The sequence below is a fragment of the Novosphingobium sp. BL-S-19 genome (assembly GCF_055521675.1).
In genome coordinates this window covers 3,728,861-3,784,959 of record NZ_CM145498.1, presented here as the reverse complement: position 1 = coordinate 3,784,959, position 56,099 = coordinate 3,728,861, and the positions used below count along the sequence as shown (strand labels likewise).

Here is a 56,099-nt window from a genome sequence, read left to right as displayed (position 1 = left end):
GCTGATGGAGATGGAAGTCGGCAACCTGACCGGTGCCGGCCATGGCGAGAAATCTGCGGCGAGGCTGGTCCAGCGCAACGGCTACCGCGAGCGCGACTGGCAGACGCGAGCAGGGACGGTCGAACTGCGCATCCCCAAGCTCAGGAAGGGAAGCTACTTCCCCGGCTTCCTCGAACCCCGTCGCATGGCCGAGCGGGCGCTGACCGCGGTGATCCAGGAAGCGTATATCCAGGGCATCTCCACCCGCTCGGTAGATGACCTGGTGAAGGCGCTGGGTATGGATGGGATCTCGAAAAGCCAGGTCAGCCGGCTTTGCGAGGAACTCGACGAGAAAGTCGGTGCCTTCCTCGAACGCCCAATCGAAGGCGACTGGCCGTACCTATGGATTGACGCCACCTACGTGAAAGTGCGGCAGAACGGGCGTATCGTCTCGGTGGCGGTGATCGTCGCGGTGGGCGTCAACAGCGATGGCCGCCGCGAGGTGCTAGGTATGGATATCGGTCCTTCCGAGGCCGAGCCGTTCTGGACCGCTTTCCTGCGCAAACTGACGCGCCGAGGACTGCGTGGCGTCAAGCTGGTCATCTCCGATGCGCACGAAGGCATTAAGGCGGCGGTCTCCAAGCTGCTGTGCGCGACCTGGCAGCGCTGCCGCGTCCACTTCATGCGCAATGCACTCGCCCATGCCGGCAAGAGCGGCAGGCGCGTGGTCTCCGCGTTCATCGCCACCGCCTTCGCCCAGGAAACCCCAGAAGCTGCGAGCCAGCAGTGGCGCTCGATCGCCGACCAAGTGCGGCCCAAACTGCCCAAGCTAGCCACGCTGATGGACGACGCTGAGCCCGATGTGTTGGCCTACATGACATTCCCGCGCGAGCATCGCGCCAAACTACACAGCACAAACCCCATCGAGCGCCTCAATGGCGAAATCAAACGGCGGACCGAGGTCGTTGGGATCTTCCCAAACGAAGCCGCCATCACCCGTCTCGTCGGAGCCATCCTCATGGAACAGTCCGACGAATGGGCCGTCCAGCGCGCACGTTACATGACGCTTGAAACGATGGCCCCGCTCAGCGACAATCCTATTGTCATGCTGTCGGCAGTACCTGGCTCATGATCGGCTCAGGCTGAAGCCGAAAAGCAAGGTGGTCCAGAAAAGCTACACCACCTCTGGGGACACGATCCTCTGTGAAGAGATTATATTGAGCGTCTGGCTAAGAGTCCGTTTGAAAAATGCCCGCAGGGGCATTTTTGAGGCGGCACCGGCCCTCTCCCCCACCCTACCACCCATCGGTAGTATCCTGCGGGTGGTAGGGTGGGGGAGCGGGCCGGTGCCGCAAAATTCGCATTTCGCGAATTTTCAAACGGTCTCTAAGTGCCGCGGGCCAGATACGCCTTACAAAGTGAGTGACGAAACCCCTTTGCCGAACATCATGGCCCCCACGATCAGCAGCAGCACTGCCATGACCGCTGCGTTATGCTGGGTGAGCCAGTCACGCATCTCGTCAAGCCAAGGCCGCACCCGTTCCCGAGCCACGAAATAGCCGATCACAGGCACGACTACGGTGCTCGCAGCAATCAGCACATAGACCAGGCAAACGAGGGCAGCCTGGCCCGCCGGAAGCCGGAATTGACCGAAGGCCACGCCTGCCGCGATACCGACGGTCAAATTCTTGGGATTCGCCGCATAGATGCCGAACCCCAGTCCGCCGGCCGCGAACGGGCCCATCTTCTCCACGGCTTCAAGCCAGTGGGGAAGCTGGGCGGTCTCGCCCCGGCGCGGCCGGGCCCGCCATTCTTTCCACGCAAGAAACAGCAGGCCGGCGCCAAGAGCCATTTTAACCGCCGCGACAATCCCGCCGCCGCCTTTTCCGAAACCGAGCCCGGCCAGGCTGCCGAACAGGATCAAGGCTGCCGCGATGGCGATCATCCACCCTACCAGGAAAGCCGGAGCCGATATCGAGGCATTGGGCGACATCAGCAGCACGATCATGGCGATGATCGGCAGCGGGCTGATCGACACGCCGACCGCCAAGGGTAGCAATTCACCGATCGCCTCCAGCAACTGCGCCCCTCCTCAAGCCGGTGTGCACCGGGCAGCGACAACACGCCGCCCGGTGCCGATCTTGCTAGTCGTGACCCTTGCTCATGAACTGTTCGACCACGTTCGACATGTCGAAGCTCTTGCCGCCCTGCACCGGCGGATACTTCGCGAGCGTCGTAAGGTGATCCTTCATCAGTTCGCCAAGCGGTCCGGTCTGCCAGGATACCTTCTGGATCAGGTGCCCGTAGGAATCGGAATTGTCGTAGCTTTCGAAGGGATCCATGCGGATGTTGAACACCAGCGGCTTCGAGCGGCCGACGATATTCCCGTAATAGTCCTCGGCGGTCGAGAAGTGCCACTTCCACGGCCCCATCCGCAGCGCGGTGAGCTTCGATTCGTTGTAGTGAAAGATGTGGTTTCGCGCCGATTCTTCGGTCTTGCCGAGCCAGTAGTCGAGGTTGTTCTCGCCATCGATGTACTGGTTCTTCTCGGCCAGCACCTTGTCCTTCACATCGGCCACACCGGCCGCCGCAGCCAGCGTCGTGAACATGTCCTGATGGGCCTGGATGCCGTTCTTCAGCTGCAGCGGCTCGATCACGCCCGGCCAGCGCAACATCGAGATGACACGAACGCCGCCCTCGTAAGTCGTCATTTTCTCGCCGCGCCACGGCGTCGTCGCACCATGCGGCCAGGACGAATGCTCGGGGCCATTATCGGTCGAGTACCAGACGATCGTGTCTTCCTCGAGGCCGTTCTCCTTCAGCCAATCGAGCACAATGCCCACGTCGTGATCGTGCTGCAGCATGCCCGATCCGTGAAGATCGGCTTCCGAGGTGTATTTCTCGGCCGCATAGCGCCACTTGTCGTTGAGACGGGTGTAGAGGTGCATGCGGCTGGTGTTGAGCCAGACAAAGAACGGCTCGTCCGCATCCTTCGCGTTCTTCATGAATTCGAGCGCGGGCGGGATGAATTCCTTCTCGTCCACCTCGTGCATGCGTTCCTGATGCAGCGGCCCGGTATCGACGATCTTCTGCTTGCCGATCTTGCCGAAGCGCGGATCCTCGGTCGGATCGTCGACATCGGTGGCCCAGCTGTGGATCACGCCGCGCGCGCCGAACTTCTCTTCGTAGGCCTCCAGGCTTCCCGCATAGGCCTTGGCGAAGTTCTGGTAGTCGCGCTGCTCGTCCTCCTCCGAGACGTTGAGGTGATAGAGGTTGCCGAAGAACTCGTCGAAGCCGTGATTGGTCGGCAAGTGCTCATTGCGGTCGCCGAGATGGCTTTTGCCGAAATGGCCGGTGCGATAACCCACTTCCTTGAGCACTTCGGCGAGGCAGGGCGAGGCCGGTTGCAGGCCGAGCGGATCGCCCGGCTGGCCCACGGTAACCATGCCGGAACGGATCGGATATTGGCCGGTGATGAAAGCTGCACGGCCGGCCGTGCAGCTTTGCTGGGCATAGTGATCGGTGAAGCGGATCCCTTCATAGCCGACGCGATCGATGTTGGGCGTCGTGTAGCCCATCGTGCCCATGCCGTAAGCGCTGACATTCTGCCAGCCGATGTCGTCACCCCAGATCACGAGAATATTGGGCCGCTTCGCCATGGTCTGCTCCGGTTGCGAACTTAGAAGGATGCCGCAGAGATAGTCCGGACCGCTTCGGGCAGGGCATTGGGGAAAGTCAGGAGATGCCGGGGGGACCATCCCCCAGGACTTCTCTTGTCTTCTTTTAACCGACCGGCAGTTCGACTTTCGCCCTCAGGCCTTCGACTGTTCCGTCCGCTGCCAGCCGGTTCGCCAGCACCAGCGCGCCGCCGTGCTGTTCGGCAATCGCGCGGGCTAGCGCGAGGCCGAGGCCGGCACCGCCGGTAGCGCTGTTGCGCGACGGGTCGCCGCGCGTGAAGGGGTTCATCATCGCGTGGATCTGGTCTTCGGCGATGCCGGGGCCGTCGTCGTCGATCACGATCACGGCGGTGCGGCCTTCACGCGACAGTGAGACGCGGGCGCGGTCGCCGTAGCGCAGGGCATTGCCGATCAGGTTGCGCAGCGCGCGGCGGATCCAGGTGGGGCGCAGTTCCAGCGCGATGCGTTCGGTGTCGCCCACTTCGACGGGTTCGCCCATGTCCTCGTATTCCTCGATCACCGAGAACATCAGGGCGGAGAGTTCGGTGCGTTCCAGCGGGTCGCTTGGGCGGCCGACGCGGGCGAGCGAGAGGATGTCGTCCAGAGTGCGGACGATGTCCTCAATGGTGGTTGCCATACGGCCGCGCTCGACGTCGTCGGAGACCGATTCGATGCGCACGCGCAGCGCCGCCAGCGGCGTCTTGAGGTCATGCCCGATGGCGCCCAGCATCACGTCCTTCTCGTCCAGCAGGGCGGCGATACGCGATTCCATGGCGTTGTGGGCGACGATCAGCCGCTGCATGTCCTCCGGGCCGGAGGGCGGCAACTGGCCGTCCAGGTCCTGCGTGGTGGCGAAGCGTTCGAGGCGGCGGGTCAGTGCGGCCAGCGGCCGGGTGATGCGGCGCAGGATCAGCGTCACCGCGACCATCAGCACCGCGTAGATGCTCAGGGTCTGGATCAGGATCGGGCCGAGCAGCACGTTTTCGGGGCGCGGCGCGCGCACGCGGGCGACGATCCAGCTGCTATCCTCCGCCGTGCGGACGCCCACCACCATCAGGTTGGAGCGCATCAGCCCGGAAGTCTCGTCCGGAGAGAGGCCATAGCTGGCAGCGCGGCGCATCAAACCGCGGCGGGCATAGCGGTCGTGCCCCGCGGCGCGGTGGACGACGACGACATCGTGGACCGCGAAATCCTGATCGGCGAGGATCTTGGCCAGATCCGCTTCCGCCTCGGCATCGCGCGCCTCACCCGCCATCGCCGGGGAGCTGGTGCTGTATTCGAGGTGATAGCCCTTCGGCGGCGGCCCCGAAAGCGGGCCGGGCGAATCGCCGCGCGGGCCGTTCTGGTGGCGCATGATCCCGCGGGGGCCGCGCGTTTCCATGATCAGGCGGAACACCGCGGCATTGAGCATGCCCGCCTCGTACCCTTCGCGCTGGGCGCGATAGACCAGGAAGGCGCCGAGGCCCTGCACCAGCAGCAGCGCGGCGGCGACGGCCAGCAGCATCTGGCCCATCAGGCTGTGGGGCCGGGGTAAACGCGGGCGGAGAGAGGTCATGCGGTGCGCGCTTTCACTCCGCCGGGGCGGCCATGCGGCGCACGTCGGCGGCCAGCATGTAGCCGCCGCCCCACACCGTCTGGATCAGTTGCGGATTGCGGGAATCGACCTCGATCTTGCGGCGCAGGCGGCTGACCTGATTGTCCACCGCGCGGTCGAACAGATGCGCCTCTCGGCCCTGCACCATGTCCAGCAGGCGGTCGCGGTTGAGCACCTGGCGGGGGTGTTCCAGGAACGCCATCAGCAGGCGGAATTCGACCGAGGAGATGGCGACCGAGGCGCCTTCGGCATCGGTAAGGCGGCGCTTCAGCGGATCGAGCTGCCAGCTTTCGAAGACGAAGACCTCGTTCTCCGGCGCGGCGGCGGCGGTGCGGTTGGCGCGGCGCAGCACACTGCGGATGCGCGCCACCAGTTCGCGCGGTTCGAACGGTTTCACCACATAGTCGTCGGCGCCGATTTCCAGCCCGACGATGCGGTCGGTCGCCTCGCCCCGGGCGGTGAGGAAGATCACCGGCATGTCCTGCGTTTCGACCAGATGGCGGCAGAGCGAGAGGCCGTCCTCGCCGGGCATCATGATATCCAGCAGGACAAGATCGGGCTTCTCGTCGCGCAGCAGGCTGCGCGCCTCGGCGGCGCTCTGGGCCTGACTTACGGCAAACCCCTGGCGCGAGAGGTACTCGGCCAGGGGCTCTCTGAGTGCCGCCTCGTCATCGACGAGGAGCAGGCGGACAGGTGTGGTATCGGTCATCGCTATCCGTTCGAACGGGACTTATTTTGCCGGCGTGGATGCCGGCGGGGGCGGAGCGCTGCCCTCGGGCGGGCCGCGGCGTTCGGTGCGCATCTTCTGATGGGCGGCCTGACGCTCTTCCTTGGTGACCTGGCCGTCATGGTTGGTGTCCATCGCGTCGAAGCGCTTCATGGCGGCGGCCATGAACTCGGCCTTGGTGACGGAGCGGTCACCGTCCGCATCGGCCATGCCGTACATGTCACCAGGGCCGCGTCCACCCCAGTGGCCGGGGCCACCGCGTCCGGGGCCGCGCATCGGGCCGTGCTTGCCGGGCGCGCCGGCAGGGGGCGCGGCGCCTTCGGGCGGGGGCGGCATGTCGGGACGGCTTTCGGGGCCACCGCGGTGCCAATCCTTCGGACCGCGATCGGCCATGAATTCAGCCTTGGAAATCGTGCCGTCGTTGTTGGTGTCCAGCCGCTTGAACTGCTCTTCGCGCATCTGGGTGCGACGGGCGTCACGGTCGGCCTGGTCGATCTTGCCGTCCTTGTTGACGTCAAGCCGGGCGAACTGGGCTTCGGCGGCGGCTTGCGCTTCGGCGCGGGTGATCGTGCCGTCACCATTGGCATCCATGCGGAAATCTCCCCCGCGCGGCGGAGGGGGCGGTGAGGAGGGCGTTTGCGCACAGGCAACGCCGCCAATGGCGAGCGCTGCGGCGGAAAGACCGATGGCGAGCTTGGTCAGGCGGTGGGTCATCTTGTTTCTCGACTCTTCCGTCAAAAGCGGCCCGTCGGCGATACGGCGCCGGTACGAAGGCGAAAGCCACGGGGCAAGGGAAGGGAGGGGGAAGATTTGCCCCGCGGCTTTCATGGCTTGTTCTACCCGGTGCTTGTCGCGCAGTTGTGCCGCCGTCCTGATTTATTGTCGTCAATTGTCACAGGTTTGGACTTGTGTTCAGCCGGATGCAAGCTTCGGCCTCCCTCTCTAGCGCGGACGGTTCTGCGTGCCTTCGCCTGCCGTCACGAACAGCGCGGATACCGGACCGGCAACATCGGCCGTATGCCATGCGCCGGGGGGATTGATGGCATATTGGCCCGGGCCGATCGTCACGCTCCGCTCGGTCCCGTCGCGCAGCTGCTGGTGCAGGGTGATTTCGCCGGAAAGGCAGACGACCAGTTCGTCGCCGGCGGGATGCATCTCCCACGAATCCCAGCTTTCGGAAAAGTCGTACATTGACACCAGCCGCCCTTCGGCACCGTCCGCCGCAGTGCGCGCGGAGTAGGCGGTGTACCATTCCATGCCGGTGAAGGCGGGTTGGGCTTCGGCTCTGGCGCCAAGGCCAAGGTGGACCGGATTGGTCCTCAGATCATGAACGGAATCGGTCATCGGCGCTTCCTTCCGGCAATGCGCTTGCCGGAAGGAAGCTACCGCTGCGGGCTTTCGCCTACAAGGTCAGAGAGCGGCGCACTGCGCTTCCAGCCACGCCAGCGTCGCCGCATCCTCGGGCGCGGAAAGTTGCGGGCCGATCACCTGCAGCACGCGGGCGTGATAGGCGTTCCACCACGCCGTCTCATCCGCCGTGAACAGCGCGGTATCGACCAGACGGCGCTCGATCGGCGCGAAAGTGAGCGTTTCGAAGCCGTAGTATTCGCCGTCCGCACCGGGGAACTCGCGCTTTTCGACCAGCACGAGATTTTCGATGCGGATGCCGTATTCGCCGGCCTTGTAGTAGCCCGGCTCGTCGCTGAGGATCATGCCGGGGATCAGGTCCTGCGCGGTGCCGGCCTGCCCGCCCGCCGACTTGGCGATGCGCTGCGGCCCTTCGTGGACCGAGAGGAAGCTGCCGACGCCGTGGCCGGTGCCGTGGGCGTAGTCGAGGCCGACCTGCCACAGGAACTGGCGGGCAAGGGCATCGAGCTGGCTGCCGGTGGTGCCCTTGGGGAACACCGCGCGGTCGATGGCGATGGTGCCCTTCAGCACGCGGGTGAAGCGGTCCTTCACTTCGGCCAAGGGGGTTCCGTTCCCGATCCACACGGTGCGGGTGATATCGGTGGTGCCGCAAGGGTACTGGCCGCCCGAATCGACGAGGTAGACGCTTTCCGGCTCCAGCGTCAGGCTCGATTCGTCCGACACGCGGTAGTGCGGGCTGGCCGCGTTCGGCCCGGCGCCGGAGATCGTGTCGAACGACAGATCGCGCAGGTCGCCGCAGCGCTGGCGGAATTCCAGCAGCTTGGCTGCCGCGCTCATTTCGGTCACTTCGCCCTTCGGCCCTTCGACCGAGAGCCAGTGGAGGAAGCGGGTCATGGCCACGCCGTCGATCGCCTGGGCATCGCGCTGGCCCTGCTGCTCCACCGCGTTCTTCACCGCCTTGGGCAGGATGGTGGGATCGCGGTTCTCGACCACGGCGGCGTTCACGCCCTTCAGCGTTTCGAAGATTGCCGCCACGGCATTGTCCGGATCGACCGAGACGCGCTTGCCGGCCAGTTTCTTCAGGCCAGCGACGAAGTCCGCACGCGCCTTCACGGTGACGGCATTGCCCAGATGCTGGCGCAGTGCGGGCGTCACCTTCTCTTCGGCGATGTAGAGATCGGCGGTGCCGTCGGCATGCGCGACGACGTAGGACAGCGCGACCGGCGTGCGTTCCACATCGGTGCCACGCAAGTTGAGCAGCCAGGCGATCGAATCGAGCGCGGAGATCACCGTCGCGTCGAGGCCCTGCGCGGTCAGCCATTCGGAAACGGCGGCGCGCTTCGCCTTGCTCGATTCACCGGCGAATTTGTCGTCATGCACTTCGGCCGGCGCGGGGGAGGGGGCGGGCTGGTCCTGCCACACCGCGTCGATCGGGTTGCCGTCCACCGGCACCAGCGTCGCGCCCTTGGCGGCCAGCGCGGCCTGCGCCGCTTCCACCCACTTGGAGCCGTGGAGCCAGGTGTCGTAGCCGATCTTCGCACCCTTCGGCGCATTCTCGCCCAGCCAGCGGGCGGCGCTGGTCTGCGGCACGCTTTCATAGGCGTAGAACTTGCCGTCCACCTGTTCGCGCACTTGCAGGGTGTAGCGGCCGTCGACGAACATCGCGGCGGCCGGCGACAGCGTCGAATCGGTCAGCACCACCGCCGTACCGGCCGAACCGCCGAAACCGGTGAGCCAGGCCAGGCGCTGGGCATAGCCGCCGACATATTCGCTCATATGCTCGTCGGAAATGGGAATCACGAAGCCGTCGAGGCCGCGCGACTTGAGTTCCTGACGCAGGGCATCGAGCCGCGCCTCGTGGGTATTCATCAACATGATTGGGGTATCCGGCTTGCGGGGGTCATGGGCGCAACATAGGACCTGCGGCGCGGAAGGGAAAGCATCGGGGCGGCCAATTGCTGCGCAGAACGCGGGGCGGAAATACGCGATACGGTTGCATGCAACACCTCGCCGTCCCCGCGAAGGCGGGGACCCCGCTTGTTCTTTTTCGGCAGGCGGAAACGCAAAGAGGTTGTGAGTAGCCGCACGGTCTCTCCGCGTCTCTGCGTGGATCAAGAAAGCGGGGCCCCCGCCTTTGCGGGGGCGACGAGTTTGGTTTCGGAGAACTCGGTGGAGGATTTCGGCCGCCACACATCCATCGACATGCCGGACTCTTCCACTTTCGCGAGGCAGGCCCTAGATCGTGCCAATGGCAGATAGCATCCAGACCCTTGCAGGTCCTCCACAGGCGGCGAAGAAGCCGCATAGCTTCACCCGCCACGGCGTGACCGTCGAGGACGATTACGCATGGCTGCGCGATGCCGGCTATCCTGAAGTCACCGACAAGGAGGTGCTCGCGCATCTTGAGGCCGAGAACCAGTGGTTCGAACACCGCATGGCCGGCCAGCAGGGCCAGATCGACCTGCTGTTCAAGGAAATGCGCGCGCGCATCAAGGAAGCCGACAAGTCGGTGCCGCAGAAGGACGGCGACTACCTCTACTGGATCGAGTTCGAGGAAGGCGCCGAGTACAAGAAGTGGTGGCGCAGGCCCGTTGCTGCCAAGGATGATGGTTCTGCGGACGAGCTGATCCTCGACGAAGTGGCGCTGGCCGAGGGCAAGGAATACTTCAACCTCGGCGCGATCTCCACCAGCGCGGACGGCAAGCTGCTCGCCTATTCGGTGGACGACAACGGCTCCGAACGCTTCACCGCGCGGATCAAGGATCTGACCACCGGCGAACTGCTGGCGGACGAGATACCCGGAACTCTGTCCGCGCTCGTCTGGGTCGCGAACGACAAGGGCCTCGTCTACTCGCTCGCCAACGAGCAGTGGCGGACGGACAATGCCCGCCTGCACTGGCTGGGCCAGCCGCTGGAAAGCGATGTCGAGCTTTACCATGAGGATGACGAGGGCTTCCGCGTCGGTTCCTCGCTCTCATCCAACGAGCAGTGGCTGCTGATCGGCACCAGCGATCATGAGACCAGCGAATGCCGCATGATCCGCGCCGACGATCCGCTGGGCGAGCAGATCCTCGTCAAGCCGCGCCAGAAGGGCGTCGAGTACGATGCCGATGAGCGCGAGGGCGTGCTCTACATCCACACCAACGACACGCACGAGAACTTCCGCCTCGCCACGGCCCCGCTTGCCAATCCCGGCGAGTGGATGACGCTGATCGAGGGCAGCGACGAATTCTACCTGACCGGCGCCGACCTGTTTCGCGACTTCTACGTGATCGAGGGTCGCCGTGCGGGCTTGGACCAGATCGAGGTGCGGTACTACGACGATCCCGCCCGCGTGGAGCCGATCGCGTTCCCCGAGGCGAGCTATTCGGCGGGCCTTTCGAACAACCCCGAATGGCATGTGACGACGCTGCGCCTGACTTATGAGTCGATGGTCAGCCCCTCGACCGTATACGACTACGACGTGGCCGCGCGCACGCTGGACGTGCTGAAGGTGCAGGAAATCCCCTCGGGCTACGACGCTTCGCTCTATGCGACCGAGCGGCTGGAAATCGAGGCGCGCGACGGCACCAAGGTTCCGGTTTCGGTGGTCTATCGCCGTGACCGCCAGGGCGCGGGGCCGCTGCATCTCTATGCCTATGGCGCTTACGGCATCTCGATCGATCCGGGCTTCTCGACCGCGCGGCTCAGCCTTGTCGATCGCGGTTTCGCCTATGCCATTGCGCATATCCGGGGCGGCGACGACCTTGGCCGCGCCTGGTACAAGGCGGGCAAGTTGGAGAAGCGCACCAATACCTTCAACGATTTCGTCGATTGCGCGCGCGGGCTGATCGCGCGCGGCTTTACCGAGGCGGGCAAGATCTCGATCTCGGGCGGCTCGGCGGGCGGCGAACTGATGGGTGCGGTGATCAACTCCGACCCCGAACTGTTCGGAGCGGTGGTGGCGCACGTGCCCTTCGTGGACGTGCTGAACACCATGCTCGACGACAGCCTGCCGCTGACGCCGGGCGAATGGCCGGAATGGGGCAATCCCATCGAGGACAAGGCCGCTTTCGAACTGATCCTCAGCTACTCGCCCTACGATCAGGTCTCGGCGCAGAGCTATCCGCCGCTGATGGTGACCGCCGGCCTCAACGACCCGCGCGTGACCTATTGGGAACCCGCCAAGTGGGTGGCCAAGCTGCGCGAGGTGAAGACGGACGGCAACGAACTGATCCTCAAGACCAACATGGGCGCGGGCCACGGCGGCAAGTCGGGCCGGTTCGAAAGCCTGAAGGAAACGGCGGAAGAATTCGCCTTCATCCTCTGGCAGTTGGGTGTTGAGAGATAGGGTTTAAGTGGAAGACGTTGCCGGTTTTATCTTCGGTTTGGCATTCGTGGGGCTGAGCGGCGCCAACGTAGTGTACGCTTTGAAGGCTGGTAAGCTATACGGAAAAATTGGGGTCATTTCAAAACTTGATGATCCTGGTAATTTCTGGATGTATTTCGGTATATATTGTTTTCTTGCGATTTTTGGATTTGCCGGATTTATTATGCAGTGGGTGGCTAATTGAGCGATCGCTTTTCGATGACTTTCACGGCGACGGCCCATGACATTGACGTCATGGGCCACGTCAACAATGCCGTGTGGGTGCAGTGGATGGAGGCGATCGCCACATCGCATTGGGAGGCCGATGCCACGCCCGAGCAGGTCGAGAAGTACGTCTGGGTCGTGACCCGGCACGAGATCGACTATCGCGGCAACATCGCCGAAGGCGAGAGCGTGATGGCGGATACCTTCATTCCCGAAGGCCCCACCGGCGCGCGGTTCGATCGGCGCGTGGAGTTCCGCAACCAGGCGGGCAAGGTCATCGTCTCCGCCAAGACGACCTGGGCGATGATCGACAAGGAAACCGGCCGCATTATGCGCGTGCCGCCGGGAATTTCCGAACGGTTCAGTGCAGGCTGACGACGTTCTGTTCGGGCATGGACGGGCTTTGCGATACGGCTGAGAAGGACTTGCTCTCGGTGCGGTTGCGCCCGGCCGCCTTGGCTTCGTAGAGCAGGCGGTCGCACTTGCGGTAGAGGTCGTTGAAGCGCATCGGCGGCGCGCCGGTGACAAGGCCCATGCTGGCGGTCACCGGCCGGTCGAGCAATGCCACTTCGGCGGCGATGCGCGCGGGGATAGCCTGACGGCGGCGTTCCGCGCGCTCGGCCCCGTTCTTGCCGCGCAGCAGCAGTAGGAATTCCTCGCCGCCGATGCGCACGACGACGGTATCCTCATCCGGCATCAGCGCGATTGCGACGGCGCGCAGTACGGCATCGCCAGTGGCATGGCCGCGCGTGTCGTTGATCGACTTGAAGTGATCGAGATCAAGCACCGCCATCGTATCGAACCCGTCGAGCACGAGGCGGGTATAGCGATCCTCGAACCCGCGGCGGTTGTAGAGGCCGGTCAGCGGATCGCGCTCGGCCAGGCTTTCCAGCACGCGCGCCTGCGTCAGCGCGCGGTCGCGCTGGTCCTTGATCGCCATGAAGCGGTCCGCCGCGCCCAGCGTGGTCACCAGCACTTCGAAAGCGATCGACAGGTGCTGTTCGGCCATCAGCCCCAGCGGCACCCCGGTCATCCCCAGCATCGAGGCGATGCGCACCACGCCCATCGTCATCAGCGGGGCCCAGCCGACGATCTGGAACCACACGGTGCGGCTCCCGCGCGAGGCGGCGGTGCCCATGGTCCATGCGAGCAGGCCGATGCAGGGCAGGAACGCGGCGTAGTAGACGTTCGCCACGCTGGGCAGCAGGACGCCGCCGGCAAAGACGTAGTAGATGGAACTGGCGATCGTCCACGGCCCCATCGCATTCAGCAGCCGGCGATGCCGCCGGTCGAGCATTCCGGGTTCGAGCAGGTGGATGAAGAACCGCGACGCGGCGATGATGATCAGCGCCCAGCTTATCGATGACAGCAGGCTGAGTTGCAGGATCGAGAGTGAGAGGAAGCGGTTGATCAGGCCGCTGGTCACCACGGTCTGCACCAGCATCGCGAAGACGCCCAGCGAATGCCACAGGGGAAAGGGCTGGCGCAGCACGCGGAAGATCGCGAAGTTAAGCACCAGCGGCATCAGCATCAGCCCGCAGAGCGCGGCGAGGATCAGTTCGTGATCGCCCACCCGCGATTCGTCGGGAGCGGGACCGATGGCGATATCCGAAAGCAGCCCCTTGTGGCGCGCTCCGGTGACTTTGACGACATAGGCGGCAACCGGGGCATCGCCCGCCAGATGCGGCAACGCCATGCGCATCGTCCAGGAGGTTTCCGCAAATTGCAGGGCGTCGGTGGGCACATCCAGAGTGGCGCTGGTGCCGTCTGCCGCCAGTGCGGTGATCGACAGGTCCCGGTAACGCGTCAGCCGCGTGGTCAGCACATCGCCCGACGTTGTCGCACGGCCGCTCATGTCGATGCGGACGAAGCTGGCCAATTCTCCATCCACCGGCCAGCGCACCCTGCCGCAATCCCAGCGAGCCGAGTTGCGCGCGAGATCGGCTGCCGATTCGCTTTCGGGGGCGAGGGCGGTGCAGATCGAACCCGGCGCAAAAGCGCCCGCAGCGGCCGGCACGGCAAAAACTGCCGCGACTGCCCCTGCAATCGATATCAGAAAGTGCCGTGCCCCGGGAAACATCATTGCTCCCTTGATAGCACGGCACTCAAGATATGGTTAACAGCTAGGCAAAAATTACCGCAGCAGACTATCTGTAGATATGTGCACGTAGCCCAGTTCGGTCGCCACGGCTTCGAAAGTTACGTGGCCGGCATGGACGTTGAGGCCCGCCGCCAAGTGCGGATCGGCCTTGAGCGCGGCCTTCCAGCCGAGGTCGGCGATGGCAAGGGCATGTGGCAACGTAACGTTGTTCAGCGCATAAGTGCTGGTGCGGGCGACGGCACCGGGCATGTTGGCCACGCAGTAGTGCACCACGCCGTCCACCACGAAAGTCGGATCGGCATGGGTGGTGGGATGGCTGGTTTCGAAGCAGCCGCCCTGATCGATGGCGACGTCCACCAGCACCGCGCCGGTCTTCATCGTCTTCAGCATTGCGCGGCTGACCAGCTTGGGCGCGGCGGCGCCGGGGATCAGCACCGCGCCGATCACCAGATCTGCTTCGGCCACGCTCTCGGCCAGGTTGGCGTTGCTCGAAAACCGCGTCTTGGCGCGGGCTTCGAAGTGGATGCCCAGCCGTTCCAGCACGTCCGGATTGCGATCGAGAATGGTGACGTCGGCGCCCAGGCCCACGGCCATTTGCGCGGCGTTGAAGCCCACCACGCCGCCGCCGATCACCGCGACCTTGCCCGGCATCACCCCCGGCACGCCGCCCAGCAGCACGCCGCGCCCGCCATGGGCCTTCTCCAGCGCAGTCGCTCCCGCCTGAATCGACATGCGGCCCGCCACCTGGCTCATCGGCTTCAGCAGCGGCAGTTGCCCGCCGGGGCCGGTCACCGTCTCATAGGCGATGGCGGTCACGCCCGATTTCACCAGATCCGCCGTCTGCTCCGGATCGGGTGCGAGGTGGAGGTAGGTGAACAGGATCTGCCCCTCGCGCAGCATGGCGCGCTCGGCCGCCTGCGGCTCCTTCACTTTCACGATCATCTCGCAGCCTGCGAAGATTTCGGCGGCAGTGTCGACCAGCGTCGCGCCCTGCTTCGCATAGGAATCGTCGCCGGCGCCGATGCCGAGGCCGGCGCCTTTCTCGACCCAGACCTCATGCCCGTGGGCGACGAGTTCGCACACGCTCTCCGGCGTCAGGCCGACGCGATATTCGTGGTTCTTGATTTCCCGGACGGTTCCGATGCGCATCGTTTCGACTCCGCAAAAGATTCTCGTGAGCGATGGAATACACCCGCAGGACGGGATTTCATCGCGATTAGAGGATCATGGACGGAACGAGGCGATGTGGCTGGAAGTTCCTCCCCCATCGGGGGAGGGGGACCGCCCCCGCTCATCCTGAGCTTGTCGAAGGAAGGGTGGTGGAGGGGGAATAGCGCCGCGCTGCCGAAAGCCCCCTCCGTCAGTCCTGCGGACTGCCACCTCCCCCGGTGGGGGAGGATCTCAATTGCGTTAATGCGCGTCGCGCAGGTCCTGTGTGATGATGCGATCGCGGGCGGCGCGGATGTCGCCGGTTTCGTACTGGATCGACAGGCGCTCCTTGTCGCTGGCGCGGTACATGCTTTCGGCATTGTCGATCTGCTCGCCCGAGAGGCCCAAGTCCTCCAGTGCCTCGCGCGCCATGGAGACCGCGGATTCCATCACTTCACGCACCATGAACGTGACCGGTGCGTCCATGAGCCGGATCATCGTGCGCCGGTCGAAGACGCGGGCCATGATGCGGGCCTCCGGGAACGCCTCATGCACGCCGTGGAGGAAGCTTTCAGAAAGCTGGTCGCCGTCGATGCAGAAGACGATCATCTTCGCCTCGCCCGCGCCCGCCTGCCGCAGCAGGTCGATGCGAGTGCCGTCGCCGAACCACACTTTCGCGCCGAAGCCACCGGCGACGTCGATCATCTCGATATCGGTATCGATCAGCGTCACTTCGATCTCGGCGGCGATCAGGACTTGGGCGACGGTCTGGCCGAAGCGGCCATAACCGACCACCAGCGCGCGGGCGCCGTCCTTGCGCGGGCCTTCGCGGGTTTCCTTGCTCGTGGGCATCTCGCGGACGCGGGCGGTGGCCATCATCAGGAACGGGGTGGTGACCATCGACAGCGTGACGATGGCGCTGAACAGGCTGGCGGCGCTGGGGTCGATCAGCCACGCGTCCCGCGCCTGCGCGAACAACACGAAGCCGAATTCGCCGCCCTGGCTCAGTAGCAGACCGAGCGCCAGCGCGCTGCGCCAGTTCATGCGGAAGGCCAGGCCGATCAGGAAGATCACCCCGCTCTTCACTGCGATCAACGCGATCGCCATGGACGCCACAAACAGGGGACGCTCGGCAATGGCGGACAAGTCCAGCATCATGCCCACGGACATGAAGAACAGGCCCAGCAGCAGCGTGCGGAACGGTTCGACGTCGGCTTCGAGTTCGTGGCGGTAGGGCGTGTCGGCCAGCATGACGCCGGCGATGAAGGCGCCCAGCGCGGTGGAGAGGCCCAGCGACTGCATCAACGCGGCTGACGCGATCACCGTGAACAGCGCGGCGAACACGAACATCTCGCGCTCGCCCAAGTTGCCGATCAGGCGGAACAGCGGGCGGATCACGAAGCGGCCGGCCAGGATCAGGCCGACAATCGCGGCCAGCGTCTCCAGCACCAGAATCCAGCCCGGAGGGCCTGCGGGCAGGTGCGGATTGCGGTTCATCGCGGCGATGATCGTGATCAGCGGGATAATCGACAGATCCTGAAACAGCAGGATCGCGAAGGATCGCTCGCCAAATGGCGTATGCAGGCGGCCTTCGCTTTGCAGCAGCGGCAAGACCTGCGCGGTAGAGGACAGGCCCAGCGGCAGACCCAGTGCCAGCGATGCGGCAATGCTGAAGCCGGTGGAGTAATAGATCACCGCCGTGATCGCCAGGCCGCAGAGCGTGACTTGCAGCATGCCCAGCCCGAAAATCTCGCTGCGCATCCGCCATAGCCGCCGGGGCGCCAGTTCCAGCCCGACGATGAACAGCAGGAAGGTGATGCCGAGTTCGGCGATGCCCAGCTTGTTTTCGGGATCGCCGACAAGGTTCAGGATGAACGGCCCAAGGATCGCGCCCGCCAGCAAATACCCCAGCGTGGCACCCAGCCCCAGGCGGCGGAACAGCAGGACGAAGGCAAGCGCGGTGCCGAGCAGCAGGAAGCCGTCGCGCAGCAGGAATGCCTGGGAGTGATCTTGCATCGGGTCCTTTCGGGGGGCGGGAACTTGGGTTGCCGTTAGGGCGACAGGGTAGGGGTATTGGCGGGCAATTGTAAGGCTGGCGTTGGGATGGCTTGACCTTGCCCGTCAATCCCGCTTCCTTTCGGCCAGCGGGGGCCTGTCAGAGCCCCATAATTGCGTAATTTCAAGGGGGTAATCCAATGCGTGCGTTTCTTCTGGCCGGGGCTGCGGCTCTGGTGACGGTCCCGCTGTCGATGGCGGGGGCGCAGTCCACCGATGCCCAGATCGACAAGGTGATTGCCGAAGGGCTGAGCCACAGCGAGGCGATGGCCAATGCCTCCGAGCTGATGGACGGCATCGGCCCGCGCCTTTCGCACTCCGAAAATCTGGAGAAGGCGCAGGCTTGGGCCATGGCCAAGTTCAGCGGCTATGGCCTGACGAACGTTCACAAGGAGCCGTTCCGCTTCGGCATGGCGTGGAACCTCGATTCGTGGTCGGCCTCTATGGTCTCGCCGCGCGGGCTGGTGATGCGTTCGATCCCGGTGGCGTGGTCGCCGGCGACTTCGGGCACCTTGCGCGCGCCGGTGATCCTGGCGCCGATGAGCAAGAAGGAGCATTTCGACGCGTGGCGCGGCAAGCTGGCGGGCAAGATCGTCATGGTCAGCCTGCCCGGCACCGGCAGCGAGCCCGACAAGGCGGCGTTCCGCCGTCTGGATGCGGCGGAGATTTCAAAGGACGATCATTTTGACCTGCCGGCGGACGAAAACGACCGCGATATTCATTTCGTGCAGCGGATGTTGTTTGTCAAAGAGCTGTCGGAATTCCTGAAGTCCGAAGGCGCGGTGGGCTTGCCGGCGTACCAGTTCGTGCAGGACCCGCTCGATTATGGCAGCCGCGTGCACCATTCGAGCATCGATACCGTCGATCACATGAAGGTGGACGATATCCGGCAGGCGGCGACGATCATGGCGGGGATGCTGTGGCAGGCGGCCAATTCGGACGTCGAACTGCCGCGTCCGCCGCTGCCGCTGAAGCCGGGCAAGTCCGATCCGTTCAAGGTGCAGGATCCGGACGAGAAGTAAGGGGAAGGACATGTGATCCTCCCCCCTCGGGGGAGGTGGCAGCGCGCAGCGACTGACGGAGGGGGTTTTCGGCAGCGTTGTGCTTTCCCCCTCCACCACCCTTCGGGCGGTCCCCCTCCCCCGGTGGGGGAGGAGCCAGGTAGTGCAAGGTTGCCTTACAGGCGCACCGTCTATCGGCAGCGTCTGCCGAGACGGTATTGGGGGTGCAGGGGGGCTATGCTCCCCTGCTTATCCCTTCCCCCCTTAAAGCGGCGCCCCGTTCTCATCGCGGTAGATATCGCGCCGCCCCACATGGTTCGCCGGGCCGACGTAGCCGTCCTGCTCCATGCGCTCTACCCACTTGGCGGCGGTATTGTAGCCGACGCCCATCTGGCGCTGCAGCCAGGATACCGAGACCTTCTGGTTCTCGAACACCAGCTGGCACACTTGCCGGTACTTGCGCTCTTCCGGCTGGTCGGAGGCGGTGGCGTCGAGGTCGTCGAAGCCGAACGAGCCTTCCTCCGGCTCGTTGGTGACGGCATCGACGTAGTCAGGCTTGCCCTGCGCGCGCCAGTGATCGGCAACGTGTTCGACTTCCTCGTCCGAAACGAAGGGGCCGTGGACGCGCTTCACCGGGTCGGAGCTGGGTTTGTAGAGCATGTCGCCCTTGCCCAGCAGCTGCTCGGCGCCCTGTTCGCCCAGGATGGTTCGGCTGTCGATGCGGCTGGTGACGGCGAAGGACACGCGGGTCGGCAGGTTGGCCTTGATGACGCCGGTGATGACGTCGACCGAGGGGCGCTGCGTGGCCATGATCAGGTGGATGCCCGCCGCGCGGCTCTTTTGCGAGAGGCGCTGGATCAGCACTTCGATTTCCTTGCCGACGGTGACCATAAGGTCGGCCAATTCGTCGACGATAAGGACGATCTGCGGCAGCGTTTCGTAATCGAGCTGGCGGTCTTCGTAGAGTTCCTCGCCCGTTTCGGGGTCGAAACCGATCTGGATACGGCGGCCGAGCGGCTTGCCCTTGGCAGCGGCGGCGCGGACCTTCTCGTTGAAACTGGCGAGGTTGCGGACGCTGATCTCGCTCATCTGGCGATAGCGGCGCTCCATTTCCTCCACCGCCCACTTCAGCGCGCGCACGGCTTTGGGCGGCTCGGTGACGACGGGCGAGAGCAAGTGCGGAATATCGTCGTAGCTCTTGAGTTCCAGCACCTTGGGATCGACCAGGATCAGGCGGCACTGCGCCGGCGTCAGGCGGTAGAGCAGCGAGAGCAGAATCGTGTTGAGACCGACCGACTTACCGGAGCCCGTCGTACCGGCGACCAGCAAGTGCGGCATCGTCGCAAGGTCTGCCACCACCGGCTCGCCGGCGATGTCCTTGCCGAGGATGATCGGCAGCATGCCCTTGTGCTCGGCAAAGGCTTCGGAGGCGACCATCTCCTTGAACGAGACCATCTGGCGGTCTGCGTTCGGCAATTCGATGCCCATGACGGTGCGGCCGGGGATCGAGGAGACGCGGGCCGAGATCGCGGACATGTTGCGGGCGATATCGTCGGCCAGGCCGATCACGCGGCTGGACTTGATGCCCGGCGCCGGTTCCAGTTCGTACATGGTGACGACCGGGCCGGTGCGAACGGCGGTAATCTCGCCCTTCACGTTGAAGTCGTCCAGCACGGTTTCCAGCAGGCGCGCGTTGCGCTCCAGGCTGAGCTTGTCGATCTTCGGCTGCGAGTTCGGCGGCGGATCCTTCAGCAGTTCGAGGCCCGGCAGCGCGAACTTGTCGAACATGTCCTTCTGGCGATTGCCGATGTTGAGCTGCGCGGGCGTTGCGGCGGCCTTGGGATCGCTGATCTCGGGCGCCTTGCGCGGCTTGGCGGCGGGCTCGCGAGCGGTTGCCGCTGCCGGTTCGCCGTCGAAATCGTCGTCCATGAACGGCGCGGACTGGGCTTTCGGCGTCTTTTCGCGCGTCTTTTCCTTCTCGGCGGTGCGGGGCGATACCTCGTCCCGCGCGGGCAGGCGGCCGATGCGGCCGGGCAGGGTCAGCAGGCGGCCCCAGTCCCATGCAAACACGCTGCCGGCCAGCAGCAGCCCGCCACCAAGGCAGACCACGGCAATGACGAAAGCGGCCCAGGTGGCGAAGACTCCGGGCAGGAAGCCGGTCAGCGTTTCGATCACCCAGGCACCGAGCAGGCCGGAAATGCCGCCCATCGATGCGGGCAGGGTGCCGCCGGGCTGGACGTAGGTGAGGCCCAGTAGCGTGCTGGTCGCGCCCGCCTGCGGGAAGGCGAGGCTCAGTACCGTTGCGATCAGCACCATCGCGAGGGCCAGCACGAAGACCGGGCGCCACCAGCGCTGGTTCGAATGCTCGATCTCGCTGTCCTCTTCCTCCACCAGCAGCCAGAGCTTGCGGGCGAAGACATAGAGCAGCGGCACGAACAGCGCAGAAACCGGGCCGAACAGCAGCAGCACACGCTCCGCCACCCAGGCGCCGACCGGGCCCATCCAGTTCTCCGCCGGGCCGCCGGCGGCGGTGGAGGCGGAGGGGTCGGTCTGGTGGTAGCTCAGCAGCGCGAGGGTGAGGAAGGCCATCGCCGCGAAGAGCAGCAGGGCGCCGCCCAGTTCACCCGCGCGGCGCAAGGACCGCTTGAGCACTGCGCGCCAGTCCGGCTTGGCGATTCGCCGTCCGGGTGCGAGGGGCCGTGTCGCCATTGGAAATTCCCTTGATTTCGGCCCGTTATATTGCGTCGGCGAGGAACTCGTCGTCAAGAATGGATCGGGAACAAGGCTGTGAACGGTTACGTAAACGCCTGAATCGCCGCCCATTTGCGGGCGGGTAGAGTGCGGGCGCGATGCGGCGTCATGCCGCCAAGTGCGATCACTGGCACTCGCGAGCGTGCCGCCATGAGGCGAAACCGCGTCGGGCCGAGGGTCGCCGCGCCGGGGTGAGAGCGGGTGGCGAAGACCGGCGAGAGCAACACCATGTCGGCGCGGGCGCGGTGGGCCTTGGCGAGTTCGTGCAGCGAATGGACGGTGACGAGGCGCAGGATTGCGGGGCCTCGGGTGAGTTTTTCCGCTGCGCCGTAGGCTCCGTCGGCGCCCCACCGCCGGGCCTCGTGAGCGCTGCCGGACAAGACAATGGCGTGGTCGAAACGGCAGGCCACGCGCTTCAGAACCGCGAAACGCGCGCGGCGTTCGGCGGGCGGCAGGTGGTAATGGCGCAGCACCAGCCCCGATCCGCGCGGCAGCCGGGCCAGCGCCATTTCGAGCGCGGCGTCGTTGCGCGCGTCGCTCACGAGCCAGATGTCGGGAAGAGGTGGCTGGCGGTTCGGCACGGGGACGCTATAGCAGCGCGCCATGGATCAGCCAGCTTCTCCTCTTCAGGCCGTTCGCGCCCGCATCGCCCACGCCGCCAGCATTGCCGGACGTGAGGCCGGGACGATCGAACTCGTCGCCATTTCCAAGACTCATCCGGCCGAAGCCATTCTGCCGCTGATCGCCGAGGGTCAGCGCGTCTTCGGCGAAAACCGCGTGCAGGAAGCCGAGGCCAAGTGGCCTGCGCTGCGTGAGGCGCATCCCGATGTGGTGCTGCACCTTGTCGGCCAGCTTCAGTCCAACAAGGCCGAGGAAGCCGTCGCGCTGTTCGACTGCATTCACTCGCTCGACCGGCCTTCGCTGGTTACGGCGCTGGCCAAGGCGATGGACAAGCTGGGCCGCCGGGTGCCGTGCTTCGTGCAGGTGAACATCGGCGCGGAAGAGCAGAAGGGCGGTTGCCCGATTGCCGAAGTGCCCGCGTTGCTGGCCGAAGTGCGCGCGGCGGATATTCCGCTGGCCGGCCTGATGTGCGTGCCGCCGGCGGGAATCGAGGCCGCGCCTTTCTTCGCGCTGCTCGCCAAGATCGCGGCGGACAATGGTGTGTCGGGCCTGTCGATGGGCATGAGCGAGGACTTCGAGACCGCGATCTTGCTCGGCGCGACGCATGTGCGGGTGGGTAGCGCGCTGTTCGGGGTGCGGCCTGCAGCCTGACGGGACCTAAGCTCCTCCCCCCTCGGGGGAGGTGGCAGCGCGAAGCGCTGACGGAGGGGGCTTTCGGCAGCGTTGCGCTGGCCCCTCCACCACCCTGCGGGTGGTCCCCCTCCCCCGGTGGGGGAGGATCTTTTGCCTTAGGCCGCGCGGAAGGCCAGCAGCGACAGGCCGAACCCGGCGAACAGTCCACCCGTGAGCCGGTTGAACACCCGCTTCACCCCCGCCTTGCCAAGATGGCGCGAGAGTGCACGGCCGCTGAACGCGTAGACCGAGTACCAGAACGCCTCGATCACCGCGAAGACCGCCACTAGAATGGCGAACTGGCTTGCCTGCGGGCGGGCCGGGTCGATGAACTGCGGCAGGAAGGCCGCCGCGAAAACGATGGCCTTGGGATTGCTGATCGAGATCGCATAGCCGCCACGCAGCAGCGCCAGCCACGAGATTTCGGGCCGCACCGTCTGCGCGATGTCGTCATCTTCGGAAACCGGCGCGCGCCATGCCTTTACGGCAAGGAACAGCAGATAACCGGCACCGGCGATACGCAGCGCGGTGAAAGTCCCCGGCAGGGCATGCAGCAGCGCGCCAAGGCCCACGGCGGAGGCGGCCAGCAGGGTGACGAGACCCAGCAGGCAGCCCGCCATGGTGGCCAGAGTGCGCTTCACACCCAGTTCCACGCTGCGCGAAAGCACGTGGAGCATGTTGGGGCCCGGCGTCGCGCTCAGCAGGAAGACCGCGACGGCGTAGATCCAGAGGGTGTGAAGCGCCATCGGGTCCTCAGTCCAGTTCGTTGCCGGTGAGCGTCACGACGTGGAGCAGGTTGGTCGAACCCGGCACGCCGAACGGCACGCCGGCCAGGGCCACAAGGCGGGTGCCGGCGGCACCGAAGCCGTGGCGCAGCGCCATGCGCTTGCCCTTGGCGATCATCTCCTCGAAGCTGCCGATGTCCCGCGTGGTCACCGTATGCGCGCCCCACAGCAGGGCGAGGCGGCGCGCGGTCTTCTCCGCCGGGGTGAGCACCAGCATCGGCGCAGCGGGGCGTTCACGGGCCACGCGGCGGGCCGAGCCGCCCGAACCGGTGAAGACGATGATGCCTTCGATCGGCAGGGTATCGGCAATCGTCGCGCAGGAGGCCGAGAGCGCGTCGGCGGTCGTCGCGTCGGGCGGGGTCTGGGTGAGGTGGATACGCTCGCGATAGGTCGAATCGGTTTCGACCGAGACGGCGATGCGATCCATGATCGTCACCGCTTCCACCGGCCACTGGCCGGCGGCGGTTTCGGCCGAGAGCATCACCGCGTCGGCACCGTCGTAGACCGCGTTGGCCACGTCGGACACTTCGGCACGGGTGGGCGAGGGGCTGGTGATCATCGATTCCAGCATCTGCGTGGCCACGACCACCGGCTTGCCGCTGGCGCGCGTCTTGGCGACGATGTGCTTCTGGATCGGCGGCACCTGTTCGGGCAGCAGTTCCACGCCAAGGTCGCCGCGGGCGACCATGATGCCGTCCGACAGTTCGATGATGCCGTCGATCGACTGCACGGCGGCCGGCTTCTCGATCTTCGACATCAGCGCGCAGGCGCCGCCGATCAGGCGGCGGGCCTCGGCCACGTCTTCGGGACGCTGCACGAAGGAGAGGCCGATCCAGTCGGCGCCCTGCTCCACGGCGAACGAAAGGTCGCGGCGGTCCTTGTCGGTCAGCGCCGGGACGGGGACGATCGCGTCGGGCACGTTCACGCCCTTGCGGTCCGAAATCGTGCCGCCCACTTCGGCGGTGCACAGGATGCTGTCGGCATCGGCCTTGATGACCACGAAGCGCAGCTTGCCGTCGTCGATCAGCAGGCGCTGGCCCTTTTCAAGGATGCCGAACAGTTCGGGATGGGGCAGGCAGACGCGGTTTTCGTCGCCCGGCGTCGGATCCCGGTCCAGCGTGAAGTGGGCGCCGTGGCGGACGAAGACCTTGCCGTCGGCAAAAGTGCCGACGCGCAGCTTCGGGCCCTGAAGGTCGCACAGGATGGCGATGGGGCGCATCGAATCCTTTTCCACCGCGCGGATATTGGCGATGGTTTCGCGATGCGTGTCGTGATCGCCGTGGCTCATGTTGACGCGGAACGCATCGGCGCCGGCTTTCAGCAGCTTCTCGATGGTTTCCTTGTCACGGCTCGCCGGGCCCAGCGTGGCAAGGATCTTGACCTTGCGCTGGCGCTTGATGCCGCGATGGTGGGGCGAACGGCGGAATGGGGGAGTGGTTGCCAAGGTCAGTGTGCCTCTTCCTGTATCGGTGCGACCTATGGCAAAGGCTGTCGGACAAACCAAGGACCAAGCGACGCGCCATGCACGAAAACAACTCTATAGACGCTCTTGATGACGCGGTTGCGGCATCGGCCTTCCGCCGGCTCGTCAAACACTTGCAGCAGCGCCACGATGCCGAGAACATCGATCTGATGGGATTGGCCGGATTCTGCCGCAATTGCTTGGCCGACTGGATCCGCGACGCCGGTTTCGAAGGCGACAAGGCCGCCGCGCGCGAAGTGATCCACGGCATGCCGTTCGCTGAATGGAAGGCGAAGTTCCAGAGCGAGGCGACGCCCGAACAACTGGCGCGGATGGAAGAGAGTGTGAAGAAAAACGGCGGCGGGCACTGAGCCTTCGCGCCGCCATCACTCCGACTAATCAGAAACCGGGACTAATTTAGGAACTGGCCAGCTTCATCAAGACCAGCCCTGCCAGGATCAGTCCGGCAGCGGCAAGGCGCAAGGGGCTGGCCGATTCGCCCATGAAGGCGATGCCCACCGCAAAAGCGCCCAGCGCACCGATGCCGGTCCACACCATGTAGGCCGTGCCCAGCGGCAGGCGCTTCATCGCCCAGGCCAGCAGCGCGAAGCTGGCGAACATCGCGGTAATCGTGATCACGCTCGGCCAGAGGCGGGTGAAGCCTTCCGAATGCTTCATGGCCGAGGCCCAGACGACCTCGAACAGGCCGGCGATGACAAGAACGATCCAGGACACGACTGCGGGCAACCTCCTAAGCGTGGTTGCCGGGCCGTCCCGGTCTTGAAGCTCCACTCTTCGATCCGGAAGGGGGGAGGCGGGAACGTGGTCGCCGCAAGGGCCAGATAGGCGGCGGGGGCGGGCAAGGCAACCGATGGCGGCGACCGGTGGACTTATCCCGCGATACGCACAGGATTTCCACAGCCCCCCGCTTTGCCCGAATCTCCGGGAGCCGCTATCAGCGCCCGCCAACTCAGATTCATCACGATATATTCCGGAGCTTTACCCGATGGCCGAAACCACCGACGATCGCCTGCGCCTCCTGATCGAGCGCGTCGAGCGCCTCGAAGAAGAAAAGAAGGGCATCGGCGACGATATCCGCGACGTTTACAACGAAGCCAAGGCCGTCGGCTATGACGTCAAGATCATGCGCCAGATCGTGCGTATCCGTAAGATGAAGCCGGATGACCGCCGCGAAATGGACATGCTGCTCGATACCTACAAGACCGCGCTCGGCATCGACTGATTCTGTCCGGCCTCACGGCCGGAAGCGGCACCGGCCCTCTCCCCCACCCGACCTCCCGAATTCTACCGGTAGGGAAGGTCGGGCGGGGGAGAAGGCCGGTGCCGTAAATTCTTACCCCCCAAGATGCACCAGCAGCATAGTCGCCGCATTGGCGCCTGCGTGCTGGAGCATCGCGGCGGGCAGGCCGATGCGCTGGCGCGTGAAGCCCAGCATCAGTGCGGCCCACAGCTGCGGCAGCACCAGCGGCAGCGTCCACGGCGAGACGCTGGGATAGTTCGTCAGGTGTACGCCCGCGAACAGCAGCGCCACGATCCAGAACACGACAGGATAGGCTGTGCGATAGCGGGCCGGCGTCTCCCGTTTGCGCAGGACGATCCATCCCGCCAGCGCCGCAATCGCCAGCGCCAGCAGCGATCCCACCAGAACGAGCGGCGCAATCGCCTTGGTGGCCACCACCAGAATCGCGAACATTCCGACGCAGCCGAGCAGCCACAGCGCGCGCGGGCGGCCCGTCTGCCAGCCGCGAAACACCATCTCTTCCGCCAGTGGCGCGATCAGCACCGTGAACGGCAGCAGCCAGCCAGAGGGCAGCTTGTCGAAGGCATCGGGCGCGGGCAGGTGCATGGCCTGCTGCCACAGGCCGATCAGCGGCAGCACCACCAGGAAAAGCCCGGCAATGTGCAGCACTTCCATTATGCCCAGCGCCGCCCATCCCGTGCGAGAGCGCAAGCCCAGAGGTGAAAGCACCACCGGGCGTTTCAGGAAGGCCGGAACCTCACGCAGCAGGTTGAGCATACGAGGCAGAGGGCGGTCAGAGGCGGCGATGTCGATCCGTGTAGCCATGGACGCTGTGCTACCTCAGGTTTCCTTGCCAAAAGATTGGGCCTGCTTCTTTCGTCTTTGGGTGAAGTGGCACGGGTCGGCACCGGAACGGGCCGGTTGCCCTTGGGTGCCGGCCTGTTGTAAGGCGCCCCCCACATCATTCACCGGACCTCATTCTCCGGCCCGTGCGGACCCGTCCGCAGGCAGGCAGACGAGCGAAGCAAGAGCGCAACCCATGGCAGGCCATTCCAAATTCAAGAACATCATGCACCGCAAGGGCGCGCAGGATAAGAAGCGCTCGGCGCAGTTCAGCAAGCTCAGCCGCGAAATCACCGTCGCCGCCAAGATGGGCATGCCCGATCCGGACATGAACCCCCGCCTGCGCGCCGCCGTCAACGCGGCCAAGGCGCAGTCGATGCCCAAGGACAACATCCAGCGCGCGATCGACAAGGCGAGCAAGGGCGATGCCGAGAACTATGAAGAAGTGCGCTACGAAGGCTACGGCCCCGGCGGCGTCGCCCTCATCGTCGAGGCGCTGACCGACAACCGCAACCGTACCGCCACCAACGTGCGCACGGCGTTCTCCAAGAACGGCGGCAACCTTGGCGCCTCGGGCGCGGTTTCGCACGGTTTCGAACGCCTCGGCCTGATCGAGTACCCCGCCAGCGTGGGTGACGAGGACAAGGTCCTCGAAGCCGCGATCGAAGCCGGTGCCGACGATGTCGAAAGCGATATGGGCGATGGCGACGAGAACCCCGGCAGCCACCAGATCTGGGTTTCGGTCGATTCGCTGCACGAAGTCGCCCGCGAACTGGAAAAGGTTCTGGGCGAGGCCGAAGGCGTGAAGCTGGCGTGGAAGCCCAACCTCACCGTCGATGTCGATGCCGACACCGCCGGCACGCTGATGAAGCTGGTCGACACCCTTGAGGACGACGACGACGTCCAGACCGTCTGGGGCAACTACGAAATCTCCGACGAAGTCATGGAGAAGCTGGGCTGACCAGCCTTCGTGTAGCGATCGTTTCCCCGGCGCTGGCCATTGCGGCGCTGGGAACGGCCTGGCTGGCATTCGCGCCGACCGGGCCGGCGATTGCGCAGAACGCTGCGCCGCTTGCCAAGCAGGTTGTCGCCAATCACTGCGCGGCGGGCGAGCGGGTGCTTTATTCCTGCACGTTCCCGCGCGGGGTGGGATCGCTCTGCGCTGACGCTACATCGCTGCATTACCGGTACGGTCCGCGCGGCAAGGCGCAGATCGACCTTGCCAGCCGGCCGGATTGGTTGAACGTCCATCAGGGTGACGTGCGCGGGCAGGGCAACGGCTATCAACGCCATGTTCGCCTGACCAACGGCCGCTTCCATTACGTCGTGTTCGAAGGGATGGACGGCAATCTCACCGACAATCCCGGCCGCACTTATTCGGGCATCGCCGTGCTGGAAGGGCCCCAGGGCGAGCGCGCCGTGGCGACGCTGACCTGCCCTGGCCGCTCGGCGCACGATCTCGACGCTCGTCTGGTGCAGGAACGCGCCGGGGCCGAGGAAGAGAACGGCCCTTTCGACATGTGGTACTGACGCCATGATCATCATCGGCCTCGACCCGGGGCTCACCTGCACCGGCTGGGGCATCGTCGCCAAGAGCGGCAGCCGCCTCAGCCATGTGGCGAACGGTCAGATCCGCACCGATGCCAAGGCCGGCATGGCGGAGCGGCTGGTCGAGCTGGACGCGGCGCTGACCGACGTGATCCTGCTCCACCGTCCCGATGCGGGCGCGGTGGAGGAAGTCTTCGTCAACGTGAACCCGCAATCGACGCTGAAGCTGGGGCAGGCGCGCGGCGTCGCCATGCTGTCGATCGCGCGCGCGGGGCTGCCGGTGGCGGAATATTCCACCAAGGTCATCAAGAAGGCGCTCGTCGGCACCGGTGGCGCCGACAAGAAGCAGATCCAGCACATGCTGAAAGTGCTGTTGCCCGGCGTGAAGCTGGCGGGCGAGGATGCCTCGGACGCGCTGGCCGTCGCCATCACCCACGCGAACATGCTGGGGAGCCACCGCTAAGGCGGCGCGTTGTTCGCGCATGACCGTGCGCGACGACGAACATTGGATGGCCGAGGCGATCCGCCTCGCCGTGCGCGAAAAGGGCACCGATCCCGCCCATACACCCATCGCCGCGCTGGTGGTGCTGGATGGCCGTCTGATAGCGTCTGGCGTCAATCGCACCGAGGAATGCTGCGACGCCACCGCCCATGCCGAGATCGAGGCGTTCCGTGCGGCGGGCAAGGCGCTCGGGTCGATGCGGATCGAGGGGGCGACGCTCTATTCCACGCTCCAGCCTTGCGGCATGTGCACGATGGCGGCGATCTGGGCGGGGGTGAACCGCATCGTCTACGGTGCCGGCCGGAACGATGTGCATCCGATGTATTTCGAGGCCCGGCACCTCTCCACGCTCGATTTCGTGGCGGATGCCTGGAAGGACGATCTGACTCTGACCGGCGGCGTTCTGCGGGAGGACTGCGCGGCACTATACTATCGCCCTTGGGATCGAGTGCCTGAGGATCAACAGGCAAACGCCTGAGCTTTCCCCGCCCGTTAAGGCCGCCCCTTATGGCCCGTCCCTTATGGCCCGTCCCTTATGGGATGTCAGCGTCGACCCGGTACGCCGCGATAGGCGGACATGGCTGGCGCCGCGTCGACATCTATCATCTTCTGGTACGACCATTCAGGAGCAGGGCCACAGCCGCCGTCGCGGCGGAACAGGCACGCTTTCCGATCGCCCATTGCATCGCACGCTTCGCGGCGCCAGCCGGGAAAGGCATGGGCCGGCGCATCCAGGATCAAGGCGTTGGCGCCTTGTGCCAATCCTGGCGGGAGGGAACCGGATGGAGGCATGGCCGATCCGGGGATCAGGAGGATGGGCACCGGCCGGGGCAGCAAGGCCGGCACCAGATGCGCTTTGAGTTCGAAATCCAGCGCGATTGCGCAAGTACGGGGATCGTCCAGCGCCTTCTGGGCGAGGCGCGGCACGGCACCACCCCCGCGAAATGCCGAATAGCCCCCGCTCTTGTATTCCGAAGCGGCCGAGGCCGCCGCCCAGGCGAAGCAGACGATCGCGATGCCCATTGGCCCCGCCATGCCCTTGCGACGATCCGCAAGGTGGTCCGCCAGCCGTACCGTGGCGATCGCCGCCAATATCAGGATGGTCAGCGTGGTCAGCCAGACGAACCGGTATTCCTTGTGGCCGATCATGCTGTGAATGAAGACGTTGACCGCCGCTGCAGCCATCAGCGGCCAATAGCGCCTTCCTGCCAGAAGCGCGGCGATCAGCGCGGGCACCATGATCGGCGCAAGGTGGGTATAGAGCCCGATCGCGTATGCGAACGGGCCCGAAATCCCGAAGCGGGCCGCCATGCCCTGGCCGATGTTCATCGAGATATTGACTGCGATCCATGCAAAGGGAACGCGCCCCATGGCAAGGTCGCTCGTCGCCCCCACCAGCGCAGCGGCCAATCCGCCCAGCAGGACCGGTTGCCAGCGTCGCCAGTCCAGCCGCAGCGATGCGATGGCCAGAACTGCGGCGAACGGTGCATACTGGATTCGTGCCAGGAGGCCGAGGCCCAGCAGGAAACCGCTTGTCGCCAGTGACCGGCTGCTAGCTGGCCGATCACCGTCGGTCAGCAGCGGTGCTGCCGCGAGCAGAAGCAGGGCGCTGGCCAGGCTTTCGGAAAGCAGCAATTCGCTGAACAGCACCGATTCCCACCAGATCCCCGCCACGAACAGGGCAACGAGGGCATGACGGCGCGATGTCAGCGCGCCCAGCCGCCAGGCGGCAGGCAGGGCCAGCAGCGTGAGTGAGGCAAAGGCGATCCGCGCTACCGATACAGCGAAGAGCTGGTTGTTCGAAAGCGAACGACCAATCCAGAGGAACAGGGCCACGAATTGCTCGATCAGCGCATTGCGCAGACCGAAATGCGCCTCCCACGGCACCAGGCCGTGCCCTGTGACAAGGCGATTGCCTTGCTCGAGATATTGCATCAGCTCATCGGCGTGCATGATCTCGAAGGGAGCGAAATGCATGATGCGCAGTGCGATGGCCGCGATGACGACCGGCCCTGCCGCCAATAAAGGCCACCGATGATCCCCCGCCCCCGCGGACATCGTGTTTCTTCCCATGACCAGGGCGTTAGCACGCATGATTTGCGCTGTCATGCCGCCCCGACAAGGCCGCCGCCGGGGACAGCCGACGAACGCGCTTGCCGTGCGACTCGCCTTCGTGCCATAGGAACAAATCATGATCGCCAAGCTTACAGGTCTGCTCGACGACACCGGCCCGGATTGGGCCCTTATTGACGTGAATGGCGTCGGTTATCTCGTCCATTGCTCGGCGCGCACGCTCGATCACCTCGGCATCCGGGGCGACAAAGTGGTGGTCCATACGGAGATGCAGGTCAGCGAGACCGACCAGCGCCTGATCGGCTTCACCAGCGGGGCGGAGCGCAACTGGTTCCGCCTGCTGACGGCAGTGCAGGGCGTGGGCTCCAAAGTGGCGCTGGCTATCCTGTCGGCGCTCACCACCGAGGAATTGCAGCGCGCCTGCGCCGGCGGCGATTCCGCCATGGTCGCACGCGCCAACGGCGTTGGGCCGAAGCTCGCCAGCCGTATCGTCAACGAGCTGAAGGACAAGGCTGGCGGCATGCCCACCGTACCCGGCGCGCCTGGGCTTGCGGTGGTGGCGGCTCCGGCCGGATTTTCCAGTGCCGATGCCGTCTCCGCGCTCCAGAACCTCGGCTTCAAGCCTGCGGTCGCCAGCATGGCGGTCGGCAAGGCGGTGGAGGAACTGGGCGAGGATGCCGGGCTCAACGACCTTGTCCGCGTGGCGCTGAAGAGGGCAGCGGGGTGACGTTTGCTCACACTCGTACCAACCGTCATCCTGAACTTGTTTCAGCGGCCATTTCACATCATGCGCCAATCCAATGACCGATAACCCCATCCTCACTTCCACCCGCCAGCCGGAGGACGCCGATGCGGCGCTGCGGCCGAAGACTTTGGCCGAATTCGTCGGGCAGGCGGCGGCGAAGGACAATCTTCGCGTGTTCATCGAAAGCGCCAAGTCGCGGCGCGAGGCGATGGATCATACGCTGTTCTTCGGCCCGCCCGGGCTCGGCAAGACGACGCTGGCGCAAATCGTCGCGCGCGAACTGGGCGTGGGTTTTCGCGCCACCAGCGGGCCGGTGATCGCCAAGGCAGGGGATCTGGCGGCGCTGCTGACCAATCTCGAACATGGCGACGTGCTGTTCATCGACGAGATCCACCGCCTCAATCCCGTGGTCGAGGAAGTGCTCTATCCGGCGATGGAGGACCGCGCGCTCGATCTGATCATCGGTGAGGGGCCGTCGGCGCGATCGGTGCGGATCGATTTGCCGCCGTTCACGCTGGTCGGCGCGACGACGCGGCAGGGCCTGCTGCAGACGCCGCTGCGCGATCGTTTCGGCATTCCGGTGCGGCTGCAGTTCTACACCGTGGAAGAGCTGGAAAAGGTCGTTACCCGCGGCGCGGGCCTGCTGGGCATCGGCATGGACAAGGGCGGCGCGACCGAGATCGCCCGCCGTTCGCGCGGCACGCCGCGCGTGGCGGGGCGCCTGATGCGCCGCGTGCGGGACTTTGCCCATGTCGCCGGTTCGGACGTGATCACCCACGCCATCGCCGACGACGCGCTGACTCGGCTGGAAGTCGATTCGATCGGCCTCGATGCACAGGATCGGCGCTATCTCCGGATGATAGCGGATATCTACAAGGGCGGTCCGGTCGGCGTGGAGACGCTGGCGGCGGGGCTTTCCGAACCGCGCGATACGATCGAGGAAGTGATCGAGCCTTACCTGATCCAGCTTGGCCTCATTGCCCGTACGGCGCGGGGACGGTGCCTGAACGATCGGGGCTGGACGCATCTGGGCATGACACCGCCGCAGCAGGGCGGTCAGGGCGGACTGTTCGATTCGCAGGCGGACTGACGCGAGCGCGCACAGCACCGTGAGCGGGGCCAAAACTGTCGGGTCTGTTTACAAACCGGGCTTACGGTAGTCCCGCTTCGGTACAGTCTTGAATCTGATCGTCAAATCGGGTGCGATTTAACGCTTTCCTGGTCCTGAAACCCGGTTAACGGCATTGTTCCCTTAACCCCTCTCTGCGCTTTGTAGTGGCATGTCGGTCTGATGCGGCGCTGGTCGCTGTCGGGAGGTCCGAGGGAGCGAAGAGAGAAACGGTATGTCGGTTCGAATGGCTTTGGCGAAACTGTCTGCCTGTGCGGCAGGGTGCGCGATCATCGGCGGCGGCGCGGTTCACGTTGCGGAAACGCAGGCGAGCGGCGTGGAATACCACAAGCTGAAGCAGGCCAAGGTGGCGAAAGTCACCAAGAAACCGGCCCGCCGCGTCATTCCTCCGCGTGCCCCGGCCCATGCCCGCCGCGACATTCCGCGTCCAAGCCCGATCGAACCGGTCTTCGCGGCGGCGCCGCCGGCCTATATTCCGCCTGCTCCCGTTGCGGCGCCGGTCGCTACCGGCGGCGGCATGGCACCTGTGGTGATCGGCGGCGGCGGATCGAGCGGTGGCTTTGGCGGTGGATTTTTCGGCGGATTCTTCGGCGGCGGTGGCGGTGGATCCAGCGGCGGCAATGTCGTCATCAGTTCCACCTCGACGTCGACCGGATCGACCTCGACATCCTCGGGCGGATCCAGTTCCAGCAGCAGCGGCGGTTCGACGTCGTCCTCTTCGTCGACCGGTGGCCTGACCTCGACCACCTCCACCGGCGGCGTCACCTCGACCACGTCGACGGGCGGGATTACCTCGACGACGACCACGGGCGGGATCACCTCGACCAGTTCGACTTCGGGCGATGTTTCGACCAGCACGTCCAGTTCGGGCAATGTCTCGACCAGTTCCAGCACGTCGAGTTCGTCTTCCACGTCCTCATCGACGTCGTCCTCCACTTCGAGTTCGACCTCCTCGTCGACTTCGTCCAGCACCAGTTCCTCTACGTCGGGTGGGTCTGGCGGTCCGCCACCACCGCCGCCGCCACACGACGTCCCCGCGCCGCCGATGCTGATCCTGTTCGGCGCCGCCGCTGCTGCCGTGATCGGCCGTCAGCGGTTGGCAAAGAAGGGATCCGCCTGAGGGCGCGGGTCCGGGCCGAGCCGACCCAAGGCGGCCGGTCTGGAGAAAGGGGTGAGCGTCGGGGGGCGCTCGCCCCTTTTTCTTTGGCCCCTTTTTCTTTGGTTTGTTTGAAATGCCTGCGGCATTTCCATGCGGCACCGGCCCACTCCCCCACCCGACCACCCATCAGGATACACTCGTGGGTGGTCGGGTGGGGGAGTGGGCCGGTGCCGCAAAATCCGCCTCGAGCGGATTTTCACAGCAAAGAAAAACCCCGCCCCGCACGAGGCGGGACGGGGCTTCCTTCTTGAGCCGGTAAGGCGGCTGGTCGCTTAGGCGGCCAGCTTGCGCAGCACGTACTGCAGGATGCCGCCGTTGTTGAAGTATTCCACTTCGTTGGCGGTATCGATGCGGCACAGCGCGGTGAAGGTGAAGGTCGAGCCGTCCGGACGGGTCACTTCGACTTCCACGTCCTGGCGCGGCTTGAGGCTGGCAACGCCCTTGATCGTGAAGGCGTCGTCGCCGGTCAGGCCCAGGGTCTGGCGGGTGTCGCCATCCTTGAACTGCAGCGGCAGCACGCCCATGCCGACCAGGTTCGAACGGTGGATACGCTCGAAGCTTTCGACGATCACGGCGCGGACGCCGAGCAGGTTGGTGCCCTTGGCCGCCCAGTCGCGCGACGAACCGGTGCCGTACTCCTTGCCGGCCACGACCACCATCGGCGTGCCCTGCTCCTTGTACTTCTGCGCGACGTCGTAGACGGGCAGAACCTCTTCACCGAAGCGGCTCATGCCGCCTTCGATGCCGGGGACCATTTCGTTGCGGATGCGGATGTTGGCGAACGTGCCGCGCATCATGACTTCGTGGTGACCACGGCGCGAACCGTAGGAGTTGAAGTCCGCCTTGGCGACCTGGTGCTCCATCAGCCACTGGCCCGCCGGGCTGTCGGCCTTGATCGAACCGGCCGGCGAGATGTGGTCGGTGGTGATCGAATCGCCGAGGATCAGCAGGGGCTTCGCCTCGATGATGTCGTTCACCGGCGCCGGCGTCATTTCCAGGCCTTCGAAGTACGGCGGGTTGGCGACATAAGTCGAACCGGCGCGCCACGAGTAGGTTTCCGAACCGGTGACGTTGATCGCCTGCCAGTGCTTGTCGCCCTTGTAGACGTCGGCATAGCGGGCCTGGAACATCGGGCGGTCCATGCAGGTGGCCATCGTTTCGGCCACTTCGTTGTTGGTCGGCCAGATGTCCTTGAGGAACACGTCGGTGCCGTCCTTGCTGACGCCGATCGGGGTGGTGGTGAAGTCTTCCACCACGGTGCCCTTCAGAGCGTAGGCGACGACCAGCGGCGGCGAGGCCAGGAAGTTCGCGCGCACGTCCGGCGAGACGCGGCCTTCGAAGTTGCGGTTGCCCGAGATGACGGCGCTGGCGACCAGGCCGTTCTCGTTGATCGCCTTCGAGATCGGTTCCGCGAGCGGGCCCGAGTTGCCGATGCAGGTGGTGCAGCCGTAACCGACGAGGTTGAAGCCGATGTTGTCGAGGTGCGACTGCAGGCCGGCCTTGTTCAGGTAGTCGGTGACGACCTGCGAACCGGGGGCGAGCGAAGTCTTGACCCAGGGCTTGGGCTTCAGGCCCAGCTCGTCGGCCTTCTTGGCGACGAGACCGGCGGCGACCAGCACGCTCGGGTTCGAGGTGTTGGTGCAGCTGGTGATGGCGGCGATCATGACGTCACCGTCACCGATGTCGAAGTCCTTGCCTTCGACGGGGACGCGCTGTGCCGACTTCTTGTAGGTTTCCGCCATGTCCTTGTTGAACACGTCGTCGACGTCGGGAAGGGCAACCCAGTCCTGCGGACGCTTCGGGCCGGCGAGCGAAGGCACGACGGTCGAGATGTCGAGTTCGAGGGTGGACGAGAAGATCGGATCGGCAGCGCCGGCTTCCATCCAGAAGCCCTGTTCCTTGGCATAGGCTTCGACGAGGGCGATCTGCTCTTCTTCACGGCCGGTGAGGCGCAGGTAGTCGAGCGTCTTGTCGTCGATGCCGAAGAAGCCGCAGGTGGCGCCGTATTCGGGAGCCATGTTGGCGAGCGTCGCACGGTCGGCCAGCGACAGCGAGGCAAGGCCGGGGCCGAAGTATTCGACGAAGCGGCCGACCACGCCGTGCTTGCGCAGCATCGAGGTGCAGGTGAGCACGAGGTCGGTGGCGGTGACGCCTTCCTTCAGCTCGCCGGTGAACTTGAAGCCGACGACTTCGGGGATGAGCATCGAGACCGGCTGGCCGAGCATCGCGGCTTCCGCCTCGATGCCGCCGACGCCCCAGCCCAGCACGCCCAGGCCGTTGACCATGGTGGTGTGGCTGTCGGTGCCGACGCAAGTGTCGGGATAGGCAACGGTTTCACCGTTCTGGTCTTCGCTGGTCCACACCGACTTGGCGATGTTTTCCAGGTTCACCTGGTGGCAGATGCCGGTGCCCGGGGGAACCGCGTAGAAGTTGGCGAGCGACTTGGAGCCCCACTTGAGGAAGTCGTAACGCTCCATGTTGCGCTGGTATTCGATCTCCACGTTCTCTTCGAACGCCTTGGGGTGACCGAATTCGTCGACCATGACCGAGTGGTCGATCACGAGGTTCACGGGGACCAGCGGGTTGATCTTGCTGGTGTCGCCGCCGAGCTTGGCGATCGCGTCGCGCATCGCGGCAAGGTCGACCACGCAGGGCACGCCGGTGAAGTCCTGCAGCAGAACGCGCGCCGGGCGGTACTGGATCTCTTCACCGGTGGTGGGGTTCTTCTGCCAATCGACCACCGCCTGAACGTGATCGGTCGAGACGGTGAAGCCGCCGTCTTCGAAGCGCAGCAAGTTTTCCAGCAGCACCTTCATCGAGAACGGCAGGCGGCTGATGTCGCCCAGCTTCTCGGAGGCTTTCTTGAGCGAGTAGTAAGCGACGTCCTTGCCGCCGACGGTCATGGTGCTGCGGGTACCGAGCGTATCCTGTCCGACCTGGGTCATTTGGGTCTTATCCCCTTCTGTATGGAGCCTGTCGCCAATAGCGCGGCCCCCTTCACGGAACCGAACTGGCCAGGTCCCGAAAAGGATCGCCGTGCTGCATCGCGACAAAGCGGAGTCTGCGGCCCCGCCGATGCGCGTTCCGGGCCTTAAGGTCAAGGGGGGCTGGCTGCTGACCTACGATGTGTGACTTGCGTTTCTTGCACCGATCCAGCAGCCGCCAACGATCAGCAACGTGCCCGCAACAGTGGCAATACCCAGCCGCTCATCGAACATCAGCCAGCCCAGCAGCGCGGCCCAGAGGAAGCCGGTATATTCGATCGGCAGCAACACTTGCGTTTCGGCGCGGGCGTAACCCCATGAAAGAAACAGCAATGCGCTGGTCGCCAGGGCTGCACCGGCGAGGATGAGGCCCAGGCTGCGCGGATCGGGAACGACCGCCAGCCACGGCGAAAAAACAAGGAAAATCAAGGTTACGCCAAGGTTCTGGAACATCGCGACTTCCACTGGCTTGGCCAGCAGGGCCTGCTTGCGCTGGAGCACGAGGTTCACCGCATAGAAGACCGAGGAGACGAGGACGGCCGCCGTTCCCTGCACCGCCTGCTCGGAATATTCCCCGCCGCCCAGCTTTCCGGCCAGAATGACGACGACCCCGACGACCCCCAGCAGGGAGGCAAGGATGGCCTGCGGTCGGATCTTTTCGCCCAGAATCAGTGCCGCGAAATAGAGCGCGATGATCGGCGAGAGGAAAGACAGGGCCATTCCTTCGGCCATAGGAATTCGTGCAAGGCCATAGAAAAAGAGCGCAGCCATCGCCGAAGTGATCGCTGCGCGCAGGGCATGGACCGACAGAACCGCGCGCGAAGGGGTAGGCCTGCCCGCCGCCAGCCACAGCGGAACGGTCATCAGCGTGCCGAACAGGTTGCGCAGCAGCAGCGCGGTGTAGACCCCCACCGCCAGCGAGGCGCCCTTGATCGTTGCGTCCATCGTGCTGAACGTGGCGATACCGGCTGCCACCGCGAGCACGGGCCCAAATCGTGCAAGCAGCGTTTGCGAGCGGTGGGCGGGTGAGGAAGGCGCGGGCGCGTGCATGGCAGTTCGCCTGTCGCCCCCTGCAAGCGCGCGCGCAAGCAATTCATCGCAGGGTCAGGCGAAATCCTTGAATTGGGCACTATATGGGGGCAAAGCGGTTTTATCCGGCAGCGGCGCTTTTCGCAGCTGCGGTTCCCCATGCATGACGACGTGGGCTCTATGACAGACAGGTTCAGGACAAGATGGCGAGTTTGAAGCGGTTCGGTTGCAGCGTGCTGGCGGTTGTCGCGGCAACGGGCCTTGTGGCGCAGCCTGTGGTGGCCCAGAAAACGGACAGCACTACGGCCCCGAAGGCCAAGAAGCTTTCGACGCCGACCTCGATCCTGCCCGCCGCGCAGGCGACGCCGCAGCCCGCCGCGACATCGCAGCCCAAGACGACGAAGGGTACGCCCTCTTCGGCGCCGACGACTGCGCCGACCTCCGTGCCGACGACGGGGCCGACCTCTGCCCCCAGCGGCGTGCCGCCGGTGGTGCCGGTTACCATCCCCGCGCCCGGCCAACCCGGCCAGCACGATGCGTTGCTGGCGGAGCCGGTGATGTCGTGGTCGCTGGCGGATGCCAAGGCGCTGCTGCAGACCATCGGCTATATCGGCAAGGAAGGTCTGGTTCCGGCCGACTACCAGCCTGCCGCGCTCAAGGCGGCCATTGCAAAAGGCGAAGGCGACGAGCTGGATCAGCTGGCCAGTCGCGTGTTCGGCTGGCTGATCGAGGATCTTCGCGACGGCCGCACGCCGATGACGGCGCGCGTGCAGTGGTTCGCCGTCGATCCCGATCAGGACGTGATGCCCACCGCGCAGATCATGGCGCAGGCGCTGTCGAACCATGACGTTGCCAGCGTGGTTGACCAGCTGGCGCCGACCAATCCGGACTATGCCGCGCTGAAGGCCGCGTACAATGCCACGCCGGTGACGGACAAGGCCAAGCGCGCGCTGATTCAGGCGAATATGGACCGCTGGCGCTGGCTCGCCCGCGATCTGGGCGACGTCTACCTGATGACCAACGTGCCGGAATTCCAGCTTCGCCTCGTAGTGAAGAACAAGATCATCCGCACGTACAAGACCGTGGTCGGCAAGCCGGGCCGCACCGCGACGCCGCAGCTGGCCGAAACGGTGACGGCGGTGGTGTTCAATCCCACCTGGACAGTGCCGCAGTCGATCGTGAAGGGTGAAGGCCTTGGCGCGAAAGTGCTGAACAATCCCGGCTGGGCGAAGTCGGCCGGCTACAAGGCGACCAAGAGCGCGGACGGCGTGATCACCGTCGTCCAGCAGCCGGGCCCGGGCAACTCGCTGGGCCTGATGAAGATCGACATGCCCAACCCGCACGCCATCTATCTGCACGACACCCCTTCGAAGCAGTATTTCAACGCCGACGTGCGCGCGTTCAGCCACGGCTGCATCCGCACCGAGCGCGCGGTGGAACTGGGCATGACGATGGCGATCCTGGGCGCGCAGAAGACTGCGACCGAAGCGGCCGACATCTCGCGCTCCGGCCAGTATACCAAGGTGGAAATGACGCGCACCTTCCCGGTCTACGTCTCCTACTTCACCTTCGCGCGCGCGATCGATGGCCAGCTGACGGCGTTCAACGACCTCTACGGCCGCGACAAGCCGGTTCTCGACAGCTTCAACGCCCCGCGTCAGCTGAAGACCACCCAGCGCGCGAGCGAGGAAGAAGTCATCAAGCTGGATAACCCGCTTTAAGGTTTGAAAATCCGCTGCCAGCGGATTTTGGCGGCACCAGCCCTCTCCCCCACCCGACCACCCGACGACAGTACCCTATGGGTGGTCGGGTGGGGGAGAGGGCTGGTGCCGCAAGCCATTCGCGGATGCGAATGGCGCACCAAGCCAAGACTCAACGCGCAGGCGATTGCCGGAACGCCAGCCTTGCCTCGGGCAGCGCGGGTGGCCACCTAGGCGGACGATGTTTGCCGAGGAAACCCGACCATGAGCGAGAACACCGACCGCATCGGCGAGGCGACCGCGCGGATCGTCGAACTCGAAGCCGAACTCGAAGCCTCCGGCACCACCACCCGCGCCGAGGCTGAATTGGCCCGTGCCAAGGCGCTGCTGCACGAATGGGTGGATAGCGTGGTTGCCGTGGTCGCCACCCCCGGCGTCGGCCGCGCCGTGCTGATCCACGACAACGGCACCGAATCGCGCATCGCCTCGCCCGATCTGCCGTTCCGGCTGGCCGTTCCGGTTTCCTTCGAGCCGCGGGACAGTTAAGCCGTCGTATACCCAGCGGTGGGCCAGCGGTGGGAGTACGACGATGGTCTGGGATTTGCGGCGTGCCCTGCTCCGCAAGGAAGAGTTCGAATCGGGGCGCCTCACCGATTTCGAGTTTCGCGAAACCGTTCGCACGCTCAAGCTGATGGCGCAGGCGTTTGGCGCCGATGAGGCGGCAGTGCTGGACGCCCTGATCGACCACGGTTTCGATGCCGCGCTACACGGCTTTCCCGAAATGCTGGGCGAGGAGACGCGCGATGCCGTCTGCCTGCGCCTGCGCAACGACGCGCGCCAGATGCTGATCCGCGAGCGGGGCGATCCCACGCCCTATCGACTGGGCTAGAGCGGTTTCCGATCCGATTGCATCGGTTCGACCGCTCTAGGTTTTTGTTTTATCGCATTTTCCGAGTCATCAGGTGATCCCACCTGATTAGAAAATGCTCTAAGGCGGTCAGACCCGCCGCAACAATTTCACCAGCATCTGGTCGAGGCTCGACAGGAACCGCGAGCGGTCTGCCTTGCTGAACGGCGGCGGTCCGCCGATCACGTCGCCACCGGCGCGCAAGTCCGCCATGATCGCGCGGGTGGCGATGGCACCGCCGATCGAGGACATGGTGAAGGGCTTGCCGTTCGGCGCCAGAACTTCAGCGCCCAGTTTCAGGCAGCGGTCGGCCAGCAGGATGTCGGCGGTGATGACCACAGTGCCCGGTGCGGTCTCTTCAACGATCCAGTCGTCGGCAGCATCGAAGGAATCGCTCACCACCTTGCGGGAGATGAGAGGCGACTGCGGCACCCGGATCGGGCTGTTGCTGACGACGACCACCGGCACCTTGTAGCGCTCGGCAACGCGGTAGGTTTCGTCCTTCACGGGGCAGGCGTCGGCGTCGATCAATATGCGGATCATGGCAGCGTCATAGCCCATGCCACGCAAATGGCGAACATGGTTGCCGAATTTGCGGTCCCGGCGCATCATGCCGCCGAACCGGAGAGCCGCCATGCCGCAGCAGCCGACGATTACCGCCTTTGCCCGCTCGCCGGATCGCGGTCGAGGGCTCGCGCGTGATATGGCGGTACGCTGGGCGCTGGAGGAAGTGGGGCAGCCCTACACCGTGCGCCTCGTCTCGTTCGAAGAGATGAAGCAGTCGGCGCATCGTTCGCGCCATCCCTTTGGGCAGATCCCGACTTATGAGCAGGGCGACCTCGCGCTGTTCGAATCCGGCGCGATCGTGCTGCACATCGCGCAGACCCATGCCGGGCTGCTGCCGCAGGATGGCGATGCGCGGGCGCGGGCGGTCATGTGGATGTTCGCCGCGCTCAGTTCGGTGGAGCCGGTGATCATGCAGCGCTCCGAAGTGCTGCTGTTCGAGCGGGAGCGGCCCTGGTACGAAACGCGCCTGCAATCGATAGAGGAGCGCATCGGCGCGCGGCTGGCGGAACTGTCGGCCCGTCTCGGCACGGCGGAATGGCTCGATGGAGCATTCAGCGCCGGCGATTTGATGATGGTGCAAGTCTTGCGCCGGCTTGGTGGATCGGATGTGCTGGCCGCCAACGAGACCGTGCTGGGCTATGTTGCGCGGGGTGAGGCGCGGCCGGCGTTCCAGCGCGCTTTCGCGGCCCAGCACGCCGTTTTCGTGGAAGCCGCGGCGGGTGACACCTGAAGGTTCAGCGAAGAAACGCCACGAACCGGCCGGTCAGGCGGCCGACGGTCGCGCCATGGCGGGTCAATTCGGACTGCACCTCGATCCGGGCGCGTTTCATCCGCTGCAGCGTCTTCACGAAGCCCGGCCATGTGGCGGGGTCTTGCAGAAATCCCCGTGCTTCGAAAGCGCCGTCGATCGGCAGATCGTAGTCCATCCGGTTGGACTGGATCACGACTTCGGCGCTGAGCCCTTCCGCCAAGAGCCGGGTATGGACCACCGACCAGGCGGCAAGGATGCCCAGCGTCGATGCGCTGCCGCCGAACACGGTGTGCTTGTGATTGATGTTGGGTTCCAGCGGCGCCGAAAGCACCACGGCACCCGGCTCGGCCGATACGACCGCCACCTGCATCGCCGCCGACAGGGGAATCTTCCGGTGCAAATAGGCTTGAAGATCGCGTTCCCTGCTCATCGGGCATCCTCTGCGAAGGTTCAGTGCTGGCGGATCACCGCCAGGAATTCCTCGCCGTAGGCCTCCAGCTTGCGCGCGCCGATGCCGCCGATTGCACCCATTTCGGTGAGCGTTGTCGGACGGGCGTTGGCCATTTCGCGCAAGGTGGCATCGTGGAAGATGACGTAGGGCGGCACCCCGGCCTGCTGGGCCAGATCGCGGCGCAGCGCGCGCAGCGCTTCGAACAGCGGATGGCCGACCGGGTTGGCGCCGCTATCGCTACTGCCGCCTCGCCGTTTGCGCTCGCGTTTGGGCGGCACGACGATGGCGACGGCGGCCTCACCCTTCAGGATGGCGCGGGCATCGCCGCCCAGCGACAACCCGCCGTGTTCGGTGGGCAACAGGCTGCCGCGAGCCTGAAGCGCGCGGGCGAGCGATTTCAGCAGCGGCTTCTCGTCCTCGGTCAGGATACCGAAGACCGAAAGCTGGTCATGCCCACGTTGCAGCACGCGGTCGTCGCTGATTCCGCAGAGCACCTTTTCGAGATGGCCGAGGCCGTAGCTCTGCCCGGTGCGGTAGACGGCCGAGAGCAGCTTGCGCGCCAGTTCGGTGACATCGACCACGCCGGCGGGATCGAGGCAGTTGTCGCAATTGCCGCAAGTCTGCGCAGGCGTTTCGCCGAAGTGGCGCAGCAGCACGGCGCGGCGGCATTCGGCGGTTTCGACGAGTGCGGCCAGCGAATCGAGGCGCTGGCGTTCGCTCTGCTGGCGGCTGGGATCGACTTCGGAAAGGCGCTGGCGGGCGCGGGCGAAGTCGTCCGCACCCCAGAACATCACCGCCACCGAAGGGTCACCGTCGCGCCCCGCGCGGCCGGTTTCCTGATAATAGGCCTCGATCGACTTGGGGATGCCGGCATGGGCGACGAAGCGCACGTCGGGCTTGTCGATGCCCATGCCGAAGGCGACCGTGGCCACCATCACCATGTCTTCGGAGGCGACGAAGGCGGCCTGATTGCGCGCGCGCACTTCGGGGTCGAGCCCGGCGTGATAGGGCAGCACGCGGCGGCCGGTGGCGGAGGCGAGCGTTTCGGCCAGTTGCTCCACGCGGGCGCGGGTGGGGGCGTAGACGATGCCGGGGCCGGGGTTTTCGTCCATCACGGCTTTAAGCTGCCGCATCGCATTCTCGCGCGGGCGGATGGCATAGCGGATGTTCGGCCGGTCGAACCCGGCGACGATCAGGCCTTCGTCTGGAATGCCGAGCTGGGCGAGGATGTCCGAACGGGTGTGATGGTCTGCCGTTGCCGTCAGCGCGAGACGCGGGACGGTGGGGAAGGCATCGAGCAGCGGCTTCAGCAGCCGGTAATCGGGCCGGAAATCGTGGCCCCATTCGGAAACGCAGTGTGCCTCGTCGATGGCGAAAAGGGCGACGCGCGACTGTTCCAGCAGTTCGCGGAAGTAGGGCTGGCTGGCGCGTTCGGGGGCGATGTAGAGCAAGTCCAGCTCGCCCGCGCGGAAGCGGTCCATCGTCTGGCCGCGATCGGCATCGGCGCTGGTCAGCGTGGCGGCGCGGATGCCGTTGGCGGTGGCCGAGCGCAACTGGTCATGCATCAGCGCGATCAGCGGGGAGACGACCACGCAGGTCCCCTCCAGCATGACGGCGGGCAACTGGTACGTCAGCGACTTGCCGGCGCCGGTGGGCATCACGGCAAGGGTGGATCGCCCCTCCAGCACGCGGGTGACGACATCCTCCTGCACGCCGCGAAAGGCGGAGAACCCGAAGGTCGCATGGAGCGCTTCGAGAGCATCAGGCAGAAGATCGGCATCGGGCACGGCCGGGCTTATGGCAGAGGCAGGGGGGCGCTGAAAACCGCTTGGCCGATGATTTCCTCCGATTCCGCCCGTTCCGCTTGCGGTTTTGCCGGAGGGGTAGTCGAGTTCGAGTTACAAAACGGCAAGTTGAGCGAATGGGAGAGGCAGCAATGACGCAGCGCGTGGCGGTGGTGACGGGGGCGAGTTCGGGCATCGGACTGGAGACGGCGCGGGCGCTGGCGGCGCAGGGTTTCCGTGTGTTCGGCGTAGGCCGCGATGCCGGGCGCTGCGCGGCGGCGCAGGCGGAACTTGGCAGCGGCGTCGAGATGCTGCGCGGCGATCTTTCGCTGCTGGCCGAGGCGGACCGGCTGGCGGACGAGATTGCCGGCAAGGTCGGCCGGGTCGACGTGCTGGTGAACAATGCCGGCGGCATGGCGCGTGAGCAGGAAATGACGGCGGAAGGCTTCGAGGCGAATTACGTCGGCAATTTCCTGGCGCCTTTCGCGCTGACGGCGCGGCTCTTGCCGCTGTTGCGCAAGGCAGCGGCGGATGCGCCTGAAGGTAGCGTGCGGATCGTCAACACCGCCTCGGACGGCAGCGAGATGATCCCCGGCATCAATCTGGGCGATCTGCAGAACCTGAACAACTGGAGCCCCGGCGCGGCCTATTGCAGCGGCAAGCTGGCCAATGTGCTCCATGCCCGTGCCTTGGCCTCGCGCGTGGAGGACGACGGCATCGTCGCTCACTCGGTTCATCCGGGTACGGTGGGCAGCAACTTCTTTGCGCATACACCGGACAGTGTGCAGGCCGCCTATGGCGATGCGCCCAAGCTCTCGCCCGAGCAGGGCGCGGATACGGTGATCTGGCTCGCTTCGGCGGAGGAACCGGGCCGGTCGAGCGGCGGCTACTGGTACGAGCGGGCCGCGCGCAAACCCAATCCACTGGTGGACGATGCCGCCTTCGTGGAGGCGTTCTGGACAGCGGCGGAAAAGCTGGCCGGCCGATCCGGCATCTGAAAATGAAAAGGCCGGGATGATGATCCCGGCCTTATCTCTATCAGCTTTCGTTCGTGCCGAGCCGTGCAAGGCGCGGCTTGACGATGGGGACGGTGAGCATCGTGCTCATCACCGCCATCAGCAGCAGTGCGGTGAAGGTTTCTGCGGTGATGATCTTCTTGTCGAGCAGTACGTTGACGAAGATGATCATGATCAGCGCCTTGGTCTGGAGCATCCAGCCGATGATCGAGGCATCGCCTTTCTTCCAGCCGAGCAGCTTTCCGGCAAGGTGAACGCCCGCCAGCTTGCCGCCGACCGAGGCGACGAGGAACAGCAGCGCTGCTCCGAAGACCATGGCGCCGCCCATCCCCCAGTTGGTGCGCAGGCCGGTGCTGAGGAAGAACACCGGCATCACCGTCAGCAGCAGGAATTCGCGGAAACCGTCGAGCTTCTCACGCGTGAACCAGTGGGCATCGAGCACGACGCCGGCGAGGAACGCGCCCACCATGAAGTGCAGGCCCGACCAGTCGGCAGCGAAGCCGACCATGGCGAGCCAGATCAGCGAGGCGTACCAGCGGTCCTGCTCATTGATGCGCTTGAACAGCGCACGGACGATCAGCGAGGCTACCGCGAAACCGATGAGGAACAGGCCCTGCCGTCCCACGCGCTCCCAGTCGACCAGGATCAGCGCCAGCACGCCCCAGATGGCGATATCGTCAAGGCTGGCATAGCGCAGCAGGCGCTGGCCTAGTGGCGCGCGGAAGATGCCGAGCTTTTCCATCAGCAGCACCAGGATCGGCAGCGCGGTGACGGCGCAGGCCATACCTATGCCCAGCACGGCTTGCGGATAGCTGCCTTCCGGCCCAATCCACCCGGGCGTCTTGAGCAGCAGCGCGGCGGCAACCGCACCGAACAGCAGCGGCGTCAGCAGCGCGCAGGCGGCGGTCAGGCTGGTTTCGCCGCGATGCTTCCAGGCGTCCGACAGGTCCAGTTCCACGCCGGCGACGAAGACGAACATCATCACCGCCCACCAGGCCACGCCGTTGAGCGCGGTCATGACTTGCGGGTTGAAGACGAAAGTGTGGAAGTCCGGCGCGATGTGCCCCAGCACGCCCGGCCCCAGCAGGATGCCGCCGATGATCTGGACGACCACCAGCGGCGCCCAATGTTCGGTGCGGAGCAGGCGCCAGACCAGATAGGGCACGCCGAGAATCACGGTCAGCGCGATCAGATAGATTTCAGTCAGGCCCATTGTGCCCCTCATCCCCCTTGTACTTTGGGTTGTACTTTGGGCCAATGCATGACGTGGAGGCGATGCTTTCGCAATGGCGCCCAAGGGCGCGCGCTGCGGGACTTGTGGAAGTCTTTTCAATGCACTGCGCGGCGGCGGAGAAATTCCGTTCATCCCAGGTGCTTGGACCATGCGCACTTTTACACAGAAAGTGCTTAGCCCGGTGGACGGCATAGCTGCGGCTATCTGAGGCGCGACGGCGGATACAAACGATTTCAGTTCCGCCCTACCTAAGGGAGTGCCTGATATGGGACGTTACTTGCACGATGCGCCTGCCAGCCTGGAAGCCACGCTGGGCGCCAGCCTTAACGAATGCCGCGTGGCGATGCTGGGCGAACTGGAATTCGCGGATACCGCGCGCATCCTCAAGACGCTGGCGCGGGAGATCGGGCATGACGAAGGCGCCGTGATCGAGCGGCTGGCCCGGCATGGTTTGGAAGCGGCGCTGGGCGAACTATCGGTGACGCAGGATTCCGGCGTGAGCGAGGCCTATCGGCGACACCGCGCCTATTGGCTGGGCGGCCGGTCAGCGCGCGACAAGGCGCACTGACCGGGATTTCCCATCAATCGAGGTTGGGGCGCAGCCAGCGTTCGGCAGTCGGCAGGTCCACGCCGCGACGGCCGGCATAGTCTTCCAGCTGGTCGCGGCCGATGCGGGCGACGCCGAAGTACGACGATTCCGGGTGGGCGAAGTAGAAGCCCGAAACCGCCGCCGTCGGCAGCATGGCCTGGCTTTCCGTCAGTACGATGCCGGCATTGTCCGATGCCTTGAGCAGATCGAACAGAATCGGCTTGAGCGAATGGTCCGGGCAGGCCGGGTATCCGGGGGCGGGGCGGATGCCGCGATATTCCTCGCGGATCAGCGCCTCGTTGGTGAACTGCTCGTCGGGCGCATAGCCCCACAGCTTGGTGCGCACGTGCTGGTGCAGACGTTCGGCAAAGGCTTCGGCGAAGCGGTCTGCCAAGGCCTTCAGCAGAATGTCCGAATAGTCGTCGTGCCCGGCCTGGAAGCGTTCAAGATGCGGCTCGATGCCGTGGATGCCCACCGCGAAGCCGCCCAGCCAGTCGTCCTGCGTGTCGATGAAGTCGGCAAGGCAGTAGTTGGCGCGGTCACGCGACTTCTTCACTTGCTGGCGCAACATCGGAAGGCGGGTGCCGTCCTCAAGAAGCACATCGTCACCGTCGCGGTGGGCGGGCCAGAAGGCGCAGACGCCCTTGGCGGTCAGCCATTTCTCGTCGATGATCTTCGCCAGCATGGCCTGCGCATCGGCGAAAAGGTTGCGGGCGCTTTCGCCCACAACTTCGTCGTTCAGGATTGCGGGATAGTTGCCTGCCAGTTCCCAGGCGCGGAAGAACGGCGTCCAGTCGAAGGTCGCGGCGAGATCGGCGAGATCCCATTCCTCGAACACGTGCAGCCCCGGCTGCACCGGCGCGGCGGGCTTCTGCGCGAAGTCCGGCTTGAAGCCGTTCTCACGCGCATCGGCGATGGGCAGCAGGTCGCTCTGGCCCTTGCCCTCGCGGGCAATGCGCACCTTCTCGTACTCGTCGGCGACCGAGGCCACGAACGGAACCGCCTGCGTGTCCGACAGCAGCTGCGAGGCGACGCCGACCGCGCGGCTGGCGTCGAGCACGTGGACCACGGGGCCCTTGTAAGCCGGATCGATGCGCAGCGCGGTGTGGACCTTGGAGGTCGTGGCGCCGCCGATCAGCAGCGGGATGTTCATCTCCGCACGCTGCATTTCCTCGGCCACGGTCACCATCTCGTCCAGCGAGGGAGTGATCAGGCCGGAAAGGCCGATGATGTCGGCATCGTTCTCGTTCGCGGATTCAAGGATCTTGCTCCACGGCACCATGACGCCAAGGTCGATCACTTCGTAGCCGTTGCACTGCAGCACGACGCCGACGATGTTCTTGCCGATGTCATGCACGTCACCCTTGACGGTGGCCATGATGATGCGGCCCTTGGCCTTGGTGCCGGCGTCCTTTTCCGCTTCGATGAAGGGGATCAGGTGGGCGACCGCCTTCTTCATCACGCGGGCGGACTTCACGACTTGCGGCAGGAACATCTTGCCCGAACCGAACAGGTCACCCACGACGTTCATGCCGCCCATCAGCGGGCCTTCGATCACCTCGATCGGGCGGCCACCGCGCGCGGCAATCGCGGCGCGGGCTTCCTCGGTATCCTCGACCACATAGGCGTCGATGCCGCGCACCAGCGCGTGCTCGATGCGCTTGACCACATCCCAGCCGCGCCATTCCTCGGCGGCCTTTTCGGCGACGGTGTCCTTGCCCTTGTAGCTTTCGGCCAGGTCGATCAGGCGCTCGGTCGAAGTCTTGCCGTCCTCACCCACGCCGGGGCGGCGCATCATGATGACGTCTTCGCAAGCCTCGCGCAGCGCGGGATCGATCTGGTCGTAGACGTCGAGCTGACCGGCGTTGACGATCGACATGTCGAGACCGGCGGGGATTGCGTGGTAAAGGAACACCGAGTGCATCGCCCGGCGCACCGTCTCGTTGCCGCGGAACGAGAACGAGAGGTTGGAGAGGCCGCCGGAGAAGTGCACGTGCGGGCAGGCGGCCTTGATCTCGGCCACCGCCTCGATGAAGTCCAGGCCGTAGCGGTCATGTTCCTCGATGCCGGTGGCGACGGCGAAGACGTTCGCGTCGAAGATGATATCCTCGGGCGGGAAGCCGATGCCGGTCAGCAGGTCATAGGCGCGCTTGCAGATCTCGACCTTGCGCTCCTTGGTGTCCGCCTGGCCGGTTTCGTCGAAAGCCATGACAACCACGGCGGCGCCGTAGTTCATGCACTTGCGCGCCTGCTCCAGGAACGGCTCCACGCCTTCCTTCATCGAGATCGAATTGACGATCGGCTTGCCGGACACGCACTTGAGGCCGGCCTCGATCACGTCCCACTTGGAGCTGTCGACCATCACCGGCACGCGGGCGATGTCGGGCTCGGCCGCGATCAGGTTGAGGTAGGTGGTCATGGCCTCGACCGCGTCCAGCAGGCCTTCGTCCATGTTGACGTCGATCACTTGCGCGCCGTTTTCCACCTGCTGGCGGGCCACTTCGATCGCGGCGGGATAGTCGCCGGCCATGATCAGCTTCTTGAACTTGGCCGAGCCGGTGACGTTGGTGCGCTCGCCGATATTGACGAAACGGGCGCCGGAAGCAGTCGAGGTCATGGGTCTGGTTCTCTGATTATTGGGCCAGATTTACTGGGCAGCGGGCACGAGCGAGCGCGCCAGCACGAGGTCGTCATAAGTCTTGCCGCCGACGTCGAACTGGCGGGTGCCGATCTGTTCGAAGCCATGCTTGGCGTAGAAGGCGAGGGCGCGCAGATTGTCGTCCTTGACGCCCAGCAGCAGGCGCGACTGCCCTTCCGCAGCTTCCACCACGGTGCGCATCATGGTGCCCGCCATCAGCGAGCCCTGAAAGCGCGAGAGGATGTAGATGCGCTTCAGCTCGATATCGCCATCTTCGGCCTGTTCGAGTTCGGGCGCGCAGATCATCGCATAGCCCACCGGCGCATCGCCTGGCTTCACTTCGGCCAGCCATGCCTTCGCGCCCTTGGCGAAATAGGCGCGGTAGGTTTCGGCCGAATGCGCGGTGCGGCAATGTTCGATGATGCCGCCGCCGTCGACCGAACCGGCAAAGGCTTCGAGGAAAGTCGCCGCACCGATCAGCGCCAGCGCCTCGGCATCGTCGGGGCCGGCCTGACGGATGCGCCAGAGGGGAATGTCGTTCATGATCCGTGTCAGTCCGCCGGAACCGCGAAGGGTTCCAGACCGGCAAGCTTGGTCTCGGGCTTGAGGTCCGGAACATGGCGCGGAGCCATGCCGGTGACCTTCTGCGCGATGGCGCCGATATGCGCGGGGGTGGAGCCGCAGCAGCCGCCCAGCACGTTGACCTGACCCGCCACGGCCCATTCGCCGACGAAGCCCGCAGTTGTCTCGGGCATCTCGTCATAGGCGCCCAGTTCGTTGGGCAGGCCGGCGTTGGGGTAGATCATGATCAGGGTGTCGGCGATTTCCGACAGCGTCTTTACATGCGGGCGCAGCTGGGTGGCGCCGAACGAGCAGTTGAGGCCGATCGTCACCGGCTTGGCATGGCGCACCGCGTACCAGAACGCTTCGACCGTGTGGCCGGAGAGGTTGCGGCCCGAAAGGTCGGTCAGCGTCATCGACAGCATGATCGGCACTTCGCGGCCGAGATCTGCCTCAAGCTGGCGCACGGCCATGATGCCGGCCTTGGCGTTCAGGGTGTCGAACACCGTTTCGATCAGGATGAAGTCCGCGCCGCCTTCGACGAGCGCGGCCGCCTGTTCCTTGTAGACATCGACCAGCGTGTCCCAGTCGATCTCGCGGTAGCCGGGATCGTTGACGTCGGGGCTGAGCGAAAGCGTCTTGTTGGTCGGCCCGATGGCACCGGCGACGAAGCGCGGGCGCCCATCTTTCGCCTCGAACTCGTCGGCCAGCCGGCGGGCCAGCTTGGCCGATTCGACGTTGATCTCGCGCACCAGATGCTCGGCGCCGTAATCGGCCTGGCTGATGCGGTTGGCCGAGAAGGTGTTGGTTTCGGCAATATCGGCACCGGCCTCGAAATAGGCGCGATGGATCGATTCCGGCACCTCGGGCTTGGTCAGCGCGAGGATGTCGTTATTGCCCTTCTGATCGTGGCTGAGGCCGAGATCGCCGGCATAGTCAGCTTCGGAGAGCTTCCAGTTCTGGATCTCGGTACCGAAGGCGCCATCGGTGATGAGGATGCGCTTGGCCGCCTCTGTCAGAAATTTCTCACGCGCGCTCATCATGCGCTCTCCTTCGGCCGCAACCCCAGGAGCTGGCAGATCGCATAGGCCTGCTCCGCGCGGTTGAGAGTGTAGAAATGAAAATCGCGGACGCCGCCCTCGTACAGCTTGCGGCACAAGTCGGCGGCGGCAACCGCGGCGACCAGTGCGCGCGGACCGGGGCGCTCGTCAAGGCCTTCGAACATGGCTTCCAGCCAGACCGGAATCTCGGTGTTGCCGGACATGCGGCGGATCGCGGCGAAGCTGGTCACCGGCATGATACCGGGCAGGATAGGTGCGGTGATGCCGGCGGCCTGCGCCTTGTCGAGAAAGCGGAAATAGGCATCGGCCGAAAAGAAGAATTGCGTGATCGCGCGGTTGGCGCCGGCCTCGATCTTGCGTTTCAGGTTGTCCAGATCGTGCTGAGCGCTGACCGCTTCGGGATGGACTTCGGGATAGGCGGCCACCGAAATGTCGAAATCGTGGCGCGCTTTCAGGCCGGCCACCAATTCGGCGGCGCTGGCATAGCCTTCCGGATGCGGGGTGAAGACGCCGCCCTGGCTCGGCGGCGGATCGCCGCGCAGGGCGACGATGTGGCGCACGCCGGCTTCCCAGTACTGGTCGACGATCTCGTCGATCTCACCCTTGCTGGCGCCCACGCAGGTCAGATGCGCGGCGGGGACGAGATTCGTCTCGCGCACGAGACGGGCAACGGTCGAATGCGTTCGTTCACGCGTGGAGCCGCCGGCGCCGTACGTCACCGAGACGAACGAAGGGGCGAGCGGTTCCAACTGGGTGATCGCGTCCCACAGCTGTTCTTCCATCTTCTCCGTCTTGGGCGGGAAGAATTCGAAGGAGACGGAAATGTCGCCCGGCAGGCACCCGAATGCGGGGCCCTGTTCCGGTCGTTGAGCAGACGTCATGAGGTCGCGGTCTTTCTGTCGTTGGATTCGGTGTCGTTTGCGGGCGGATGAGCGTCGATCCGGCGCGCTGTCCAAATTTTAACCGTCAGCGGATCGCCCGGCAGCGTGACCGGAGCATCGGGCGCGAAGCCTGCATCTTCCAGCAGTGACGCCATCTGTTCGTCGGCGAAACCGAGGCGCGCGTGGGCGTGGCGCTCACGCAAGTCCTCACGCTCGTGCGCGGCAAGATCGACCACGGCGATTCGCCCGTCCTTGCGGGTGACGCGCGCGGCTTCGGCCAGAACCGTGGCGGGTTCCTGTGCATAGTGCAGCACCTGATGGAACATCACGGTGTCGAACGCGCCTTCCGCGAAAGGCAGCGCGGTGAAGTCGCCCTGGACCAGAGAGAGCCGTTCCGGTGGCAAAGATTGCAAGCGTGCGCGCGCGATCCGCAACATTTCCGGGCTCTTGTCCAGCGCGGTGACGTGGCTGGACTTGCCTGCCAGCAGTTCGGCGATGCGGCCGGTACCCGTGCCGACATCCAGCAGTGCACCCAGCTTGTTGCGGCCCAGCGCGGCCTGAAGCGCGGTTTCCACCGGGCCGTCGGCGCCGATCAGCTGGCGCAGCGTGTCCCACTCTTCGGCGTGGCGGGCGAAGTAGGCCTGTGCATTCGCCTCGCGCGCGTCGCGGATGGCGGCCAGCTGGCGGCGATCTTCCGCGCAGCGGGCGGCGAAGGCGGGATCGTCCCGCTCGGCCACGGCCAGCAGGCGGGCGGCGGCGGCGCCCATCGGCGGTTCGCCGGTTTCCTTTACGGCGCTGCGCAGGAACACCCAGCTGCCTTCCTTGCGGCGCGCCGCAAGCCCCGCTTCGCACAGGATTCGGATATGGCGGGATACGCGTGGCTGGCTCTGCCCCAGCACTTGCGCCAATTCACCGACAGCCAGTTCCATATGCGCCAGCAGGCGCATCATGCGCAGGCGCGTCGGCTCCGAAAGGGCCCTCAGAAGCGGGTCGATTTGCATGGAGGATCATATAAAGATATCTTTATATGTGTGCAAGCCTGAGGAATTCCGCCGCTTTTGGACCCCTTACTTCCTATTTGCGTTGCACAATCGTCTCGTCTAAAGAATGCCCCGCAGGCTTGCCTGCAAGCGTTGGCCTGTGCGCCAAACAATGCAAGGGGATTCGCATGAAGAAGATTGCTTTTGCCGCGTTCGCGTCGGCTGCCGCTCTGTCGCTCGCTGCTTGCGGTGGCACCAAGCCCGCCGCTGATGCGACTTCGGAATCGGTTGAAACCGTTCCTGAAGAAACCATGGCCGCTACCACCGACGGTGCGACCGACGCTGCTACCGCGGCTGCCGAGTAATCCGGCCGGGGGCTCGGCAATCGCCATTTCTGGCGAGGCGCCGGCCCCCAGTTGCTTTCCGCCCGAGGTTGCAAGCAACCGAAGGATAAATGGAAAGTCCGTTGTAAGACGGAAAAAGCCCTCCCCGATGGGAGGGTTTTTTATTGCCTGCAATACAGGCATCCCCTGTTGCCGAAGCGCCGGCGCAGGCGCATCAAGCCCTTGATGCCGGATACGCTCAAGATCACGCTGGCGCAGCTCAACCAGTCCGTCGGCGATCTCGACGGTAACGCCGAAGGCGTTCTGGCGGCCCGTGCGAAAGCTCGGGACGCGGACCTCGTGGTCTTCCCCGAGCTGCATCTGGTGGGTTATCCACCGGAAGATTTGATCCTCAAACCCGCGCTGATCGAACGCGCGGCGGCCCGCCTGCAGACGCTGGCCGAAGCCACTGCGGCGGACGGCCCGGCGATGCTGGTCGGCTCCGCGTTCGTGCTCGATGGTGCACTGCACAACGGTGTGGCCCTGCTCGATCAGGGGCGAGTCATGGCGGTGCGGCTGAAGCACGAACTGCCCAATTACGGCACTTTCGACGAGATGCGGTTGTTCCAGCCCGGCCCGCTGCCGGAGCCGGTGATTCTGCGCGGCACCCTGATCGGCGTGCCGATCTGCGAGGATATCTGGCGCCCGGAGGTCTGCCGCCATCTGGCCGACTTCGGCGCCGAGATGTTCATCTGCATCAACGGCAGCCCCTATGAGATCAACAAGGACGCGCTGCGCATCGAAGGCGTGGCCAAGCGCCGCGCGGTCGATACCGGATTGCCGCTGGCCTACCTCAACCGCGTCGGCGGGCAGGACGAACTGGTGTTCGACGGTGCCAGCTTCGTAGTGAACGGCGATGGCGCGCTGGCGGTGCAGCTTGCGGACTGGGAGGAGCAGGTCGTCGAGACGCGCTGGACCCGTACTGCGCAGGGCTGGCGCTGCGATCGCGGCAAGCTGGAGACCTTGGCGACGCACCCGGAGGATATCTATTGCGCCATGGTGCTGGCGCTGCGCGACTATGTGAACCGCAATGGCTTTCCCGGCGTCGTGCTGGGCCTGTCTGGCGGAATCGATTCGGCGACATGCGCGGCGATCGCTGTCGATGCGCTAGGGCCGAAAAGGGTTTGGGGGGTAATGATGCCCTCCCGCTTCACCAGCCGGCAGAGCCTGGACGATGCTGCCGACTGCGCCGATGCGCTGGGCATCCGCTACTCGGTCCTGCCGATCGGTGAGGCGATCGCTGGCTTCGATTCGATGCTGGGCGAGAGTTTCGAGGGCACCAACCGCGACATTGCCGAGGAAAATCTCCAGTCCCGCATTCGCGGCACCGCGTTGATGGCGCTGTCCAACAAGTTCGGGCCGATGCTGATGACCACCGGCAACAAGAGCGAGATGAGCGTCGGCTATGCGACGATCTATGGCGACATGGCGGGGGGCTACAATCCGCTGAAAGATGCCTACAAGTCGACCGTCTTCGCGATTGCCGGCTGGCGCAATCGCCATGTTCCGCGAATCGGGCTGGGGCCGGAGGGTGTCGTGATTCCCGATTCGACCCTCTCACGCGAACCCAGCGCGGAATTGCGCGCCGACCAGCGCGATTCGGACAGCCTGCCGCCCTACGATGTGCTGGATCCCATCCTGCTGGGGCTTGTCGAAAACGACAAGAGCGTGGCGCAGCTGGTCCACGAGGGGTTCGATCGCGCCACTGTCCGGCACGTGGAGCGGCTGCTGCATCTTGCCGAATACAAGCGGCGGCAAGCGTCTCCCGGGGTCAAGCTGACGGCGCGCAACTTCGGGCGCGATCGCCGTTATCCGATCTCCCACGCCTTTCGCAGCGGATAACGAATGGGGCGGCGCATTTGCTGCGCCGCCCCGTCATTCTCAGCGCGCGCCTTCTGCGTAGAAGCGCTGCATGTCGAGCCGCATCTGGTGGAGCGCCTCGGGGTTCAGATAGACCATGTGGCCTGCCGGATAATAGTGGAACTGCAGGTTCTGCTGCAGCGACGCCGGCAGCATCATGTGCTTCAGGTCCCGCTCGGTGGAGAAGAACGGCGTCGCCATGTCGTAGTAGCCGTTGAGCGACAGCACCCGCAGGTGCGGATTGGTGCGCATCGCGCTCGACAGGTCCACCGTCACGTCGGCGACGTTCTGGTGGCGGCCATAGCCCGAAGCGGGGCTTTCGTGCGACCAGTCCCACTTGAACGTGCCGCCCTCGCTGGCGCTCAGGCGATAGTCGAGGTCGGTCTTGTAGCCCAGCTTGTTCCCCAGCATGTCGAGGAAGCTGCCGATGTAGAGGCCGCTGATCGCCGTGTCGGATGCATCGAACTCCGGCCCTTCGCCGGCCGAATCGGCATCGACGCCGAGGTAGCGGCCGTCGAAGCGGCCCACCGTCTCCCGCTCGCCGCGCAGCAGTTCCTTGCGGAAGCGATTGAGGTCGATCCGCAGGTTGGCCTGCTTGATGTAATCCACCGAGATGCCGGTGAAGCGGCTGAGCTGCTGAGCCACCGCATCAAGCTCGGCCGGCGGAATGTCCTGCCCCTTGGCCAGCGCGCTGGCATAGGCGCCGTTGGCGAACTGGCGGGCCTGCGCGACGAATTCCTCCACCGTGGCAGGGCGGTCGGCAACGCGGTTGTGATACCAGGCGACGGCGGCATAAGTCGGCAGGTAGCCGACATAGACATTGTCGAAGCCCGACTGGCGCACGCCGTAGTTCATGATCGAGGACAGCAGGACCACGCCGTTCAGCGCCATGCCGCGATCCTCCAGCTGATAGGCCAGCGCGCCGGAGCGGGTGGTGCCATAGCTTTC

52 protein-coding genes (2 of these 52 running past the window's edge) are annotated in these 56,099 nt (G+C 65.2%); 22 read left to right on the top strand and 30 right to left on the bottom strand.

Annotation, left to right across the window (positions count from 1 at the left end):
- Positions 1-1,111 carry the 3' portion of an IS256 family transposase gene (locus ACZ1JV_RS26040; RefSeq protein ID WP_465149753.1) on the top strand. Its footprint begins 92 nt before the window's first position, so 1,111 of the gene's 1,203 nt are visible here — the last part of the coding sequence; its start codon lies beyond the left edge, outside the window; its stop codon occupies positions 1,109-1,111.
- 279 nt (positions 1,112-1,390) lie between these two features.
- Here ACZ1JV_RS26040 and ACZ1JV_RS26035 read toward each other — a convergent pair whose 3' ends face one another.
- From ACZ1JV_RS26035 to ACZ1JV_RS26005, 7 genes are all read right to left on the bottom strand, one after another.
- Positions 1,391-2,059 (bottom strand): GAP family protein, encoded by a 669-nt coding sequence (locus ACZ1JV_RS26035; protein ID WP_465151140.1) that lies wholly within the window; start codon positions 2,057-2,059, stop codon positions 1,391-1,393.
- A gap of 64 nt (positions 2,060-2,123) precedes the next feature.
- A complete protein-coding gene (locus ACZ1JV_RS26030) occupies positions 2,124-3,638 on the bottom strand; it encodes an arylsulfatase (protein ID WP_465151139.1) in 1,515 nt (504 codons plus the stop codon).
- Between the two features lie 124 nt (positions 3,639-3,762).
- The gene (locus tag ACZ1JV_RS26025; protein WP_465151138.1) at positions 3,763-5,211 is read right to left on the bottom strand and encodes an ATP-binding protein; all 1,449 of its coding nucleotides are present in this window, start codon (positions 5,209-5,211) and stop codon (positions 3,763-3,765) included.
- 13 nt (positions 5,212-5,224) lie between these two features.
- Entirely contained in the window at positions 5,225-5,959 is a 735-nt protein-coding gene (locus tag ACZ1JV_RS26020; RefSeq protein ID WP_465151137.1) for a response regulator, read from the bottom strand.
- Between the two features lie 21 nt (positions 5,960-5,980).
- Positions 5,981-6,568 (bottom strand): EF-hand domain-containing protein, encoded by a 588-nt coding sequence (locus tag ACZ1JV_RS26015; RefSeq protein WP_465138628.1) that lies wholly within the window; start codon positions 6,566-6,568, stop codon positions 5,981-5,983.
- Between the two features lie 351 nt (positions 6,569-6,919).
- Positions 6,920-7,321, bottom strand: a complete 402-nt coding sequence (locus ACZ1JV_RS26010) for a cupin domain-containing protein (RefSeq protein ID WP_465151136.1) — start codon at positions 7,319-7,321, stop codon at positions 6,920-6,922.
- 66 nt (positions 7,322-7,387) lie between these two features.
- Positions 7,388-9,220, bottom strand: coding sequence for an aminopeptidase P family protein (locus tag ACZ1JV_RS26005; protein ID WP_465151135.1), 1,833 nt, complete (start codon positions 9,218-9,220; stop codon positions 7,388-7,390).
- Positions 9,221-9,593: 373 nt separating this feature from the next.
- Here ACZ1JV_RS26005 and ACZ1JV_RS26000 point away from each other — a divergent pair, with 373 nt between their 5' ends.
- From ACZ1JV_RS26000 to ACZ1JV_RS25990, 3 genes are read left to right on the top strand one after another with little or no spacing between them, the layout of a single operon-like run.
- Positions 9,594-11,675: a S9 family peptidase gene (locus ACZ1JV_RS26000; RefSeq protein ID WP_465151134.1), complete on the top strand. Its 2,082-nt coding sequence runs from the start codon at positions 9,594-9,596 to the stop codon at positions 11,673-11,675.
- A 7-nt stretch (positions 11,676-11,682) separates the two neighbouring features.
- Positions 11,683-11,898, top strand: coding sequence for a hypothetical protein (locus tag ACZ1JV_RS25995; RefSeq protein WP_465151133.1), 216 nt, complete (start codon positions 11,683-11,685; stop codon positions 11,896-11,898).
- Entirely contained in the window at positions 11,895-12,293 is a 399-nt protein-coding gene (locus tag ACZ1JV_RS25990) for an acyl-CoA thioesterase (RefSeq protein ID WP_465151132.1), read from the top strand. Before ACZ1JV_RS25995 ends, ACZ1JV_RS25990 begins: the two co-directional genes overlap by 4 nt.
- Here the strand turns inward: ACZ1JV_RS25990 and ACZ1JV_RS25985 are convergent.
- The 3 genes from ACZ1JV_RS25985 to ACZ1JV_RS25975 all read right to left on the bottom strand — a co-directional run bounded on the left by ACZ1JV_RS25985 (position 12,280) and on the right by ACZ1JV_RS25975 (position 17,184).
- On the bottom strand, positions 12,280-13,935 hold the full coding sequence (locus ACZ1JV_RS25985) for a sensor domain-containing diguanylate cyclase (protein WP_465151131.1): 1,656 nt from the start codon (positions 13,933-13,935) through the stop codon (positions 12,280-12,282). The genes ACZ1JV_RS25990 and ACZ1JV_RS25985 overlap by 14 nt on opposite strands.
- A gap of 117 nt (positions 13,936-14,052) precedes the next feature.
- Positions 14,053-15,168 carry an alanine dehydrogenase gene (ald, locus tag ACZ1JV_RS25980; protein WP_465151130.1) on the bottom strand — a complete coding sequence of 372 codons (1,116 nt, stop codon included), beginning with the start codon at positions 15,166-15,168 and terminating at the stop codon, positions 14,053-14,055.
- Positions 15,169-15,429: 261 nt separating this feature from the next.
- Positions 15,430-17,184 (bottom strand): cation:proton antiporter domain-containing protein, encoded by a 1,755-nt coding sequence (locus ACZ1JV_RS25975; protein ID WP_465151129.1) that lies wholly within the window; start codon positions 17,182-17,184, stop codon positions 15,430-15,432.
- Positions 17,185-17,363: 179 nt separating this feature from the next.
- On the opposite strand from ACZ1JV_RS25975, the gene ACZ1JV_RS25970 reads away from it, so the two are divergent.
- The gene (locus ACZ1JV_RS25970; protein WP_465151128.1) at positions 17,364-18,245 is read left to right on the top strand and encodes a hypothetical protein; all 882 of its coding nucleotides are present in this window, start codon (positions 17,364-17,366) and stop codon (positions 18,243-18,245) included.
- Between the two features lie 243 nt (positions 18,246-18,488).
- Here the strand turns inward: ACZ1JV_RS25970 and ACZ1JV_RS25965 are convergent, their stop codons facing one another.
- Together ACZ1JV_RS25965 and ACZ1JV_RS25960 are read right to left on the bottom strand one after the other, a co-directional pair.
- Positions 18,489-20,933 (bottom strand): DNA translocase FtsK, encoded by a 2,445-nt coding sequence (locus tag ACZ1JV_RS25965; RefSeq protein ID WP_465151127.1) that lies wholly within the window; start codon positions 20,931-20,933, stop codon positions 18,489-18,491.
- Between the two features lie 86 nt (positions 20,934-21,019).
- Positions 21,020-21,580: a thiamine phosphate synthase gene (locus ACZ1JV_RS25960; RefSeq protein WP_465151126.1), complete on the bottom strand. Its 561-nt coding sequence runs from the start codon at positions 21,578-21,580 to the stop codon at positions 21,020-21,022.
- Here ACZ1JV_RS25960 and ACZ1JV_RS25955 point away from each other — a divergent pair.
- A complete protein-coding gene (locus ACZ1JV_RS25955; RefSeq protein WP_465151125.1) occupies positions 21,579-22,247 on the top strand; it encodes a YggS family pyridoxal phosphate-dependent enzyme in 669 nt (222 codons plus the stop codon). The genes ACZ1JV_RS25960 and ACZ1JV_RS25955 overlap by 2 nt on opposite strands.
- Before the next feature lie 137 nt (positions 22,248-22,384).
- Here ACZ1JV_RS25955 and ACZ1JV_RS25950 read toward each other — a convergent pair whose 3' ends face one another.
- Positions 22,385-23,014 carry a LysE family translocator gene (locus tag ACZ1JV_RS25950; protein WP_465136958.1) on the bottom strand — a complete coding sequence of 210 codons (630 nt, stop codon included), beginning with the start codon at positions 23,012-23,014 and terminating at the stop codon, positions 22,385-22,387.
- Positions 23,015-23,021: 7 nt separating this feature from the next.
- Positions 23,022-24,497 carry a pyruvate kinase gene (gene pyk, locus ACZ1JV_RS25945; RefSeq protein WP_465151124.1) on the bottom strand — a complete coding sequence of 492 codons (1,476 nt, stop codon included), beginning with the start codon at positions 24,495-24,497 and terminating at the stop codon, positions 23,022-23,024.
- Positions 24,498-24,574: 77 nt separating this feature from the next.
- On the opposite strand from pyk, the gene ACZ1JV_RS25940 reads away from it, so the two are divergent.
- The gene (locus tag ACZ1JV_RS25940) at positions 24,575-24,886 is read left to right on the top strand and encodes a DUF1244 domain-containing protein (protein ID WP_465151123.1); all 312 of its coding nucleotides are present in this window, start codon (positions 24,575-24,577) and stop codon (positions 24,884-24,886) included.
- Positions 24,887-24,932: 46 nt separating this feature from the next.
- On the opposite strand, the gene sugE is transcribed toward ACZ1JV_RS25940, so the two are convergent.
- Positions 24,933-25,250: a quaternary ammonium compound efflux SMR transporter SugE gene (gene sugE, locus ACZ1JV_RS25935; RefSeq protein WP_465136961.1), complete on the bottom strand. Its 318-nt coding sequence runs from the start codon at positions 25,248-25,250 to the stop codon at positions 24,933-24,935.
- 271 nt (positions 25,251-25,521) lie between these two features.
- On the opposite strand from sugE, the gene ACZ1JV_RS25930 reads away from it, so the two are divergent.
- Positions 25,522-25,758 carry a DUF2312 domain-containing protein gene (locus ACZ1JV_RS25930; RefSeq protein ID WP_142636167.1) on the top strand — a complete coding sequence of 79 codons (237 nt, stop codon included), beginning with the start codon at positions 25,522-25,524 and terminating at the stop codon, positions 25,756-25,758.
- Between the two features lie 111 nt (positions 25,759-25,869).
- On the opposite strand, the gene ACZ1JV_RS25925 is transcribed toward ACZ1JV_RS25930, so the two are convergent.
- A complete protein-coding gene (locus ACZ1JV_RS25925; RefSeq protein WP_465151122.1) occupies positions 25,870-26,601 on the bottom strand; it encodes a CPBP family intramembrane glutamate endopeptidase in 732 nt (243 codons plus the stop codon).
- A gap of 214 nt (positions 26,602-26,815) precedes the next feature.
- On the opposite strand from ACZ1JV_RS25925, the gene ACZ1JV_RS25920 reads away from it, so the two are divergent.
- The 4 genes from ACZ1JV_RS25920 to ACZ1JV_RS25905 all read left to right on the top strand — a co-directional run bounded on the left by ACZ1JV_RS25920 (position 26,816) and on the right by ACZ1JV_RS25905 (position 29,147).
- Positions 26,816-27,580, top strand: coding sequence for a YebC/PmpR family DNA-binding transcriptional regulator (locus ACZ1JV_RS25920; protein WP_132468669.1), 765 nt, complete (start codon positions 26,816-26,818; stop codon positions 27,578-27,580).
- Positions 27,581-27,735: 155 nt separating this feature from the next.
- Positions 27,736-28,149: a hypothetical protein gene (locus ACZ1JV_RS25915; RefSeq protein WP_465151121.1), complete on the top strand. Its 414-nt coding sequence runs from the start codon at positions 27,736-27,738 to the stop codon at positions 28,147-28,149.
- Between the two features lie 4 nt (positions 28,150-28,153).
- Positions 28,154-28,630, top strand: coding sequence for a crossover junction endodeoxyribonuclease RuvC (gene ruvC / locus ACZ1JV_RS25910; protein ID WP_147220699.1), 477 nt, complete (start codon positions 28,154-28,156; stop codon positions 28,628-28,630).
- 19 nt (positions 28,631-28,649) lie between these two features.
- Positions 28,650-29,147 carry a nucleoside deaminase gene (locus tag ACZ1JV_RS25905; RefSeq protein ID WP_465151120.1) on the top strand — a complete coding sequence of 166 codons (498 nt, stop codon included), beginning with the start codon at positions 28,650-28,652 and terminating at the stop codon, positions 29,145-29,147.
- 65 nt (positions 29,148-29,212) lie between these two features.
- Here the strand turns inward: ACZ1JV_RS25905 and ACZ1JV_RS25900 are convergent, their stop codons facing one another.
- Entirely contained in the window at positions 29,213-30,691 is a 1,479-nt protein-coding gene (locus ACZ1JV_RS25900) for a glycosyltransferase family protein (protein WP_465151119.1), read from the bottom strand.
- Between the two features lie 169 nt (positions 30,692-30,860).
- On the opposite strand from ACZ1JV_RS25900, the gene ruvA reads away from it, so the two are divergent.
- Complete coding sequence (ruvA, locus tag ACZ1JV_RS25895) at positions 30,861-31,469, top strand: Holliday junction branch migration protein RuvA (RefSeq protein ID WP_465151118.1); 609 nt, start codon at positions 30,861-30,863, stop codon at positions 31,467-31,469.
- Between the two features lie 73 nt (positions 31,470-31,542).
- Entirely contained in the window at positions 31,543-32,577 is a 1,035-nt protein-coding gene (gene ruvB, locus ACZ1JV_RS25890; RefSeq protein WP_465151117.1) for a Holliday junction branch migration DNA helicase RuvB, read from the top strand.
- 507 nt (positions 32,578-33,084) lie between these two features.
- On the opposite strand, the gene ACZ1JV_RS25885 is transcribed toward ruvB, so the two are convergent.
- The 3 genes from ACZ1JV_RS25885 to ACZ1JV_RS25875 all read right to left on the bottom strand — a co-directional run bounded on the left by ACZ1JV_RS25885 (position 33,085) and on the right by ACZ1JV_RS25875 (position 37,809).
- Positions 33,085-33,588, bottom strand: a complete 504-nt coding sequence (locus ACZ1JV_RS25885) for a hypothetical protein (RefSeq protein WP_465151116.1) — start codon at positions 33,586-33,588, stop codon at positions 33,085-33,087.
- Between the two features lie 459 nt (positions 33,589-34,047).
- Positions 34,048-36,720 (bottom strand): aconitate hydratase AcnA, encoded by a 2,673-nt coding sequence (gene acnA / locus ACZ1JV_RS25880; RefSeq protein ID WP_465136970.1) that lies wholly within the window; start codon positions 36,718-36,720, stop codon positions 34,048-34,050.
- A gap of 174 nt (positions 36,721-36,894) precedes the next feature.
- Complete coding sequence (locus tag ACZ1JV_RS25875) at positions 36,895-37,809, bottom strand: DMT family transporter (RefSeq protein WP_465136971.1); 915 nt, start codon at positions 37,807-37,809, stop codon at positions 36,895-36,897.
- 182 nt (positions 37,810-37,991) lie between these two features.
- Here ACZ1JV_RS25875 and ACZ1JV_RS25870 point away from each other — a divergent pair, with 182 nt between their 5' ends.
- The 3 genes from ACZ1JV_RS25870 to ACZ1JV_RS25860 all read left to right on the top strand — a co-directional run bounded on the left by ACZ1JV_RS25870 (position 37,992) and on the right by ACZ1JV_RS25860 (position 40,377).
- Entirely contained in the window at positions 37,992-39,509 is a 1,518-nt protein-coding gene (locus ACZ1JV_RS25870; RefSeq protein ID WP_465151115.1) for a L,D-transpeptidase family protein, read from the top strand.
- Positions 39,510-39,752: 243 nt separating this feature from the next.
- Positions 39,753-40,034, top strand: a complete 282-nt coding sequence (locus ACZ1JV_RS25865; RefSeq protein ID WP_465151114.1) for a hypothetical protein — start codon at positions 39,753-39,755, stop codon at positions 40,032-40,034.
- A 43-nt stretch (positions 40,035-40,077) separates the two neighbouring features.
- Complete coding sequence (locus tag ACZ1JV_RS25860; RefSeq protein WP_465151113.1) at positions 40,078-40,377, top strand: hypothetical protein; 300 nt, start codon at positions 40,078-40,080, stop codon at positions 40,375-40,377.
- A gap of 108 nt (positions 40,378-40,485) precedes the next feature.
- Here ACZ1JV_RS25860 and ACZ1JV_RS25855 read toward each other — a convergent pair whose 3' ends face one another.
- Positions 40,486-40,938 carry a YaiI/YqxD family protein gene (locus tag ACZ1JV_RS25855; protein WP_465152656.1) on the bottom strand — a complete coding sequence of 151 codons (453 nt, stop codon included), beginning with the start codon at positions 40,936-40,938 and terminating at the stop codon, positions 40,486-40,488.
- A gap of 91 nt (positions 40,939-41,029) precedes the next feature.
- Here ACZ1JV_RS25855 and ACZ1JV_RS25850 point away from each other — a divergent pair, with 91 nt between their 5' ends.
- Positions 41,030-41,692, top strand: coding sequence for a glutathione S-transferase family protein (locus ACZ1JV_RS25850; RefSeq protein ID WP_465151112.1), 663 nt, complete (start codon positions 41,030-41,032; stop codon positions 41,690-41,692).
- Between the two features lie 4 nt (positions 41,693-41,696).
- Here the strand turns inward: ACZ1JV_RS25850 and ACZ1JV_RS25845 are convergent, their stop codons facing one another.
- Both ACZ1JV_RS25845 and recQ read right to left on the bottom strand, forming a co-directional pair.
- Positions 41,697-42,143 carry a YiiD C-terminal domain-containing protein gene (locus ACZ1JV_RS25845; RefSeq protein ID WP_465151111.1) on the bottom strand — a complete coding sequence of 149 codons (447 nt, stop codon included), beginning with the start codon at positions 42,141-42,143 and terminating at the stop codon, positions 41,697-41,699.
- Positions 42,144-42,163: 20 nt separating this feature from the next.
- The gene (gene recQ, locus ACZ1JV_RS25840; RefSeq protein WP_465151110.1) at positions 42,164-43,951 is read right to left on the bottom strand and encodes a DNA helicase RecQ; all 1,788 of its coding nucleotides are present in this window, start codon (positions 43,949-43,951) and stop codon (positions 42,164-42,166) included.
- 149 nt (positions 43,952-44,100) lie between these two features.
- Here recQ and ACZ1JV_RS25835 point away from each other — a divergent pair, with 149 nt between their 5' ends.
- Positions 44,101-44,946, top strand: a complete 846-nt coding sequence (locus ACZ1JV_RS25835; RefSeq protein WP_465151109.1) for an SDR family NAD(P)-dependent oxidoreductase — start codon at positions 44,101-44,103, stop codon at positions 44,944-44,946.
- Between the two features lie 40 nt (positions 44,947-44,986).
- Here the strand turns inward: ACZ1JV_RS25835 and ACZ1JV_RS25830 are convergent, their stop codons facing one another.
- Positions 44,987-46,177 (bottom strand): cation:proton antiporter, encoded by a 1,191-nt coding sequence (locus ACZ1JV_RS25830; protein ID WP_465136979.1) that lies wholly within the window; start codon positions 46,175-46,177, stop codon positions 44,987-44,989.
- Between the two features lie 286 nt (positions 46,178-46,463).
- On the opposite strand from ACZ1JV_RS25830, the gene ACZ1JV_RS25825 reads away from it, so the two are divergent.
- Entirely contained in the window at positions 46,464-46,766 is a 303-nt protein-coding gene (locus ACZ1JV_RS25825) for a hypothetical protein (protein ID WP_465151108.1), read from the top strand.
- A gap of 13 nt (positions 46,767-46,779) precedes the next feature.
- Here ACZ1JV_RS25825 and metH read toward each other — a convergent pair whose 3' ends face one another.
- From metH to ACZ1JV_RS25800, 5 genes are read right to left on the bottom strand one after another with little or no spacing between them, the layout of a single operon-like run.
- On the bottom strand, positions 46,780-49,404 hold the full coding sequence (gene metH, locus ACZ1JV_RS25820; protein WP_465151107.1) for a methionine synthase: 2,625 nt from the start codon (positions 49,402-49,404) through the stop codon (positions 46,780-46,782).
- Between the two features lie 30 nt (positions 49,405-49,434).
- Positions 49,435-49,968 (bottom strand): N-acetyltransferase family protein, encoded by a 534-nt coding sequence (locus tag ACZ1JV_RS25815; protein WP_465151106.1) that lies wholly within the window; start codon positions 49,966-49,968, stop codon positions 49,435-49,437.
- Between the two features lie 8 nt (positions 49,969-49,976).
- Entirely contained in the window at positions 49,977-51,026 is a 1,050-nt protein-coding gene (locus ACZ1JV_RS25810; protein WP_465152655.1) for a homocysteine S-methyltransferase family protein, read from the bottom strand.
- The gene (gene metF, locus ACZ1JV_RS25805; RefSeq protein WP_465151105.1) at positions 51,026-51,928 is read right to left on the bottom strand and encodes a methylenetetrahydrofolate reductase [NAD(P)H]; all 903 of its coding nucleotides are present in this window, start codon (positions 51,926-51,928) and stop codon (positions 51,026-51,028) included. Before metF ends, ACZ1JV_RS25810 begins: the two co-directional genes overlap by 1 nt.
- A complete protein-coding gene (locus ACZ1JV_RS25800; RefSeq protein WP_465151104.1) occupies positions 51,925-52,929 on the bottom strand; it encodes an ArsR/SmtB family transcription factor in 1,005 nt (334 codons plus the stop codon). The genes metF and ACZ1JV_RS25800 overlap by 4 nt, the downstream gene beginning before the upstream one ends.
- A 167-nt stretch (positions 52,930-53,096) precedes the next feature.
- Between ACZ1JV_RS25800 and ACZ1JV_RS25795 the strand changes: the two genes are divergently transcribed.
- Positions 53,097-53,273, top strand: a complete 177-nt coding sequence (locus ACZ1JV_RS25795) for a hypothetical protein (protein WP_165912237.1) — start codon at positions 53,097-53,099, stop codon at positions 53,271-53,273.
- Between the two features lie 204 nt (positions 53,274-53,477).
- Positions 53,478-55,133: an NAD+ synthase gene (locus ACZ1JV_RS25790; protein ID WP_465151103.1), complete on the top strand. Its 1,656-nt coding sequence runs from the start codon at positions 53,478-53,480 to the stop codon at positions 55,131-55,133.
- A 39-nt stretch (positions 55,134-55,172) separates the two neighbouring features.
- On the opposite strand, the gene ACZ1JV_RS25785 is transcribed toward ACZ1JV_RS25790, so the two are convergent.
- Positions 55,173-56,099: the 3' portion of a S10 family peptidase gene (locus tag ACZ1JV_RS25785; protein ID WP_465151102.1), read on the bottom strand. Its footprint extends 642 nt past the window's final position; the window shows 927 of its 1,569 coding nt (coding positions 643-1,569); its start codon lies off the right edge, out of view; it ends in the stop codon at positions 55,173-55,175.

What these genes read in the sequence shown, in the direction of transcription:
- ACZ1JV_RS26030 (WP_465151139.1), bottom strand. Translation starts at nt 3,638, where the DNA reads ATGGCGAAGCGGCCCAATATTCTCGTGATCTGGGGTGACGACATCGGC.
- ACZ1JV_RS26025 (WP_465151138.1), bottom strand. Translation starts at nt 5,211, where the DNA reads ATGACCTCTCTCCGCCCGCGTTTACCCCGGCCCCACAGCCTGATGGGC.
- ACZ1JV_RS26020 (WP_465151137.1), bottom strand. Translation starts at nt 5,959, where the DNA reads ATGACCGATACCACACCTGTCCGCCTGCTCCTCGTCGATGACGAGGCG.
- ACZ1JV_RS26015 (WP_465138628.1), bottom strand. Translation starts at nt 6,568, where the DNA reads ATGGATGCCAATGGTGACGGCACGATCACCCGCGCCGAAGCGCAAGCC.
- ACZ1JV_RS26010 (WP_465151136.1), bottom strand. Translation starts at nt 7,321, where the DNA reads ATGACCGATTCCGTTCATGATCTGAGGACCAATCCGGTCCACCTTGGC.
- ACZ1JV_RS26005 (WP_465151135.1), bottom strand. Translation starts at nt 9,220, where the DNA reads ATGTTGATGAATACCCACGAGGCGCGGCTCGATGCCCTGCGTCAGGAA.
- ACZ1JV_RS26000 (WP_465151134.1), top strand. Translation starts at nt 9,594, where the DNA reads ATGGCAGATAGCATCCAGACCCTTGCAGGTCCTCCACAGGCGGCGAAG.
- ald (WP_465151130.1), bottom strand. Translation starts at nt 15,168, where the DNA reads ATGCGCATCGGAACCGTCCGGGAAATCAAGAACCACGAATATCGCGTC.
- ACZ1JV_RS25975 (WP_465151129.1), bottom strand. Translation starts at nt 17,184, where the DNA reads ATGCAAGATCACTCCCAGGCATTCCTGCTGCGCGACGGCTTCCTGCTG.
- ACZ1JV_RS25970 (WP_465151128.1), top strand. Translation starts at nt 17,364, where the DNA reads ATGCGTGCGTTTCTTCTGGCCGGGGCTGCGGCTCTGGTGACGGTCCCG.
- ACZ1JV_RS25965 (WP_465151127.1), bottom strand. Translation starts at nt 20,933, where the DNA reads ATGGCGACACGGCCCCTCGCACCCGGACGGCGAATCGCCAAGCCGGAC.
- ACZ1JV_RS25955 (WP_465151125.1), top strand. Translation starts at nt 21,579, where the DNA reads ATGGATCAGCCAGCTTCTCCTCTTCAGGCCGTTCGCGCCCGCATCGCC.
- ACZ1JV_RS25960 (WP_465151126.1), bottom strand. Translation starts at nt 21,580, where the DNA reads ATGGCGCGCTGCTATAGCGTCCCCGTGCCGAACCGCCAGCCACCTCTT.
- ACZ1JV_RS25950 (WP_465136958.1), bottom strand. Translation starts at nt 23,014, where the DNA reads ATGGCGCTTCACACCCTCTGGATCTACGCCGTCGCGGTCTTCCTGCTG.
- ACZ1JV_RS25940 (WP_465151123.1), top strand. Translation starts at nt 24,575, where the DNA reads ATGCACGAAAACAACTCTATAGACGCTCTTGATGACGCGGTTGCGGCA.
- ACZ1JV_RS25930 (WP_142636167.1), top strand. Translation starts at nt 25,522, where the DNA reads ATGGCCGAAACCACCGACGATCGCCTGCGCCTCCTGATCGAGCGCGTC.
- ACZ1JV_RS25925 (WP_465151122.1), bottom strand. Translation starts at nt 26,601, where the DNA reads ATGGCTACACGGATCGACATCGCCGCCTCTGACCGCCCTCTGCCTCGT.
- ACZ1JV_RS25920 (WP_132468669.1), top strand. Translation starts at nt 26,816, where the DNA reads ATGGCAGGCCATTCCAAATTCAAGAACATCATGCACCGCAAGGGCGCG.
- ruvC (WP_147220699.1), top strand. Translation starts at nt 28,154, where the DNA reads ATGATCATCATCGGCCTCGACCCGGGGCTCACCTGCACCGGCTGGGGC.
- ACZ1JV_RS25905 (WP_465151120.1), top strand. Translation starts at nt 28,650, where the DNA reads ATGACCGTGCGCGACGACGAACATTGGATGGCCGAGGCGATCCGCCTC.
- ruvA (WP_465151118.1), top strand. Translation starts at nt 30,861, where the DNA reads ATGATCGCCAAGCTTACAGGTCTGCTCGACGACACCGGCCCGGATTGG.
- ruvB (WP_465151117.1), top strand. Translation starts at nt 31,543, where the DNA reads ATGACCGATAACCCCATCCTCACTTCCACCCGCCAGCCGGAGGACGCC.
- acnA (WP_465136970.1), bottom strand. Translation starts at nt 36,720, where the DNA reads ATGACCCAGGTCGGACAGGATACGCTCGGTACCCGCAGCACCATGACC.
- ACZ1JV_RS25875 (WP_465136971.1), bottom strand. Translation starts at nt 37,809, where the DNA reads ATGCACGCGCCCGCGCCTTCCTCACCCGCCCACCGCTCGCAAACGCTG.
- ACZ1JV_RS25870 (WP_465151115.1), top strand. Translation starts at nt 37,992, where the DNA reads ATGGCGAGTTTGAAGCGGTTCGGTTGCAGCGTGCTGGCGGTTGTCGCG.
- ACZ1JV_RS25865 (WP_465151114.1), top strand. Translation starts at nt 39,753, where the DNA reads ATGAGCGAGAACACCGACCGCATCGGCGAGGCGACCGCGCGGATCGTC.
- ACZ1JV_RS25860 (WP_465151113.1), top strand. Translation starts at nt 40,078, where the DNA reads ATGGTCTGGGATTTGCGGCGTGCCCTGCTCCGCAAGGAAGAGTTCGAA.
- ACZ1JV_RS25855 (WP_465152656.1), bottom strand. Translation starts at nt 40,938, where the DNA reads ATGATCCGCATATTGATCGACGCCGACGCCTGCCCCGTGAAGGACGAA.
- ACZ1JV_RS25850 (WP_465151112.1), top strand. Translation starts at nt 41,030, where the DNA reads ATGCCGCAGCAGCCGACGATTACCGCCTTTGCCCGCTCGCCGGATCGC.
- ACZ1JV_RS25845 (WP_465151111.1), bottom strand. Translation starts at nt 42,143, where the DNA reads ATGAGCAGGGAACGCGATCTTCAAGCCTATTTGCACCGGAAGATTCCC.
- ACZ1JV_RS25835 (WP_465151109.1), top strand. Translation starts at nt 44,101, where the DNA reads ATGACGCAGCGCGTGGCGGTGGTGACGGGGGCGAGTTCGGGCATCGGA.
- ACZ1JV_RS25830 (WP_465136979.1), bottom strand. Translation starts at nt 46,177, where the DNA reads ATGGGCCTGACTGAAATCTATCTGATCGCGCTGACCGTGATTCTCGGC.
- ACZ1JV_RS25825 (WP_465151108.1), top strand. Translation starts at nt 46,464, where the DNA reads ATGGGACGTTACTTGCACGATGCGCCTGCCAGCCTGGAAGCCACGCTG.
- metH (WP_465151107.1), bottom strand. Translation starts at nt 49,404, where the DNA reads ATGACCTCGACTGCTTCCGGCGCCCGTTTCGTCAATATCGGCGAGCGC.
- ACZ1JV_RS25815 (WP_465151106.1), bottom strand. Translation starts at nt 49,968, where the DNA reads ATGAACGACATTCCCCTCTGGCGCATCCGTCAGGCCGGCCCCGACGAT.
- ACZ1JV_RS25810 (WP_465152655.1), bottom strand. Translation starts at nt 51,026, where the DNA reads ATGAGCGCGCGTGAGAAATTTCTGACAGAGGCGGCCAAGCGCATCCTC.
- metF (WP_465151105.1), bottom strand. Translation starts at nt 51,928, where the DNA reads ATGACGTCTGCTCAACGACCGGAACAGGGCCCCGCATTCGGGTGCCTG.
- ACZ1JV_RS25800 (WP_465151104.1), bottom strand. Translation starts at nt 52,929, where the DNA reads ATGCAAATCGACCCGCTTCTGAGGGCCCTTTCGGAGCCGACGCGCCTG.
- ACZ1JV_RS25795 (WP_165912237.1), top strand. Translation starts at nt 53,097, where the DNA reads ATGAAGAAGATTGCTTTTGCCGCGTTCGCGTCGGCTGCCGCTCTGTCG.
- ACZ1JV_RS25790 (WP_465151103.1), top strand. Translation starts at nt 53,478, where the DNA reads ATGCCGGATACGCTCAAGATCACGCTGGCGCAGCTCAACCAGTCCGTC.